Here is a 56,632-nt window from a genome sequence, read left to right as displayed (position 1 = left end):
GTGCCCGCGTTCGTGCGCATCGGGTCCTGGGTCGGCGGCGACCGCGACGGCAACCCGTTCGTGACCGCATCCGTCACCCGTGAGGCGTCACAGATCGCCTCCGACCACGTGCTGCGGGGGCTGGAGCGCGCACTCGAGCGCATCGGCCGCGCCCTCACGCTGGACGCCGAGGACACCCCTGCGAGCGCCGGAGTCACGGCGCTGTGGGAGGCCTTCGCCGCCGCTGAGCCGCGCGTCGCCGAGGAGCTGGGCGCCCGCTCCCCCGGTGAGCCGCACCGCCGCGTGCTGCTCGCCCTCGCCCACCGTGTCGCGGCCACCCGCCGTGGCGAGGAGCAGCGCTACTCGCGCCCCGAGGAGCTGCTCGACGACCTGCGCACGGTGCAGTCGTCGCTGGCGGATGCGGGCGCGAAGCGCCATGCGTTCGGCGGCGTGCAGCACCTCATCTGGCAGGTGGAGACCTACGGCTTCCATCTGACCGAGCTCGAGGTGCGTCAGCACTCGCAGGTGCACCGCAAGGCGCTCTCGGAGCTCTCCAGCGGCGACGCGATCAGCGCGCAGACCGAGGAGGTGCTCGAGGTCTTCCGCGTGATCGCCGAGATCCAGCGCGACCGCGGCCTGCGGGCTGCCGGCCGCTATGTCGTGTCGTTCACTCAGTCGGCGTCCGACCTCGCGAACGTGTATGCGCTCGCGAGGCACGCGCTGGGCGACGACGCCCCCGTGCTCGACGTCGTTCCCCTGTTCGAGACCTTCGCCGACCTGCAGGCGGCGCCCGCCATCCTCGCGGAGGCCGTGACGTTCCCGGAGTTCCAGGAACGCCTCGCCGCGACGGGCAACCGGCTCGAGGTCATGCTCGGCTACTCCGACTCGTCGAAGGACGTCGGCCCGGTCGCCGCGAACCTCGCCCTGTACGAGGCGCAGGAGAAGATCGCGCAGTGGGCCAAGGACTCCGACATCGAACTGACCCTGTTCCATGGTCGCGGCGGTGCTCTGGGCCGAGGCGGCGGACCCGCCAACTCGGCCATCCTCGCTCAGCCACCGCACTCGGTCGACGGTCGCTTCAAGCTCACCGAGCAGGGCGAGGTCATCTTCGCGCGCTACGGCGAGCCGGCCATCGCGATGCGCCACATCGATCAGGTCGCCGCGGCGACGCTGCTCGCCTCGTCTCCGTCCGTCGAGAAGCACACGAGCGACGCCGCCGCACGCTTCGCCGACATCGCCGCTGTCATGGACACCTCGTCGCGCGAGCGATTCTTCTCCCTCGTCAAGGCGGAGGGTTTCGCCCCCTGGTTCGCCACGGTCACCCCTCTCGAGGAGATCGGCCTGCTCGCCCTGGGCTCCCGTCCGGCTCGACGCGGACTGTCGGTCGAGTCGCTGGAAGACCTGCGCGCGATCCCGTGGGTCTTCGCCTGGACCCAGGCCCGCATCAACCTCGCCGGCTGGTTCGGACTCGGAACCGCTCTCGCCGCCGTCGGCGACGAGGCCCGTCTCGCCGAGGCCTATCGCGACTGGCCGCTGCTGCGCACCATGATCGACAACGTCGCCATGAGCCTCGCGAAGACCGATGAGCGCATCGCCCGCCAATACCTCGCCCTCGGCGATCGGGACGATCTCGCGCAGCTCGTGCTCGACGAGCTGTCGCTGACGCGCGAGTGGGTCATCCGTCTCACCGGCGGCGTGGGCCTGCTCGAGAACAAGCCGATCCTGCAGCGCGCCGTGCAGCTGCGCACTCCGTACGTCGACGCCCTGTCGCTGCTGCAGCTGCGCGCCCTCCGCGCGCTGCGCGACCCGGCCGAGGCGACCGGCTCGGGTGCCGACGACGAGCAGCGGCGACTGCTGCTGCTCTCGGTGAGCGGCGTCGCGGCGGGCCTCCAGAACACCGGGTGACCCCCGCGTCGTCGTCCCCGATCAAGCGCCTGCCGGTGTGAAGGTGCTCACCTCGGCGTGCCCGCTAGAGTGAAAACTTCGCCGTATCCGGCGCACCCTCACGCGACACGATCGCACGCAGCACCATCCCCCGATCAGAAAGCACTTTCGCGTGACCTCTCCGTCTTCCGTCGACTTCCATCCGCTCGCCGCCGACGTGCAGCCCGTGTTCGACACGGTGCTCGCCCGCAGCCCGCACGAGCCCGAGTTCCAGCAGGCCGTGAACGAGGTGCTGAACTCGATCGCACCGGTACTCGCGCGCAACCCGCAGTACGTCGACGGCGGCATCCTCGAGCGTCTGGTGGAGCCGGAGCGGCAGATCCTGTTCCGCGTGCCGTGGGTCGACGATGCCGGGCGTCTGCAGGTCAACCGCGGCTACCGCATCCAGTTCTCCTCGGTGCTCGGACCGTACAAGGGCGGCCTGCGCTTCCACCCGTCGGTCAACCTGTCGATCATCAAGTTCCTCGGGTTCGAGCAGATCTTCAAGAACGCGCTGACAGGCCAGGGCATCGGCGGCGGCAAGGGCGGATCCGACTTCGACCCGCACGGCAGGTCGGATGCCGAGATCATGCGCTTCTGCCAGTCGTTCATGAACGAGCTCTACCGTCACCTCGGCGAGCACACCGACGTCCCCGCCGGCGACATCGGCGTCGGCGGTCGCGAGATCGGCTACCTGTTCGGCCAGTACCGCAAGATCACCAACCGCCACGAGTCCGGCATGTTCACCGGCAAGGGCACCGGCTGGGGTGGCGCAGAGGTGCGCACCGAGGCGACCGGCTATGGCGCGGTGTTCTTCGCACAGGAGATGCTCGGCGTGCACAGCGACTCGCTCGACGGCAAGCGCGTCGGCGTCTCGGGCTCGGGCAACGTCGCGATCTACGCGATCCAGAAGGCATCCCAGCTCGGCGCGACCGCCGTCACGGCATCCGACTCGTCGGGGTACGTCGTCGACGACGCCGGCATCGACGTCGACCTGCTGCGCCAGATCAAGGAGGTCGAGCGCGCGCGCATCGTCGAGTACGCCCACCGTCGCCCCGGCGCCCGATTCATCGAAGGCGGCAGCGTCTGGGAGGTCCCGGTCGACATCGCCGTGCCGTCGGCGACCCAGAACGAACTCGACCTCCACGCCGCCGAGACCCTGATCGCCAACGGCGTGCGAGCGGTCTCGGAGGGCGCGAACATGCCCTGCGTCCCCGCTGCCGTCGATGCGTTCCAGAGCGCCGGAGTCCTCTTCGCGCCGGGCAAGGCCGCGAACGCGGGAGGCGTCGCCACCTCCGCTCTCGAGATGAGCCAGAACGCGTCTCGCCAGCGGTGGAGCTTCGACGCGAGCGAGAACAAGCTGCGCGAGATCATGGCGGACATCCACCGCGCCGCGTTCGACGCCGCGGAGCGCTACGACGTGTCCGGCGACTATGTCGCCGGGGCGAACATCGCGGGCTTCGAGCGCGTCGCGGGCGCGATGCTCGCCCAGGGCGTGATCTGACCGGAGTCGCACCCACTGCGCACGACACAAGAGCCGCCTCCCTCCCGGGCAGGCGGCTCTTGCGCGTTCTCGACGCCTGAGGTGCTCAGTTCTCGTCGACCGGCACCTTCACGACCTTGTTGAACCCGGTCACCGCCTGGTTCTCATCGAACGCGACCACCTTCTTGCGGAACCCCTTCGTGATCACGGCGAGGTAGATCAGGCCGAGAGCGGTCCAGATGAGTCCCCCTGTCAGGGCGTCGGAGTGCAGGTTCACCCACAGCAGACCCGTGAGGAGCATGCCGATGCCCGGCATCACGATGTACGAGAAGATGTCGCGCGGTGTGTGGCGCCGCCCCTTGCGCACGGCGAACCAGGCGATCACCGAGATGTTGACGAAGGTGAACGCGATCAGGGCGCCGTAGTTGATCCACGCCGCGATCAGCTCGAGGGTGAACGGGATCGCGAGCAGCGAGATCGCGCCGACCAGCACGATGTTGAAGGTGGGCGTGTGGGTGCGCGGGTTGATGTAGCCGAAGGCCTTCTGCGGAAGGACGTTGTTGCGACCCATCACGAGCAGCATCCGCGAGACGGATGCGTGCGAGGCGAGACCCGAGGCGAGCGTGGCGCAGAAGCCCGCGGCGGTCAGCACGGCCATGAGCACGTTGCCCCCGACCAGGTTTCCGATGATCGGCAGCGTCGAATCCTCGACGTACTGCATGTCGCCACCGGGTGCGAACTCGTTCCAGTCGGGGAAGCGCAGCTGCGTGACGTACGCGGCGACGAGGAAGATCGCGCCGCCGAGCAGCACGGTCAGCAGGATCGCCTTGGGCATCGTCTTCGGATCCTTCGCCTCCTCGGCGTACATCGTCACGGCGTCGAACCCGATGAACGAGAAGCAGACGATCGTCGCGCCCATGAGCACCGCGCCGATCGTCGCACCGTCGTGGATGAAAGGCGCGGCCGACGCGATCGTGCCCGCTCCCTCGCCGCGCATCAGCTGCGCGACGACCATGACGACGAACACGACCATCACGACGATCGAGAACACGAGCAGGATCATGTTCATGTTCGAGGTGCCGCGCATCGTCATGTAGATGATGCTCGTGACGAGGATGCAGTACAGCACGACCCAGATCCAGCCGGGGATGTCGGGGAAGAGCGCTTCGAGGTAGCTGCGGATGATGAGGCAGTTGACCATCGGGAGCAGCACATAGTCGATGAGCGAGGTCCAGCCGACCATGAACCCGAGGTTCGGGTGGATCGACTCGCGGACGTATGTGTACGCAGACCCGGCGCTCGGGATGGCGCGGGAGATCTTGCCGTAGCTGATGGCGGTGAACACCATCACGACGAGGGCGACGAGGTAGGCCGCGGGGACGACGTTGTCGGTGTCGCGAGCCACCATGCCGAACGTGTCGAAGACGACGGTCGGCGTCATATAGCCGAGTCCGAGACCGACGATCGCCCAGAGGCCGAGATTGCGGCGGAGGGTTCCTCCGCCCTGCGCGAGCGGCTTCGTCTTGATGGGCGTGACCATGAGTACTCCTTCGGGAACAGCGCATGGGTCGGACTTCGGGCGGTCCGACACTGACGCTCAGTATGTACCCCGGAGATTCGTCAGCGGAAGAGCGGATCTGATTCGAAATACGCATTTAACATGCCGACAACCGACTCGATTCGAAGACCCCGCTCGATCACCAGCCCTCGGTGAGCACGCGGTCGAGCATCGCGACGACATGGTCGGCGCTCTCGACCGACAGACAGAGCGGGGGTTTGATCTTCAGCACGTTCGAGCGCTCCGAGGTGGTGAGCACGATCACGCCGAGCTCGCGAAGCCTCTCGCAGATCGCGGCCGCCTCGGCCGCCGCCGGGTGCAGGGTCTCGGGGTCGCGCACGAGCTCGACCCCGAGATACAGCCCCTGCCCGTGCACGGGCCCGACGATCGGATGCCGTTGCGCGAGTGCACGGAGCGACTCCGCCAGATGCCGACCGACGTCGAGCGCGTTGCGCTGCAGGTCGTCCTCGACCATGGCATCGAGGACCGCGAGGCCGACGCTGCTGCTGAGCGTGCTGCCACCGCCCGAGGAGAAGAACTGGCCCTGCTCGCTCAGCGCGTCGGCGATCCTCTTCGAGGTGATCACGCCGCCGATCGGGAAGCCGTTGCCCATCGGCTTCGCGATCGTGACGATGTCGGGGATCACTCCGGACTGCTCGAATCCCCAGAACGTGGATCCCATGCGCCCGAAGCCCACCTGCACCTCGTCGGCGATGCACAGGCCACCGTGTGAACGCACGAGGTCGTACGCACCGGTCAGATATCCGTCGGGAAGGACCACCCCGCCCGCGTTGCCGAGCACGGACTCGCACACGAACCCGGCCGGATCCCGGCCCTCGACGCTGAGTCGGTCGAGGTCGGCGGCGAGGTCGGCGAGGTACCGGTCCGCCGAGTCCTGGCCGCGGTGCGTGCCGCGGAACGAGTTGGGCACATCGGCGACGTGCACCCAGTCGGGACGCGTCGCGAGCGCATCAGGATTGTCATAGGCGCTGGTGGTGACCGCATCGCTCGCCATCGTCCACCCGTGATAGGCCTCTCGCAGCGCGACGACGGTTCGTCGGCCGGTGGCCGCCTGCGCGAGACTGATGCCGAGGTCCACCGCCTCCGATCCGCTGTTCACGAGCAGCACGGTGTCGAGGCCGCTCCCCTCGGGCATCAGCGCGATGAGTCGCTCGCTGTACTCGGCGAGGCCGCGGAACAGGAACCTGGAGTTCGTGGCGAGCGTCTTCAGCTGGCGGTTCGCCGCCGCCGCGACTCGCGGGTGGCCGTGGCCGAGCCCGGCGACGTTGTTCACCATGTCGATGTAGCTGCGACCGGTCGTGTCGACGAGGTGGTGCCGCCAGCCTCGCTCGATCTGCGGCGGGTGCTCGTAATAGCGCTCCTGTGCGGCCGCGAAGATGCGCTCGCGGCGCTCGAGCTCCTGACCGGCCTCGTCGCGCTGCGCGGCGGACCGGAGGCCCAGCAGCGGAGCGGGGTCCGCGGTGAAGCGACGCCAGGCCGCGACGCGTTCCGGGGTGACGAGCCGCGCGGCGATCGGCGGATTCGGCAGCGGGGAGCGGAGCGGCGGAGCATCCCCTCGCGTCAGCCCGATGACCATCGTGCGGTTCTCGAAGGATGCGGCGAGCCTGCCGATGCTCTCGCCCCTCTCGACTCTCCCGCTGCGATTCGGCTCGATGTCGGTGCCACGGAGCGCGAGCCTCCACCCGCCGTCGAGCTCGATGTGCACCCCGTCGTCGGTGATCTTCAGCTCCCCCGCGGTCGGCGCGACCAGTCGCGACGACGGACCGGGGGCGACATGCACCTCCGTCTCCACCGGCCAGGTGGCGGCCGCGCTCACGGCGTCGACGGTCGTCCGGGTGAGCCGGAAGACGCCGTAGGGAACCACGGCAGCGCGAGCACCCGCCGCGTGGGCCTCGGCCACGAGAATCGCCTCGGCATCCGGATGCGACCAGCGCCCTGCATCGAGCCCCTCGGCTTCGATGCCCGGATCGACCAGGAGGACTCGACCGTCGAGATCGGGAAGCAGCATCGACAGTTCCCGGCGGGAAGCGTCGGGTACGTCGGGAGCGTCAGGCACGTCGGGAGCGTCCCCCGGAATCTCGGCATCCGGAATCTCGGCATCCGGAGTCCCCGCATCCGGAGTCCCTGCATCCGGAGTCTCATCCGGAGTCCCTGCATCCGGAGTCCCTGCATCAGGAGTCTCATCCGGAGTCTCGGCATCCGACATCTCGAACTCCGGAGACGCGAAACCGAGCCGCGCGAGCACATGCTCGGACATCTCGGCGAGCGGAACGGCGGTCGCCGCGTCGAAGATGGCCTGCTCCCCCTCGATCCTCTCGCGGGCGTAGTCGTTGTCCCCGTCGATCGCGAGCTGACGCCAGCCGCTCGCGACGAGCAGCGCTGCTCTCAGCACGACGAGGGGCCACACCGCGACCGCCTCGTCGCGAGTGAGCGGGGCATCGGCGTGGAACGCCGCGACGGTGTCGAGTGCGCGAAGCGGGCGCTCCGGCTCATGGTGCAGCATCGACGACACGCAGACAGCCAGTTCCGCGACGCGCCAACCGAGACCCAGGTCTCCCAGATCGAGCACCGTGTGCGGATGCAGCCGCGAGTCGGCACCGCGCATTCCGGTGACGTTGTCGTCGGTCAGGTCGCCATGGATCGGCTGCACAGGCAGGCCGGCAGCGACGGTCGAGACAGCGGCGTGAGCCTCATCGGCTTTCGTGCGCACGCGCACGCGCAGTGCGGCCTCGGTCACTGCCGGGGCCAGCGCGATGATCTGCTCGTACGCGACGCGCATGTCCCACATCTGCTCACGGTCGAGCCCCGGATGCACGAGACCTGCGAGCGCGTTCACGGACGCCGCAGCCAGCGTGCCGAACTCCCCCAGGACGACGGGAGCGAGATAGCCCGCGTCGACCATCGGCTCGCCCTCAGCGAACTCGCTGCGCCGCACCGCGAATCCTCGCCAGCGCTGGGTGAGCTCACCGTCGAGCCCGGGGAGCACGGTGGGAACACGAACGCCGGCTGCGCGGTAGGCGTCGAGCGCCGCATGCTGCGCGGCTCTCGCGTCTTCGCCGAACACCGGGTTGTCGACGCGCAGCACGCTGCGTGATCCGTCCGGCTCGATCAGGACGAAGTTCCGATCCTGGTTGCTCCCGAGCTCGCTCGCCTGGGCGTCGACCCCGTAGCAGTCGCGAGCGATCAGCGCGGCGTCCTCCGTGCTGATGTCCGGTCGGACGAGCCCTGCCCCGTCACTCACCCTCGGCCCGCCGCGTGGCCGTCGGCATCGAGACGCACGTCGTCGGCATGCCGGGCCAGGGAACTGCCGTACCGCTCGGTCAGCTGAACCATCAGGTCGGGGGTGTCGCGGTCCACGCCGAAGACGTGCCCCGGGAAGTCGAGCTCGGGCTGGGCCGCGGAGATCTCCTCCTCGCGGTCGGGAGAGAGGAGCTGGACGGGATCCCCGACCGCGACCCAGCCGATCGGCACGACGGTGCCGGACGGCAGCACCGCCCGCCGGTGCACGATGGCGTTCACGCGCACCTCGCACTGGTCCCCGACCAGCGCGCCGTTGAAGATCCGGGCGCCCGACGCGAGGAAGACCTCTTCGCCGACGGTCGCACCCGCGATGCTCGCGAGGGTTCCGACGAGCGTGTGCGAGCCGATGTGCACGGCGTTCGCGGCCGTCGCCCTGATGAGCGCGTTCTCCATCACGATCACGTGCTCGCCGAGCGTGATGGGCCCGCCCTCGGCGGTGATCACGGCGCCGTGCAGCACTTGGCAGTCCGGTCCGATCGTCACGTCTCCGGAGATCACGGCGGTGGGAGCGACGACGGCGGTGTCATGGATCCGGGGCCGAGTCCCGAGGTGCTCGTACAACATGACGCCAGCGTAGTGGTGCAGCGCACGGGACGAGAAGGCCGACGGCGGCGTCCTGCTACGCTGACGCCCATGCAATGCAGGTGACTCGATCTCTCCCCCGCCTCCGGCCGCCCCTCGGCATGCCGCGGCATCCTCGATCGAAAGGCATCCTCATGCACTCCGCCGACCTTCCCCTGCTCGGACGCACCGCGCTCGTGACCGGCGTCTCGCGCAGGCGCGGCATCGGATTCGCGACCGCCACGACGCTCGCCTCCCTCGGCGCGAACGTGTTCGTCCATCACTTCCGCCCGCATGATCTCGACCACCCCTGGGGCGGCGACGATCTCGACGCCGTCCGCACCGGCATCCGGGACTCGCTCGCATCCGGAGCGGTGATGGGCGACGCCGAGGCGGATCTCCGTGACCCCGACAGCATCGAACCGCTGCTCGATGCGGCGTCCTCGCTGTCAGGACGGCTCGACATCGTCGTCTGCAATCAGGCGATGAGCGGAGGCGACGGGACGATCTTCGACATGACCGCCGACCGGCTGGACGCGCACTGGCAGGCGAACGCGCGCGCATCGCTGCTGCTCACCGCGGGCCTGGCGCGTCGAGTCCGGGTCGAGCTCGGCGGCGCGGACACCCCCGTCGCCCGCCCGGGCGACAGCATCCCCTCACTCGGCCCGTTCGAGAAGCCGACGGCGCACGTCATCTGGATGACCTCCGGTCAGGGCCACGGAGCGATGCGCGGAGAGATCTCCTATGCGACGAGCAAGGCCGCGCTCGCGGGCATCACGCGGTCGACGGCGGCGGAGCTGCTCGACGTCGGGATCGTGCTGAACACCGTCAACCCGGGCCCCGTGAACACGGGCTACCTCGATGCGGACACCACGGATCGCGATCTCTCCGGCGTCGACGAATGGATCACCGGCACGCCGTTCGGCCGAGTCGGTCGACCGGACGACCCGGCGCGGCTGATCGGCTGGCTGTGCACCGACGCCGGCTCCTGGGTGGTGGGTCAGGTGCTGACCACGGACGGCGGGTTCTCGCTGTGACGCACGCGAGGTCGCTGCGCCGCGCCTAGGCGTCGACGGTCTTCTCGGCCGAGACGGGCTCGGGGAAGATCGCGGTGAACAGCTGCCCGACCCACTCGAGCAACTCGGCCGCCTGCAGCGGTTCGAGGCCGACTCCCACGGCGGCCGGCACGGTGGGCATGGGCACCACGAGGGCCTCACCCCCGGCGACCAGCTTCGCCTTGGGATACAGCCGCTGCAGACGCACCTTGATCGAGTCCTCGAGCCGCGCCGGCGCGATGCGCAGGTTCGATCCCATGACCACCACGTCGGAGAGTCCTGCTCTGGCCGCGCGCCGGCGCAGACGTGCGACGGCGATCAGACCCTCGACCTCGTCGGGCGGGGTGCCGTAGCGGTCGGTGAGCTCGTCGATGACGAGGTCGATCGCGTCGTCCTTCGCCGTGGCCGCCGAGGCGGCGGAGAGCTTCTGGTAAGCCTCGAGACGGAGTCGCTCGCTGTCGATGTAGTGCTCCGGAATGCGCGCGTCCAAAGGCAGCTCGAGTCGCAGCTCCTGTCCCGACTCGACATCCTCGCCGCGGAACGTCGCGACGGCCTCGCCGATCATCCGAAGATAGAGATCGAATCCGACGCCGGCGATATGCCCGGCCTGCTCGCCGCCGAGCAGGTTGCCCGCGCCGCGCAGTTCGAGGTCCTTGAGCGCGACCTGCATGCCGGAGCCGAGGTCGTTGTTCACGGCGATCGTCTGGAGTCGGTCAGCCGCCGTCTCGCTCAGCGGCTTCATCTCGTCGTAGAGGAAGTAGGCGTACGCACGCTCGCGACCTCGCCCGACACGTCCGCGCAGCTGATGCAGCTGGCTGAGTCCGTACTTGTCGGCACGGTCGATGATGATCGTGTTCGCGTTCGAGATGTCGAGGCCGGTCTCGATGATCGTCGTCGAGACGAGCACGTCGAACTTGCGCTCCCAGAAGTCGTCGACGACCTGCTCGAGCGCGTGCTCGCCCATCTGACCGTGTGCGACCGCGATGCGCGCCTCGGGCACGAGCTCGGCGAGCTGTGCCGCGACCCGCTGGATCGACTGCACACGGTTGTGCACGAAGAACACCTGTCCCTCGCGCAGGATCTCGCGCCGGATCGCCGCCGCGATCTGCTTGTCGCTGCGGGGGCCGACGAACGAGAGGATCGGATGCCGGTCCTCCGGCGGGGTGGCGAGCGTCGACATCTCGCGGATGCCGGTGACCGCCATCTCGAGCGTGCGCGGGATCGGCGTCGCACTCATAGCGAGGATGTCGACGTTGGTCTTCATCTTCTTGAGGGTGTCCTTGTGCTCGACGCCGAAGCGCTGCTCCTCGTCGATGATCATCAGACCGAGGTCCTTGAACATGACCTGGTCGGTGAGGATGCGATGCGTGCCGATCACCATGTCGACCGTGCCGTCGAGCAGGCCGTCGAGCGTGAGACGAGCCTCCTTGTCGGTCTGGAAGCGGGACAGCGGCCGCACCTTGACCGGGAATCCGGCGAAGCGCTCGGTGAAGGTCTCGAGATGCTGCTTCACGAGAAGCGTGGTCGGCACCAGCATCGCGACCTGTTTGCCGTCCTGGATCGCCTTGAACGCCGCACGCACGGCGACCTCGGTCTTGCCGAACCCGACATCGCCCGAGAGCAGGCGGTCCATCGGGATCGGCCGCTCCATGTCGGCCTTGATCTCGTCGATGGTCTGCAGCTGATCGAGGGTCTCCGCGAACGGGAACGCCTCTTCGAGCTCGCGCTGCCAGGGCGTGTCCGGACCGAAGGCATGCCCCTTGGCGCTCATCCGCGCCGAATACAGCTTGACGAGCTCGACGGCGATGTCGCGCACTGCCTTGCGCGCTTTGCCCTTCGCCTGCGACCAGTCGCTGCCGCCCATCTTCGAGAGCGTGGGGCCCTCGCCGCCGACGTACTTCGAGAGCAGGTCGAGCTGGTCGGTCGGCACGTAGAGCTTGTCGCCCGGGTAGCCGCGCTTCGACGGCGCGTACTCGAGCACGAGGTAGTCGCGCACCGACTTGGTCGCATTGCGGCCCCCCGTGGAGACCTCGCGCTGCGTCATCTCGACGAAGCGGCCGATGCCGTGGGTGTTGTGCACGACGAAGTCGCCCTGTTTGAGCTGCAACGGGTCGACGACGTTCTTGCGACGCGAGGCGAGCTTCTTGACGACCCGCTGGTCGCCGCCGATGGTGCGGCCGTAGAACTCGTTGTCGGTGAGGACGGCGAGCTTCGCCTCGCCGATCTGGAAGCCGGCCTCGACGGATCCTGTGACGAGCGTCGCGACGCCGGTGTCGGGCGCCTCGATGAGCTCGGAGACGATGCGCGCGGCGATGCCACGGTCGGAGAGCACGTCGCGGGCGCGGTCGACGAGTCCGGCACCGGCGGCGATGACCACCACGCGCCACCCCTCGGCCACCTTGGCGTCGACGAACGAGATCGCGCCGTCGACGTTGCCGTGGAACGACGGGATGACCTGGGCGTCGATGGTCTCGGCATCCTCGCCGCCCATCGCGAACGGGCTCAGCCGCCACCACACGCCGCCACGGTCGCGGACGACCTCGCGCAGTCGGGCGATGGTGAGGAAGTCGCCGGCGCCGAGATCGATGGGAGCCGATGCGCCGGACGTCGCCGCGCTCCAGGCCGCATCGAGGAACTCGCGGTTCGTCTCGCCCAGCGTGATGGCCCGCGCGCTGGAGCGCTCGGGATCGACGACCGCGGTCGCGCTGCCCTCGGGCAGATACTCGGCCAGGGACTTGAGCGGACCGGACACCGCCGGGAGCAGCGACTCCATTCCCTCGACCGGAATGCCCTCTGCCATCTTCTCGAGCATGCCGGCGATCGCCGGGAAGCCGCCGATCAGCGCCCGCGCACGATCGCGCACATCGGGGGTCAGCAGCAGCTCGCGGCTCGGAGGCAGATCGACGCCGTCGACGTCGCCCGGAAGCGAGCGCTGGTCGGCGACGGAGAACGCGCGGATCTGGTCGACCTCATCGCCGAAGAACTCGACGCGGAAGGGATGTTCCGAGATCGCGGGGAAGACGTCGAGGATGCCGCCGCGCACGGCGAACTCGCCGCGACGCGACACCATGTCGACGCGCGAGTAGGCGCGCTCGACCAGCTGCTCGACGACGCGGTCGAGCTCATGACCGCGCGTGCCGGCGCGCAGCTCGAGCGGAGCGATCTCGCCGAGGTTGCCGGCGATGGGCTGGAGCGCTGCTCGCACCGAGGCGACGACGACGAGGGGGTGGTCACCCGACCACTCGGCGACGCGACGGAGGGTCTGCAGTCGCTGACCGACGGTGTCGGGGCTGGGACTCAGTCGCTCATGCGGCAGTGTCTCCCACGCGGGGAAGGTCACGACCTCGGCGTCGGGGATGTAGGCGCCGAGCGCCGCGGCGAGGCTCTCGGCGCGCCGCCCCGTGGGGACGACGGTCAGCAGCGCTGCGGGATGACCTGCGGCGCGGCGCTTCTCGAGCAGGCCGGCGAGCGCCGGCGCGTCGAGGCCGTCGACGAGGCCGAGATCGGCATCGGTCTGCGCCCAGCCGAGGGCGTCACGAAAAAGAGACGCCTCTTCCAAGGCGCGCAGAATCCCCGGAACAGTCACCGGACAAGCCTAGTCGCGGCCGCCGACACCGGGACCAGGAGCCGCCCGCACACGCGTTCTCCGACCCGTAGGATTCCGGGATGGAACCGGTCACCCTCACCACGGACCGCCTCACGCTGCATGTGCCGCACGAGTCGGACATCGACGCGATCGTCGCAGCATGCCAGGATCCGGAGATCCCGCGGTGGACAACCGTGCCGAGCCCCTACACGCGAGAGCACGCCGCGGACTATGTGCGCCTGATCGGCGAGTGGTGGGCCGACGGGAGCCAGACGATCTGGTGCGCGTATCGCGACGAGGAGCTCGTCGCCTCGATCGGGTTGCACCACATCACGCCGCACCACACCGGCGGGCACGCGGAGCTCGGATACTGGGTCACCTCTGCCGCGCGCGGCAACGGCTACCTCGTCGAGGCCGCGCGCGCCGTCGTCGACTGGGGCTTCGACGAGCTCGGTCTCGCACGGCTGGGCTGGCGGGCGGTCGCGGGCAACATCCCGTCGGCACGGTCGGCGAGGGCGCTCGGGTTCCGCTACGAGGGATTCGCACGCCAGGCGCTCACGAGCGAGCGCGGCCGCGACGACGGCTGGTTCGGCGGACTCCTCGCATCCGACGACCGCACACCGGTCGACTGGCCGGTGCTCTAGTCGCGTGTCCGACCCCGATGGCAGGATGAACGCATGCCGGAGATGCCGGAAGTACAGGGCCTGACCACATTCCTCACCCAGCGCGCGGTGGGGCGGACGATCGTGCGAACCAGCGTGGGCGCGATCGCCGCGCTCAAGACATACGACCCGCCGAACTCCGCACTGCACGGTCAGCAGATCACTGCGGCCTCTCGACGGGGAAAGTTCGTCGTGCTCTCGTGCGGCGACGACCTGCATCTCGTCTTCCACCTGGCCAAGGCGGGCTGGCTGCGCTGGTACGAGACGCTGCCCACGACGCCGATCAAACCCGGCAAGTCGCCCATCGCCGTCCGTGTCGGCCTCGACGACGAGAGCGGATTCGACCTCACCGAGGCCGGCACCAAGAAGTCGCTCGCCGTGTATGTCGTGCGCGACCCGCAGGACGTCCCGGGGATCGCCCGGCTCGGGCCCGACCCTCTCGACGAGTCGTTCACCCGGGAGGTCTTCCGCGGTCTGCTCCAGGGGCGGCGCACGCAGATCAAGGGCCTGCTCCGCGATCAGGGCGTGATCGCCGGAATCGGGAATGCCTACTCCGACGAGATCCTGCACGCCGCGCAGATGTCGCCGTACGCGATCGCCGACAAGCTCGACGACGACGAGGTCGATCGCCTGTATGCCGCCATGCAGACGACTCTCGCGGATGCGGTCGCCGAGGCCTCGGGCAAGCCGCCGGCCGACCTCAAAGACGCCAAGCGCCGTGGGATGCAGGTGCATGCTCGTCGTGGCGAGGCCTGCCCCGTGTGCGGCGACACGGTGCGCAGCGTCTTCTTCGCAGATCGCTCGATGGAGTACTGCCCCACGTGCCAGACCGGTGGCAAACCCCTCGCCGATCGTCGGTTGTCACGGCTGCTCAAGTAGCACTTCGACGCGGAATGAAATGCATCCGGATGTGTTGAGTACACTCAGAGCATCAACGTGCTCCGGGGTCGGTGAGAATCCGAACCGGCGGTGACAGTCCGCGAGCGTCTCGGTTCTCCGAGATGCCGATCCGGTGGAATTCCGGGACCGACGGTGGTGCGAGGCCCAGCCTCGCTAGTCCGGAAGGGAGGCAGCACGGTGCGCCGCCGCGCGCGCGTTCTGCCGACGTCTCCCTCGAGGAGATCCCCCGGAGCCTCAGAGAGGACCACGGATGGCAGTGAACGAGGCGGAACGCCGGGCGATGACCCGTGCGCTCGAGCTCGCGACGCTCGGACCTCGCGGAGTGAACCCGCAGGTCGGTGCCGTCATCCTCTCCCCCGACGGCGAGATCATCGCCGAAGGGTGGCATCACGGCGCCGGAACGCCCCACGCCGAGGTCGATGCCCTCTCGCGACTCTCCGCCGGTGCCGCCGAGGGGGCGACCGCTGTCGTCACCCTCGAACCGTGCAACCACACCGGTCGCACCGGCCCCTGCGCCGTCGCGCTGATCGAGGCCGGCGTCTCGCGTGTCGTCTATGCCCTCGACGATCCGGGAGCCGTCTCGGGCGGCGGTGCCGACCGCCTCCGCTCGGCGGGCGTCAGCGTCGATGCGGGCGAACAGAGCGATGTCGCACACCGCATCATCGACGGCTGGCTCACCGCTCAGCGCCTGGGCCGCCCCCACGTCACCGTGAAGTGGGCGCAGTCCCTCGACGGCCGCGCGGCGGCATCCGACGGCAGCAGCCAATGGATCACCGGGCCTGAAGCCCGCGCAGACGTCCATCGACGTCGCGCTGCGGCCGATGCGATCGTCGTCGGCACAGGCACTCTGCTCTCCGACGATCCCTCGCTGACGGCTCGCGACGGCGAGGCGCTCCATGAACACCAGCCCGTCCCGGTCGTGATCGGCTCGCGCATCACCCCCGACGATGCGGCGATCCGCCGGCATCCGCAGACTCCGCTCTTCTACGACACCCATGATCTGCATGCCGTGCTCGCCGACCTGCACGCTCGCGGCATCCAGAGCGTGTTCATCGAGGGGGGCCCGACGCTCGCGAGCGCCTTCGTCGCCGCGGGGCTCGCCGATCGCGTGCTCGTCTACATCGCGCCGGTGCTGCTCGGCGGCGACCGGCTGGCACTGACCGACATCGGCGTCGGATCCATCGACGCCGCCCGACGACTGACGATCGACCAGTGGCAGCCCCTCGGGTCCGACCTGCTCGCGATCGCTCATCCCGCGCTCACCACCGAAGAAGGAGCCGCCTGATGTTCACCGGAATCATCGAGGAGATCGGCGAGATCACCGCGATCGCGCCCGCCGGAGACGGCTGGCGGCTGACGGTTCGCGCCCCCAAGGCGGTCTCCGACGCCGTGCACGGCGAGTCCATCGCGGTCTCGGGAGTCTGCCTCACCGTCGTCGACTCGACCTTCGACACCTTCGACGCCGACGTCATGAGGCAGACCCTCGACGTGGCTGCTCTGGGCGGCGCATCCGTCGGCACCCGCGTGAACATCGAGAAGGCGATGCCGGTCGGCGCGCGGCTCGGCGGTCACATCGTGCAGGGACATGTCGACGGCGTCGGCGATGTCCTCGAGGTGCGACCCGGCGAGCAGTGGAGCGTGCTGCGCATCTCGCTGCCCGACGACCTCGCGCCGCTCGTGGTCGACAAGGGCTCCATCTCGGTCGACGGCACCTCCCTCACCGTGAGCGCGGTCAGCGCTGTCGACGCGGACGCTCACTGGTTCGAGATCTCGCTCATCCCCGAGACTCTCGCCGCCACCACCCTCGGCTCCCGCGCGGTCGGCGACCGCGTCAACCTCGAGACCGACATCCTCGCCCGTCACGTCGAGCGCCTGCTGGCGTTCCGGGCAGCACCGGAAGGAGGCTCGCGATGAGCCTTTCCACCATCACCGAAGCCCTCGAGGCCCTTCGCGCGGGGCGCCCCGTGCTCGTCGCAGACGACGAGAACCGCGAGAACGAGGGCGACGTCATCATGTCGGCCGAGCTCGCCACGCCCGAATGGGTGGCATGGACGGTCCGCTGGTCGTCGGGGTTCATCTGCGCGCCGATGCCCGCCGACCTCGCCGACAACCTCAACCTGCAGCCGATGGTGGCCGCCTCCGAGGACGCCCGTTCGACCGCCTACACCGTGAGTGTCGACGCCGCCGAAGGCGTGACCACCGGAATCAGCGCGCACGACCGCGCGCACACGCTGAACGTCCTGGCGAATCCCGATTCGACCGCGACGAGCGTCATCCGCCCCGGTCACGTCCTGCCGCTGCGCGCCGTCGACGGCGGAGTGCGCGAGCGCAGCGGCCACACCGAGGCCGCGGTCGATCTGATGAAGCTCGCGGGCCTGCGGCCCGTGGGCGCGATCGCCGAGGTCGTGGCAGAGGACGGCAGCATGATGCGACTGCCCGGACTCATCGAGCTGGGTGCACGCGACGGAGTGCCGGTCATCACGATCGAGCAGCTCATCGCCCACCTCAACGAGGTCGACCCCACCGGCTGGTCGCCCGAACGCGCCAGTCGTCGTGTCAGCCTGCGGGCAGACGCGACCGTGCCGACCACGCACGGGACGTTCCGGTTCCTCGCCTATAAGGACCGGGTGACCGGCACCGATCACATCGCCGTCGTGTCGGGCGAGCCCGCCGAGACCGCGCTCGTGCGCGTGCACTCCGAGTGCCTGACCGGAGAGGCCTTCGGGTCGCTCAAATGCGAATGCGGCCCGCAGCTCGACGCCGCCCTCGACGCGATCGAGCAGGACGGCGGCATCGTCATCTACATGCGCGGCCATGAAGGTCGCGGAATCGGCCTGATCAACAAGCTCCGTGCCTACAGCCTGCAGGAGGAGGGGCTCGACACGGTCGATGCGAATCTCGCACTCGGGCTTCCCGCGGATGCGCGGGACTACGCGGCTGCGGCCGGCATCCTCGCCGATCTCGGCGTCTCGAAGGTTCGCCTGTTGACCAACAACACCGACAAGGTGAACCAGCTGCGCACCCTCGGACTCGATGTCGTCGAGCAGGTGCCGCTGATCGTCGGCGTCGGACCGAACAACCATCAATACCTCGAGACCAAGCGTGACCGCATGGGTCACATCATCGGTGAGGCGGAGCTCGCAGAAGCTCTCGCCGACGGACGGAAGGACGACGCATGAGCGGCGCAGGAGCACCCAAGACCGAGAAGATCGACGGACGAGGCCTGAAGGTCGTCATCGTCGCCGGCACCTGGCACGACGTCATCACGAACGGCCTCATCGCCGGCGCCCAGCGTGTGCTCGATGACGCGGACGCCGACTACCGCCTCGTCCGCGTGCCGGGGTCGTTCGAACTCGCCCTCGCCGCCCAAGCCGCCTTCGCAGGTGGAGCGGATGCCGTCGTCGCACTCGGCGTGATCATCCGCGGAGGCACCCCGCACTTCGAATACGTCTCGGCAGCCACGACCGACGGACTGACGCGGGTCTCGCTCGACGCGGGCAAGCCCGTCGGATTCGGCGTGCTGACGCTCGACGACGAGAAGCAGGGTCTCGACCGCGCCGGACTCGAGGGCTCGAAGGAGGACAAGGGCGCGGAGGCTGCGGATGCCGCGCTGCGCACGGCCCTCCTGGTGCGCTCGCTGCGCGGCTGAGGCCGGCCCTCGCGTGGGCTGAGGTCAGCCTGGCCCGGTAGGTCAGCCTCCCCTTGGTGGCGCGCACGTCCCGCCTGCTCGTACCGTGAGGGCATGGAGACTCTGCGCCACGTCGTTCTGTTCGTCCATCTCATCGGCTTCGCCGTGCTGTTCGGCGCCTGGGCGGTGCAGGCGTTCGGCGGCAAGCGCGAGTTCACGCGCCTGATGAGCATCGGCATGACCATCGCAGCGATCGCGGGTCTCGCCCTCGCCGCTCCGTGGGGTCTGCCGGAGGGCGTCGAGATGAACTACGCCAAGATCGGCACGAAGCTCGTGGTGCTGCTCGCGATCGGTGCGCTCCTCGGCATCGGCACGTCGAAGCAGCGCAAGTCCGGCAGCGTGCCGCCCGCGATGTTCTGGCTCGTCGGCATCCTGACCGCCCTCAACGCGGGCATCGCCGCCATCTGGCGCTGACTCTCCTTCCCTTCCGCCGGATCAGCGGATTCTGACCTCGGACGCATCGATCTCGCGCCGGCGCCCTCGATCGGGAGGGGATCTGCGCACGGGAGGGCGGTGCGAATCCTGCGAACCTCCGAATCGACGATCTCCTCCGTATCGCAGCCACACCGGCGACCGAGAGAGCCGGCTCACCCACGACGGTGGAGGCCCTGAGCCACGGCCCGAAGGATCACGTCCTGCACTTCGGCCCACCGGTTCATGACCTGGTCGTACCCCACCCTGATGACGTGGTACCCCAGGAGCATCACCCGCGCGTCGTGCTCGATGTCGCGAGTTCGCTGCATCCCGACGTGGTGGCCGCCATCGATCTGCAGCACAAGGCACTCCCCGATGAGGAGATCGACGCGATGCCCGGCGATCCAGGTCTGGCGCCGCAGGGGCAGGTCGAGCCACCGGAGCCGCGGCACGACGACCGATTCGAGGCCGGAATCCGAGAACGGCGTCGCCTCGTCGATCAGAGCGCGACCGGATTCCGTCAGCGGGAGACGTCGAAGCATGTCGAGATCGACGAGTCCACGATGCAACGCGGAATTCCAGATCGACAGAGCGGTGTCCCGTGACTGACACCGCGCCACGATGGCGAGGACGTTCTCGATCGGATCCTCGAGGGTTCCAGGGACTCGTGGCACTGCCGGTTTCTCCCAGTGCACATGTCCTGAAGCGGCGATGTGTCCGGCGTGCGGTGGTGCCGCGACGTGGGGATCGGCGAGGCCGACATCCCACAGCCCTCTTCTCGTCGCCTGAGTGACGCAGGTGAGTATGACGCCGTCCCGCGCGGCCGCGATGAGCAGCGGGTCGGCATCGCGCGCCGCGACCCAGCCCTTGCGAACTCGGATCAGCTCGCCACGGTCGACGGCGACGCCGATCGCATGCCGTGAGACGCCGGTGACGAGCAGATCGCGCACCCGCGCGGCGCCTCGCGCGGCATCCACCATCGGTTTCTTCATCCTCTCCAGAGTGGATGAAAGGCGCACTCTCACCTCGAGAATGACTGCCCTGAGCCGCGAGTCGGGGAAAGACTCGCGCGTCCGCCATCCGTGCAGAAGCCCCGCGTCCTCATCGCGTGCGTCGATTCGGAGGAGATCTGCACAGGGGAGGTCGATGTGCGTCGTGTCGCCCTCCGAATCGAGGATCCCCTCCCCATCGTCGGGGAGCTGGGCCGAGGTGGGAAGCTGGGCCGAGCGGGGCGAGCTGGGCCGACCTCGGGGAGCTGAATGTGAGGGAGGGCGCGCGAGAGGATGCCGGAGTCAGCGCGCGGCGCGCGGCGGGGCCGAGCTCTCGCGCACGATGAGCTCGGTGCCGACGAGCGGCGTCTGACTGCGCTCTCCCCCATCGAGCTCGGCGAGGAGGGCGTCGACCGCGAGAGCACCGACCTTCTCGGGATGCTGCTGCACCGTGGTCAGCGGCGGCCACAGTTGGGCGGCATCCGGCAGGCCGTCGAACCCGACCACGCTGACGTCGCCGGGAATGTCTCGACCGGCCTCGCGGAATGCCCGCACGACGCCGATCGCCATCTGGTCGTTCGCCGCGAACACGGCGGTGACGCCGTCGTCGTCACGCAGGCGGAGCCCGGCGCGATAGCCGGACTCGGCTGACCAGTCGCCCTGCAGCGGATCGGGTGCCTCGATGCCGCGCTCCACGAGAGTCGAGCGCCAGGACTCGCGTCGACGCTCTGCGGAGTAGGACTTCGCCGGTCCTGCGACGTGCCAGACGGTCTCATGGCCGAGGTCGAGCAGGTGCTCGGTCGCGAGGCGCGCCCCCTGAGCCTGATCCGTGTCGACGAACGGGTGAGTCGTGCCGCGGTTCGAGTCGACGAGCACGACGGGCAGACCGTCGGGGATCTCGACCTCGGCCTCGTCGAGCTGATGCGCCTCGATCACGATGATGATCCCGTCGACGGCGTGCTCCTCCAGGCGGCGGAAGGCTCCCGCGACGGTGTCGCGGGCACTCGACTCGACGGGGATGAGGGTGAGGGCGTATCCCATCTGCGAGGCGCGCACCGCGATCGCATCGAGTGTGCGCTGGTTGCCGTACGAGCTGAAGGAGAACATGATGACGCCGATCGCCCGGAATCGGCCGGATCGCAGCGCACGAGCCGCGCTGTTGGGCCGGTAGCCGAGCCGCTGCATGGCGTCTTCGACGCGCTCCCTGGTGGCCGCGCCGACGTAGCCGCGCGCGTTCACGACGCGCGACACGGTCTGTCCGGAGACGCCGGCCTCGCGGGCCACGTCCTCCATGGAGGGGTCTCGCCGCCGCTGCGGCGGCTCTGCCGACTGTACCGAGGTCACGAGCACTCATCCATTCATGTGTTGACGTTGACACACTAGCAGTGCATCGAATATGTTGACGTTGACACACGGCGCCGTGAGCGCCCGATCTCTAAGAAGGTTCTCGTCAATGACGACTCAAGATTCCGCAGCCCTGGCGGACCACGGCATCCGCCGGCGTGAGAAGCGCGACTGGAAGGGATGGGCCTTCGTCGGCCCGTTCATGGTCGTCTTCGCCCTGGTCTTCCTGACCCCGCTCGCCTACGCGCTCTACCTCAGCTTCTTCCAGGAGAAGCTGATCGGCGGCACGGCGTTCGTCGGGTTCGACAACTACGTCCGCGCGCTCACCGACCCGCAGTTCTGGGAGGCGTTCGGCCGCGTGGTGCTGTTCCTCGTGGTGCAGGTGCCGATCATGCTCGTCCTGGCGCTGGCCGCGGCGCTCGCCCTCGACAGCGCACGCCTGCGCGGCGCATCGTTCTTCCGCATCCTGATCTTCCTGCCGTACGCGGTGCCCGCGGTCGTCGCGGTGCTCATGTGGGGGTACATCTACGGCGACCAGTTCGGTCTGACGTCGAACTTCAACGACTTCCTCGGCAGCGACCTCATCACGCCCTTCGCCCGGGAGTGGATCCTGGTCTCGATCGGCAACATCGTGACCTGGCAGTTCGTCGGCTACAACATGCTGATCTTCTACTCGTCGCTGAAGACCATCCCCACCGACATGTACGAGGCGGCGTCGCTCGACGGCGCGGGCGCATGGCGCACGATCTTCTCGATCAAGATCCCCTCGGTGCGCGGTGCTCTCGTGATCGCCACGATCTTCTCGATCATCGGCAGCTTCCAGCTCTTCAACGAACCCAACATCCTGCGGCCCCTGGCTCCGAACGTGATCACGACGTACTTCACCCCCAACATGTACGCGTACAACCTCTCGTTCGCCGGACAGCAGTTCAACTACGCCGCGACGATCGCCATCATCATGGGCGTCATCACCGCAGTGATCGCCTACGTCGTGCAGCTGCGCGGCTCGAAGTCGGAGGTGCGCTGACATGGCACTCCCCCTCGCCCGTCCCTCGCAGAAGCGCCACGATCTGATGAATCCGCGCAAGTCGAAGATCCTGCTGATCGTCATGGTGATGTACGCCCTGTACACACTGGTGCCGCTCGTCTGGCTGCTGTTCAGCTCGACCAAGACGCAGTCCGGGCTGTTCAGCTCGTTCGGGCTCTGGTTCTCCGACGACTTCGCATTCGTCGACAACCTGGTGGCGACCTTCTCGTATCAGGACGGCATCTTCCTGCGCTGGCTCGGCAACACGCTGCTCTACGTCGTGGTCGGCGCCGGAGGCGCGACGCTGCTCGCCACCATGGCCGGCTACGGCCTGGCGAAGTACCGCTTCCCCGGCCGGCGCGCGGTGTTCGCCGTCGTGCTCGGCGCGGTCGCCGTGCCGGGCACCGCCCTCGCCGTGCCGACCTTCCTGCTCTTCAGCGAGCTCGGGCTCACGAACACCCCGTGGGCGGTGATCATCCCCTCGCTGATCAGCCCGTTCGGCCTGTACCTGATCTGGGTGTTCGCGTCGGAGTCCGTGCCGACCGAGCTGCTGGAAGCGGCGCGCATCGACGGCGCCGGAGAGTTCCGCACCTTCTTCACGATCTCGATGCGACTGCTCGCACCGGGCATCGTGACGGTGACCCTGTTCACCGTGGTCGCGACGTGGAACAACTACTTCCTGCCGCTGATCATGCTGTCCGACCCCGCCTGGTACCCGCTCACCGTCGGCCTGAACCAGTGGAGCGCTCAGGCGATCGGCGCCGGATCTCAGCCGATCTACAACCTGGTGATCATGGGTTCCCTCCTCACCATCATCCCGATCGTCATCGCCTTCCTGCTGCTGCAGAGGTTCTGGCAGTCAGGTCTCACCGCCGGAAGCGTCAAGCAGTAGCCTCCGGCACCCTCCGCACCGCCCCCTGTCGGTCCGACGCTGGACCGCACCCCCGAAAGGACACAGCAATGAAGCACCTTCCCTCACCCGCCGCACGGCGCACCCTCACGGTGCTCGCGGCCGGAACCGTGGCAGCGCTGGCGCTGGCCGGCTGCAGCACCGGCGACTCCGGCTCCGGCGGCAGCGCTGCCGGCGACGGCTCGTTCGACTCCGTCGAGGCCGCTCTCGAGAAGGGCGGCGAGATCACGTACTGGTCGTGGACCCCCTCCGCCGAGGCTCAGGTCGAGGCGTTCGAGAAGGAGTACCCGAACGTCAAGGTGAACGTGGTCAACGCGGGCACCAACAACGAGGAGTACACCAAGCTGCAAAACGCCATCAAGGCGGGCTCCGGCGCCCCCGACGTCGTGCAGATGGAGTACTACGCCTTCCCGCAGTTCGCGCTGACGGATGCCTTCGTCGACCTCTCGCAGTACGGCTTCGCCGACTTCGAGGACGACTACACCGCCTCGACCTGGAACTCCGTCACCGACGGCGACGCGATCTACGGCCTGCCGCAGGACTCCGGCCCCATGGCGCTCTTCTACAACAAGGCAGTGTTCGACGCCGCCGGCGTCGCCGTGCCCACCACGTGGGACGAGTACTACGAGGCGGCGAAGGCGATCCACGCCGCGAACCCCGACGCCTACATCACGAACGACACCGGCGACGCCGGCTTCGCGACCTCGATGATCTGGCAGGCCGGCGGCAAGCCGTTCGAGACGTCGGGCACCGACGTCACGATCGACCTGCAGGACGACGGATCGAAGAAGTGGACCGAGAACTGGAACCGCCTCGTCGAGGAGGACCTGCTCGCGCCCTACGGCAGCTGGAGCGACGAGTGGTTCCGCGCTCTCGGCGACGGCAGCCTCGCGACCCTCGTGATCGGCGCCTGGATGCCGGGCAACCTGATCACGGGCGCCCCCGACGGTGCCGGTGACTGGCGCGTCGCTCCGATGCCGACCTACGACGGCACCCCGGCGACGGCGGAGAACGGCGGCGGCGGCCAGGCCGTGACCACGCAGAGCAAGAACCCGGCACTCGCCGCCGGATTCCTGTGGTGGCTGAACAACTCGGAGGAGAGCATCTCGACGTTCCTCGAGTCCGGCGGATTCCCGTCGACGACCGCCGAGCTGTCGAGCGAGGAGTTCCTCGCCGACGCGCCCGAGTACTTCGGCGGCCAGAAGATCAACGAGGTCCTCGCCGCAGCGGCCGACGACGTGGTCGAGGGCTGGAGCTACCTGCCCTACCAGGTCTACGGCAACAGCATCTTCGGAGACACCGTGGGCCAGTCGTACCAGAACGGCACCGACCTGAACGAGGGCCTCATGACCTGGCAGGACGCGCTGGTCGAGTACGGCAACTCGCAGGGCTTCGCCGTCAACAAGTAATCGCACGTCCGGGCCGGACGGGGACTCGCTCTCCGTCCGGCCCTCCCCATCGAAAGCACCTCATCGTGACCTCCTTCTCCATCGGCGAGACAGACTTCCTCCGCGCCGGGCTCCCCCACCAGGTGATCTCCGGTGCCATCCACTACTTCCGGGTGCACCCCGACCAGTGGCAGGACCGCATCCGCAAGGCCCGCCTGATGGGACTCAACACGATCGAGACCTACGTCGCATGGAACGCTCACGAGCCTCGGCGCGGCGAGTGGGATGCCACGGGTTGGAACGACCTGGGCCGGTTCCTCGACCTGATCCAGGCGGAGGGCATGGATGCGATCGTGCGGCCCGGCCCCTACATCTGCGCCGAGTGGCACAACGGCGGGCTGCCGAACTGGCTCACCGCCGGCGAGCGCGAGCTGCGCTCCTCCGAGCCGACGTTCCTCGCCGATGTCAGCGACTACCTCCGCCGGGTCTACGACATCGTCGCGCCCCGGCAGATCGACCGTGGCGGCTCGGTCGTGCTCGTGCAGATCGAGAACGAGTACGGCGCGTACGGCTCGGACAAGGACTACCTCGAGGCGCTCGTCGCCCTCACCCGAGAAGCCGGTATCACCGTGCCCCTCACCACGGTCGACCAGCCGACCGATCGGATGCTGGCAGACGGCAGCCTCCCGGAGCTGCACAAGACCGGATCCTTCGGATCGCGCAGCGCCGAGCGCCTCGCCACGCTGCGCTCCCACCAGCCCACCGGTCCCCTGATGTGCTCCGAGTTCTGGGACGGCTGGTTCGACTGGTGGGGCGGCGTGCATCACACGACCGACGTGGACACCGCCGCCGCCGATCTCGACGAACTGCTGGCCGCGGGGGCCTCGGTGAACATCTACATGTTCCACGGCGGCACGAACTTCGGTCTCACGAACGGTGCCAACCACAAAGGCCGTTACCTGCCGATCGTCACGTCATACGACTACGACGCGCCTCTCGACGAGGCCGGCAACCCGACCGCGAAGTTCTTCGCCTTCCGCGACGTCATCGCGAAGTACGCGCCCGTCCCCGACGAGCTGCCCGCCGCGGCCACCGCGGCACCGATCTTCTCCGTGCCGCTGAAGCCGGCGGGATCATGGACGGATGCCGCGGCATCGACGCCCGCATCCGCAGTTCCGCGGACATTCGACGAGCTGGAGCACCTGAGCGCTCTGGTCCGCTACGACGTCGAGCTTCCCGAAGGTCGCGGCGGTCAGCTCGTGCTCGACGAGGTGCGCGACCTCGCCTGGGTGAGCGTCGACGCCCAGCCCGTCGGCACGCTCTCCCGCACCCGTCATGACCGTTCCCTGCGGATTCCCGCGGGACGGACGCTCAGCATCCTCGTCGAGGAGGGCGGCCGCGTGAACTACGACCACCGACTCGGCGAGCAGAAGGGTCTGATCGGCGCTCCTGCCCTTGACGGCACGCCGCTGACCGGCTGGCACTCGACCGCGCTGGACGTCGCAGGGATCGCGGCGGAGATCGGCTTCAGCGGCGGGAACACGTCGAGCGGCCCGGGAAGCGCACCCTCTGCGTGGGTCGCAGACTTCGCGCTCGACTCCGCCGCCGACCTGTTCCTCGACACCGTTGCCTGGAGCAAGGGCTATGCGTTCGTCAACGGGTTCTTCCTCGGACGGTACTGGCGCAACGGGCCGCAGCGCACCCTCTTCGTGCCGGCCCCGGCGACGCGAGCGGGAGACAACCGGCTCATCGTGCTCGAGTTGGAGCAGCTGCTCGCGCCCACGGCCGACTTCGTGCCGGCGCTCGCTCTCGGCGACACCGAGGAATAGATCACAGGCACGGGCATCCGCCCAGTACCGTGTGTCTGTGCCGCGCCGAAGATTCTCCACCCCCACGCCCGCTGCGCGCGCCCGTCATGCGAAGCGGCGCCGGGGCCGGGTGGCCAGAGCGGACAACGACCTCACCGCCGAGCAGTGGGCCTCGCTGCAGGAGGCCTGGGGCGGATGTGCGTACTGCGGAGCGGGCGACATCGCGCTCCAACGCGACTGCGTGATGCCGATCTCCCGCGGCGGTCGCTACACCGTCGAGAACGTGGTGCCCGCGTGCGGGTCCTGCAACGCGAGCAAGCGCAACGACGAGGTCACGTCGTGGCTCCGACGCAAGCGACTCGACGAGCGCGCCTTCCTCAGCCGGTATGACGCCATTCTCCGCGACCTGCGCCCGACCGACTGATCGGGCCCGTCACCCGCTGCGGCGGGACTTCCAGACGGCCGCGGTGAGGTGCGCGGCGTCGGCCCGGGTGATGCTCTGCCAGTTGCGACCGCCCCGCGCGAACGACTCGTGCACGCCGGACGGCACCGCGGCCGGCTCCACCGGACGATCGAGCCAGTCGCACGCGCGCACGTGCACGAGGTCGACTGCACGGGCTTCGCCCGACGCGTCGTAGCGCCAGGGCCCGGCGATCCGGCCGAGCCACAGCAGTCCGTCGACGTCGCGCGTCCAGACGAACGACCCCTCGGCGACCGAGGAGAACCTCTCGAGCCTGCGCGCCGCCCGCTCACCGAAGGCGGCATCGACTGCGGCGAGCGCCTCGGCCGGCGACTCCGGGATGCGGTCGAGGCGACCTCCCACTCCGCAGACCCCGATCCGCAGCGCGCGCTCGACCGCGAGCCCCTCGCGCACCCCGTCGTCGCGCGATCGCATCGGGGCGCGGTACGCCGCGGGAACCTCGATGTCGTTACCCGCGCGAGGTGCGGTGGTCATGCGAGCGGCACCAGCGTGGCGTCGACCCGTGCGCCGTCGATCGCGACCGACATCATCGTGCAGACGGGCTGCCTGCGGCGGTCGGTCGGCGACCCCGGGTTCAGCAGGCGCATCCCGGATGGGGCGACGGTGTCCCACGGGATGTGGGAGTGGCCGAACACGAGCAGGTCGACGCCCGGGAACGCCGCATCCATCCGCTCCTCGCGCCGCTGCTTCGGTCCGGTCTCGTGCACCACAGCGACCTCGACGTCCTCGACCGTCAGCCGTGCGATCTCGGGCAGTCGCTCTCGCAGCGCGGGGCCGTCGTTGTTCCCGTGGACGCCGACGAGCAGCCGCGACCGGGACTCGATCAGATCCAACGTCGCGAGGTCGATCCAGTCCCCCGCGTGCACGACGATGTCGGCGTCGTCGACCGCTCGCAGCACCGCGTCGGGCAGTCGCTTCGCACGGGCGGGCACATGCGTATCGGCGATCAGCAGCAGTCTCGTCGTCACGGTTCTCCGTCTCGGGTGGGCACGGGCATCCGCCTCCGACTCTACGCACGCGGTCCAGCGGGATGTCACACCCACCCAGCAAACGTTCAGGAAGGCGTAGGATCTCTCGGTGCCTTGGTATACCGGGCCATGGATCTAAGGAGCTGTATGAGTACGTCCACCGCCCCCGCGAACCCGCGTTCGCGTGTCATCACGGCGAGCCTGGTCGGCACCACGATCGAGTTCTACGACTTCTACGCCTATGCGACAGCGGCCGTGCTCGTGTTCCCCGTGCTGTTCTTCCCCACCGGCAACGACACCACGTCGCTGCTGTCATCGTTCGCCGTGTTCGGCGCCGCCATGGTCGCCCGCCCCATCGGCGCGGTCGTCTTCGGCCACTTCGGCGACAAGTTCGGACGCAAGGCGACGCTCGTCGCCTCGCTGCTCACGATGGGCATCGCGACCTTCATCATCGGCCTCCTTCCCACGTTCCAGCAGATCGGCTGGTGGGCGGCACTGCTGCTGCTGATCCTGCGCCTCGCTCAGGGCTTCGCCCTCGGCGGCGAGTGGTCGGGTGCCGCGCTGGTCGCCACCGAGAACGCTCCGGCCGGCAAGCGCGCCTGGTACGGCACGTTCCCGCAGCTGGGCGCGCCGCTCGGCTTCATCATCGCCAATTTCCTCTTCCTCGGCATCAACTGGCTGCTTCCCCACGCCGACAACCCCGCGCTGAAGTCCGAGGCCTTCCTGTCGTGGGGCTGGCGCATCCCGTTCCTGTTCTCGGCCGTCATGGTCATCATCGGCCTGTGGGTGCGTCTGAAGCTCGTCGAGTCCGACACCTTCAAGAAGGCCGAGAAGAAGGGGGCGATCCGCAAGCTGCCCCTCGCGACCGTGTTCCGCCACCACTGGAAGCAGCTGATCCTCGGCACGTTCATCATGCTGGCGACCTACGTGCTGTTCTACCTGATGACCAACTTCACCCTCGCGTACGGCACGAAGCCGGCCACGCTCGAGACGGCGTCCGCCGCCGCTCAGGCCGCTGCCGAGGCGACGGGCAAGGACTTCGACGCCTCGGCCTTCGCCGCGCAGTTCTATCCGGGACTCGGGTTCGCCTACACGGACTTCGTGCTCATGCAGATCGTCGGCGTCGTGTTCTTCGGCATCTTCACCCTGCTCTCCGGTCCCATCGCCGACACGATCGGGCGTCGCAAGCTGCTGCTGTGGGTCACCGGGCTCATCATCGTGTTCGGCTTCACGTTCAATGCGTTCCTGCTCCCCGCGATGGACCCGAAGTTCACGGGCGCCCTCGCGCAGGCGTTCCTCGTGTTCGGGTTCATGCTCATGGGCGCGACGTTCGGTCCGATGGGAGCGCTGCTGCCCGAGCTCTTCCCGACGAACGTCCGCTACACGGGATCCGCGATCTCCTACAACGTCTCGTCGATCCTCGGCGCAGCCGTCGCTCCGCTCATCGCGCTCTGGCTCTGGGAGCTCGGCGACGGCGCTCCGTGGCTGGTGGGACTGTACCTGTCGGCGATGGGCGTGCTGACCTTCATCGCGCTCCTGCTGTCGAAGGAGACCAAGGACAACGACTACGAATCGGATCTCGGAGTCGCGGCCGCCGTCGAACTCTGACGCGCTCGTCCACGCGAAGGGCGGCATCTCCTCGGGAGGTGCCGCCCTTCGTCGTCCGGCGGTCAGTAGGCGGCGTGGATGGTGCGCGTCGAGCCGTCGAGCACCATCGTCCCGCCGAACGGCACGATCCACTGCGGCCGCGTGTGGCCGAAAGGCACCCCGACGCAGACCACCGCGTCGGGGTTGTACCGCGAGACCGTCTCGATCACCGCATCCCGTTGCGCGGCGCGCAGCGCGTCTGCCTCGGTCGACGAGGGGAGGAACTCGAAATCGCTCACGGGCGGACGCGCGACGACCACTCCCGCGACCACATCGAGGATGCCGCGCTCACCCAGCCCGCGCAGCCATCGCGCCACCCAGCTCGCCGGCGGACGCTCCTCGCTGGTCTCGAGCAGCAGGATCCCGCCGCGCAGGTCGTACGCCGAGGGCAGCCTGTCGGCCAGCGCGAGCTGATCGACGACCTCGAGGCAGCCGCCCCAGGTGCGACCTTCGACGCGGACAGCCGGACCCGACCAGGTCCAGTCCTCGGTCGCGACCCGATCGCCGTATTCGCTGAGAGCGCGCGGGTCCGTCCAGCGCCTCCCCACATCTTCCGACTCTCCGGGCTCCGTGATCTCGACCGTGCCGCCGTCGAGCAGCGCCGCGCGCAGCGACCGCAGATGCACGTCGTCGACCGCGGGCCCCGGACCGAGATGCACGGCCGTGGATCCGCCGTAGTAGCCGCGGATCCCGAGGCTCCACAGCCAGTTGAGGATGTTGGTGTTGTCGCTGTAGCCGAGGAACGGCTTCGGGTCGGCCTGGGCGAGCGCGGCGTCGAGGTGCGGCACCACCAGGATCTGGTCGTCCCCGCCGATCGTCGCCAGGATCGCCCGGATGCTCGGGTCGGCGAAGGCCGCGTTCACATCGGCGGCCCGGGCTTCAGGACTCGCATCGAGCTGCCGCGTGGTCGGATACTCGACCGGGATCAGTCCGGTCAGCTGCTCGAGTCGGCTGAGCGCCTGCTCGTGGAGCTCGGGCGCGACCGCGGGCGCGGCGAAGGCGGGCGACAGGACGGCGACGCGGTCGCCGGGCACGGGTTTCGATGCGGACAGCATCGGCCCAGTCTCGCATCCTGAGCACGGAGATGAACGTCAATGCATGTTGACAAGGGGTCGATCGTCAACAAGTATTGACGCAGGAGGTTCCCCATGACCATGAAGACCGCCATCGCACAGGATGACGCGGGCGAGCCGCTCTCGGAGCTCCACCGCCTCGCCGCTCTGCGCAGCGAGCTGGCCAGGGCCGAGGAGACACAGGTGCGACGGGCGCGCAATCTCGGCTATTCCTGGCAGGCGATCGCGAGCTCCCTCGGCGTCTCGAAGCAGGCGGCGCACCGCCGTTTCGGCAGGCACTGACACTCATACAGCCCATCCACAGGATCCGCCCGCACACGAAGTACGGTCGAACTACCCCCTTTCAGAACGAGGTCCCGCATGTCCAGCACGGCGACATCACGCCGACGCGGACGCGGCGCGCACTACGACGGCCCGCGCGCCACTTTCCGCCAGCTCCTCCCCTTCCTCTTCGAGCACAGGCGCACGCTCATCGTCGTCGCTGTGCTCAGCGTCTTCGGGGCGGCCACCTCGCTCGCGCAACCGCTGCTGGTCGGGCAGCTCATCGAAGCCGTGCAGTCCGACCAGGGCCTCGGGATCCTGGTGTGGGTCCTCGTCGGTCTCGTGATCGTGTCGTCGATCATCTCCGGCTACCAGCACTATCTGCTGCAGCGCACCGGCACCGCGGTCGTGTACTCGAGCCGTCGCAAGCTGATCTCGCGCATCCTTCACCTGCCCATCAGCGAGTTCGACGCCCGCCGGACCGGAGACCTCGTCTCGCGCGTGGGCACCGACACGACACTGCTCTACGCCGTGCTCACCCAGGGACTGGCGGATGCCGTCGGCAGCGCGATCCTCTTCCTCGGCGCGCTGATCGCCATGCTCGTGATCGACCCGGTCCTGCTGCTGCTCATCGTCGTCGTGATCGGAGCCTCGGTCGTCGTCGTCACGGCGCTCAGCGGCCGCATCCGCACCGCGTCCACCGCTCAGCAGGAGAAGGTCGGCGAACTCGCCTCCGGGGTCGAGCGCGCCGTCGGCTCGATCCGCACCGTGCGCGCCTCGGGAGCCACCGAGCGCGAGACCGAGACCGTGTCGGCGCTCGCCTCGGAGGCCTACGGCATCGGGGTGCGGATCGCCAAGATCTCGTCGCTCGTGGTCCCCATCGCCGGAGTCGCACTGCAGGTGTCGCTCCTGGTGGTGCTGGGCGTCGGCGGCTTCCGGGTCGCGGCCGGCACGATCACGATCGCCTCGCTGATCACGTTCATCCTGTTCCTGTTCATGCTCGTGATGCCGCTCGCCACCACCTTCGGGGCGATCACCTCGGTGAACCAGGCACTCGGCGCCCTCGGCCGCATCCAGGAGGTGCTGAACCTGCCGACGGAGACCCAGCACGACGCCGAGATCGCCGCATCCGTCCCCCGCGATGCGGCAGACCCCCTCGCTCCGGCGATCGAGTTCCGTGACGTGCGCTTCCGCTATCCCGAGAACGTGGTCGCCGCTCGCCTCGCCGCCGCGAAGGAGGCGCAGACGCTTCTGGCCGACGCGCACCTCGAACCGACCGACGACTCGGCCGCCGTGGCGGAGCGCGAGGTGCTGCGCGGCGTCTCGTTCGCGGTGCCCCGAGGTGCGCGCGTCGCGCTCGTCGGGCCCAGCGGTGCCGGCAAGAGCACGATCCTCTCGCTCGTGGAGCGCTTCTACGACCCGACAGGCGGTTCGATCCGCCTCTACGGCCACGACTCGCGCACCTACCCGCGCGACGAGCTGCGCGCGCAGTTCGGCTACGTCGAGCAGGACGCCCCCACTCTCGCCGGCACGCTCGGCGACAACCTGCGTCTCGCCTCGCCGGATTCCTCGGATGCGGCCTGCGAACAGGTGCTGCGCGCGGTGAACCTGGGCGACGTGCTCGATCGCGATCCGCTGCGTCTCGATGCCCCCGTCGGCGAAGACGGCGTGATGCTCTCAGGAGGAGAACGCCAGCGTCTCGCGATCGCCCGCGCGCTGCTCACTGACGCACCGATCCTGCTGCTCGACGAGTCGACCTCGTCGCTCGACGGCGTGAACGAGCAGCGCATGCGCGAGGCCATCGACGCGGTCTCGACCGATCGCACCCTCATCGTGATCGCTCATCGACTGTCGACCGTCGTCGACAGCGATCTCATCGTCGTGCTGCAGGACGGCGCAGTGGTCGGTCAGGGCACTCACGCCGAGCTGATCGAGTCGACGCCGCTCTATCGCGACCTGGCTCGGCACCAGCTGCTCGCCTGAGCGTCGCGGCAGGGGCACACGGGGTCAGCGCGGGAGAAGTACGCGAAGGCGGGATGCCGGAGACCACTCAGCCATGGGTTCGTCTCTGACGTCCCGCCTTCGCGGGTCTTGGGCCACGGGGGCCGTGGAGCGCCGGCTCCCCCGAACCGGCGCCCGGTCTGTCACGCCTTGTCGAGGCGGTAGCGCAGCGAGGCGAGCTCGGCCCGGAGGGCGGCGGGGACCTTGTCGCCGAAGGTGTCGTAGAACTCCTCGGTGAGGTCGGCCTCGGTCTTCCAGGCGTCGGTGTCGATCGAGAAGAGCTCCTCGAGGTCGGCCTCGGGCACGTCGATGCCGTCGAGATTGAGGTCCTCGATCAGCGGCAGGCGACCGATCGGGCTGTCGACCGTCGAGACCTCGCCGGAGACGCGACGGATGATCCAGTCGACGACTCGCGAGTTGTCGCCGAATCCGGGCCACAGGAAGCGGCCGTCCGCGCCACGACGGAACCAGTTCACCTGGAAGATGCGCGGTGCGCGGTCGAACCGGAGACCACGGCCGACCTTCAGCCAGTGACCGAAGTAGTCGGCCATGTTGTAGCCGCAGAACGGGAGCATGGCGAACGGATCGCGACGCAGCTCGCCGACCTTGCCCTCCGCAGCCGCGGTGCGCTCGGACGAGATGTTGGAGCCGAGGAACACGCCGTGGGTCCAGTCGGTGGCCTCGACGACGAGCGGCACATTGGTCGCCCGACGTCCGCCGAAGAGGATCACGTCGAGCGGCACCGCCTCCTCCCAGTCCTCCGAGATCTGCGGGCACTGCGCGGCCGAGACCGTGAAGCGCGAGTTCGGATGCGCGGCGGGGCGGCCGGAGTCCGGCGTCCAGTCGTTGCCCTCCCAGTCCGTGAGGTGGGCGGGCGCCTGATCGGTCAGACCCTCCCACCAGACGTCTCCGTCGGGGCGGAGTGCGACGTTCGTGAAGATCGTGTTGCCCCAGAGGGTCTCGACCGCCGTGACATTCGTCGACTCGCCCGTGCCCGGCGCGACGCCGAAGAACCCGGCTTCCGGGTTGATCGCCCAGAGGCGGCCGTCTTCACCGGGGCGGATCCACGCGATGTCGTCGCCGAGCGTCTCGACGCGCCATCCCGGGATGGTCGGGCGCAGCATCGCGAGGTTCGTCTTGCCGCACGCGGAGGGGAACGCCGCAGCCACGTGGTACGCCTTGCCCGTAGGATCGATCACCCGGATGAGCAGCATGTGCTCGGCGAGCCAGCCCTCGTCGCGGGCGATGACCGAGGCGATGCGCAGGGCGAAGCACTTCTTCGCGAGGATCGCGTTGCCGCCGTAGCCCGAGCCGAAGGAGTAGACCTCGAGCGTCTCGGGGAAGTGCACGATGTACTTGTCGTCGTTGCAGGGCCACTCGACGTCGGGCTCTCCCGCAGCGAGCGGCGCGCCGACGGAGTGCACGGTCTTGACCCACGGAGCGCCGTCGGCGATCTGGCGGGTGACCGCATCGCCGACGCGCGTCATGATGCCGATCGACGCGACAGCGTAGGCGCTGTCGGTGACCTGGACGCCGATGTGCGAGAGCGGTCCCCCGACGGGCCCCATCGAGAAGGGCACGACGAACATCGTGCGGCCTCGCATGGATCCCTCGAAGATCTCGGTCATCTTCTCGCGCATCTGCGCAGGAGGAGCCCAGTTGTTGCTCGGGCCGGCATCCTCTTCACTCTCGGACGAGATGTAGGTGCGGCCCTCTGTGCGTGCGACGTCGCTGGGGTGCGAGCGGGCGAGGTACGAGCCGGGACGCCACTCGGGGTTCAGCTTGATCAGCTTGCCCTCGTCGACGAGCCCGCGCAGCAGCCAGTCGTTCTCGGCACGCGAGCCGTCGACCCAGTGGATCGAGGCCGGCTGCGTGAGCGTCGCGATCTCATCGACCCAGGCGGCGAGCTCTGCCATCGCAGGGGTGTCATACGTCGGAGCCGTCCCGAAGGTGCGCACAGGTGCGACAGATGATGCTCGGGGGGTGAAGACTTCGGCGATCGCCATGACTACTCCTTTGAAGTGAGGGGCGTTTGTTCCATCTTCTTCCGGTTCGTGCACGACTTTCTGCCATTCCGGGCGATAAGAATCGCGCTTCTTTCGCTAGTATCAAGGAATGGCTCCTTCCGGCATCCACCTCGCGACTCTCGGCCACCGCATCAGGCACCACCGCCTCGAGAAGGGCTTCACGCTCGATGAGCTGGGCGCACTCGTCGGCGTCGCCGGTTCGCAGCTGAGCCTGATCGAGAACGGCAAGCGCGAACCGAAGCTCTCGCTGCTGCAGGCCATCGCGCTGGCGACGGGCACCGAGGTCACCGACCTCATCTCGGGCGAGCCGCCGAACCGTCGCGCCGCTCTCGAGATCGAACTCGAACGCGCCCAGGAGAGCCCGGTGTTCCGGCAGCTCGGCATCGCCCCCGTGCGCGTCACGAAGGGGATGAGCGACGAGACGATCGAGTCGCTTCTGGGCCTTCACCGCGAACTCCAGCGACGCGAACGAGAGGCGATCGCCACGCCCGAAGAAGCCAGACGAGCGAACACCGAGCTGCGTCTGCGGATGCGCGAGCAGAACAACTACCTCGCGGACATCGAGAGACTCGCCGAGAAGCAGCTGCGGTCCGCCGGGCACGTGCAGGGCGCGCTGACGCACCGCACCGTGAGCATCATGGCCGACAAGCTCGGCTTCGAACTGATCTACGTCAACGATCTGCCGCACTCGACCCGCTCGGTCACCGACCTCGAGAACGGGCGCATCTACCTGCCGCCCGCATCGATCCCCGGGGGTCACGGCCTGCGGTCCATGGCACTGCAGGCGATGGCGCACCGACTGCTCGGCCACACCCCGCCCACCGACTACGCCGACTTCCTGCAGCAGCGGCTCGAGATCAACTACTTCGCCGCCGCGTGCCTGATGCCCGAGACGGCGTCCGTCGCCTTCCTGCAGCAGGCGAAGAAGGATCGCAACCTCGCGGTCGAAGACTTCCGCGACGCATTCGGCGTGACCCACGAAGCGGCCGGGATGCGCATGACGAACCTCCTCACCCAGCACCTGGGCATGTCACTGCACTTCCTCCGTGTCGACGCCACCGGTGCGATCACGAGGGTCTACGAGAACGACGACCTCCCCCTGCCGATGGACGTCACGGGCGCTGTCGAGGGCCAGCGGGTGTGCCGGAAGTTCCAGGCGCGCGCGGCGTTCACGCAGCAGAACCGCACGAACGAACACCACCAGTACACCGACACACCCTCCGGCACCTTCTGGTGCTCGACGCAGACCGGCGCCTCGACCGACGGCGAGTTCTCGATCACGGTGGGCGTTCCCTTCGACGACGCGCGCTGGTGGCGTGGGCGCGAGACCGCCGACCGCGCGGTCTCGACCTGCCCGGATGAGGCGTGCTGCCGCCGCCCCTCGGCCGACCTCACCGAACGGTGGAACGGGAAGGCCTGGCCGAGCGCCCGCGTGCACACCCACATGTTCTCGCCGCTCCCCCGTGGCGCGTTCCCCGGCGTCGATGACAACGAGGTCTACAACTTCCTCGGACGCCACGCGAGCGAGTGATTCGCACCGACTCGGCGACTCAAACGTCGAGGAAGCGCGTGAACCGAGCGAGCGCCGCCCGCACCGCCTCGTCGTCGACCGGCCGCGAATCGGGCACTGACTCGAAGAGCTCCGGCGGAGAACCGAGCGAGGCGCTCGCGTGCGTCCAGCATCCGATCACCCGGCCGTCGGCGACGAGCGTCGCCCGCACCATGCCGTTCTTGCCCGGCCCGACGAGAGCGAGATGCTCAGGGGCGCAGACGTCCGTGCGGTCGGCGTAGGAGATGTAGTACTCGTCGAAGGCTCCGAGCGCCAGCACCGCCGGGGCACTCGATGACCGCCGCGGACGAGCGACGCCGACGAACACACCCTCGTCGACCTCGACCACGCGCGCCGCCGCGTGATCCCGCGCCTCGCGCGCCTGCCCCAGCGTGAGGCCGGACCACCAGGCGAAGTCCGCGACGCCGGCCGGACCGTGCCCGTCGATGTAGCGCACGAAGAGCTCGGCGAGCGGATCGTCGGGCGCCGCATGCTCGCTGATGTGCTGCTCGACGAGCACGAAGCGCTGCTCCCGGCTCACACCATCGCGCGCGACGACCTGACCCTGGCAGATCAGCCCGTCGAGCGTGAGCTCGCTCAGCAGATGGATGCCGCGCTGCCCGGCAGGATCGATGCCGATACCGGCGAACACCTCGAACATCTCGGCCCGCGTGAGTCCTCCGTCGCGCAGACGCGGCACCGCCGCCGCCACGACCGCGGCGACCATCGACGCATCGATCCCGAGATCGCGACGCCTGCCCGCCGCCTGCTGACGCTGCCGCGCGGCGGTCACCGAGAGCACCCAGCGCAGGTCACGCGCCGGGATGATGTGCAGCGTGCCGCGCATGGTCCACGCGCGCACCAGGTCGCCCCGGGCGAAGGCCCGGTCGACCGCGCGGAGCGGCGGCTCGCCACGGGTGCGCGAAGCCAGGACCCACCGTCCGGCGGTGAAGTCCTGGCTCTGCACCGCGAGCATGTGCGACGCGGCATCCGTCACCGTGCGCGCCGGAGCGCTGAGACGATGCGAGCGGAGCCGCTCGGCGCGCAGAGTCGCGGTCTTCATGCCCTCATCATGCCGGGCACGACCGACATCGCGCACTCACCCGTGCAGCGTCACCTCGCGACGTTCCGGCAGCACGATGGGGTGCGAGCCCGCCATGACCTCGAGCACGCGGATCACCTGGCAGGAGTAGCCGTACTCGTTGTCGTACCAGACGTACAGCACGACGTCGCGGTCGTTCGCGATGGTCGCGAGACCGTCGACGATGCCCGCGCGATGCGAGCCGACGAAGTCCGTCGAGACGACCTCGGGGCTCTCGACGTAGTCGATCTGCTGACGCAGCTTCGAGTGCAGCGAGACGCGACGCAGGTAGTCGTTCAGCTCGTCCTTGACCGCGGGGCGCTCGAGGCCGAGGTGCAGCACGGCCAGCGAGACGTCGGGGGTCGGCACGCGGATCGCAGAGCCGGTGAGCTTGCCCTCGAGCTCGGGCAGCGCGCGCGCGACGGCCTTGGCGGCACCCGTCTCGGTGATCACCATGTTGAGCACGGCCGAGCGGCCGCGACGATCGCCGCTGTGGAAGTTGTCGATCAGGTTCTGGTCGTTGGTGAACGAGTGCACGGTCTCGACGTGCCCGCGCACGATCCCGTAGGCCTCATCGATCGCCTTGAGCACGGGGGTGATGGCGTTCGTCGTGCAGGAGGCGGCGGTGATGATGCGGTCGTCGGGCTCGATCGTGCTGTCGTTGATGCCGTGCACGATGTTCTTGAGTGCGCCCTTGCCAGGCGCCGTGAGCAGCACGCGAGCGACCCCCGCCGACTCCAGGTGGCGGCTGAGACCCGCCTCGTCGCGCCATCGTCCGGTGTTGTCGACGACGATCGCGTCGTGGATGTCGTACGCCGTGTAATCGATCGTCGAGGGGTCGTCGGAGTAGATCACCTGGATGCGGGTGCCGTTCGCGATGATCTGGTCGGCGTCCTCATCGACCGTCACGGAGCCTGCGAAGCGGCCGTGCACCGAGTCGCGCAGCAGCAGCGACGCGCGCTTGACGAGATCGTTCTCCGAACCGCGGCGCACGACGATGGCCCGCAGACGCAGGCCGCTGCCACCACCCGTGTGCGCGATGAGGATGCGCGCAAGCAGGCGCCCGATGCGTCCGAAGCCGTAGAGCACGACATCGGTGGGGGCCGCTGCGACCGCTCCGACCGCCGGCGCGAGCGCCTCGGCCAGATAGGCGTCGAGGGGCAGGTCACTGTCGGCGTGGCCCGCGGCGAGGCGCGCGAGGTCGAGCGACGACGCACCGGGTGCGAGTTCGTGTACCGCCTCGAGCACCCCGAGGGTCTCGTCGAGCGGGAGCTGTTCATGCCCGAGCTGCGCCACCCTGTCGTGCACCTCGACGATGCCGGTGGCCGAGAGGCCGAGAAGTCGGTGGCCGTGGAGGGAGGTGACCACGTCGCGTTCGCGCTTGAGAGCGCCGATGAGCGGGATCATCCGCTCGGCCAGCTCTTCTCTCGCCGTCCAGTCGTCGTAGGGTGCGGCGGTTACGTTCATCTGCGTCCTTGCATGTGTGAGCGCGCCGAGGTCGCCGGCGCGCGAGATTGCCGGGTGAGCTTCGGGGGATGCGTCCAGGGTACGCGCCGCGCGGCAGGGTTCTGAAATCGCGGCCTGTCGCCCGTCGTTCACCCACACGACAGGGAATCCTGCGACCATCCGACGCGTTGTCCCCCGGGCACGCCCCGCGTCGAAAGGCTCCATATGACCGCCCCCTCCCGCCCGTCGGCGTGGCCACCGCTGCTGATCGCGATCGTCCTCGAGGTGTCGGCCACCCTGTCGCTGCGGGCCGCCGAGGGTTTCACCCATCCGCTGTGGCTGATCCCCGTCGTGATCGGCTACACCGGCTCGCTCTGGCTGCTGTCGATCGTGCTGGATCGAGGGATGCCCGTGGGTGTGGCCTACGGCATCTGGGCCGCGATCGGCGTCGTCCTCACCGCGATCATGGGCACGGTGCTCTTCGGCGAGCTTCTCGGGACGGTGCAGATCATCGGGATCGGCGCGATCGTGCTCGGTGTGCTGCTCGTCGAGCTCGGATCCCACTCACGCGAGACACCGGTCGAGGTGGCGTCGTGACCTGGGCGCTCCTCGCCCTCGCGATCGCGAGCGAGGTCACCGCTACCCTCAGTCTGCGCGCGTCTGAAGGCCTCCGACGCCGAGGGTGGATCCCCGTGATCGTCGTCGGCTATCTCGCCGCGTTCACACTGCTCGGCACGATCCTCGCCATGGGCATGCCGGTGGGCGTCGCCTACGGAGTATGGTCAGCGGCCGGCGTCGCGATCACGGCGATCCTGGGCCGAGTGATCTTCAAGGATCACTTCTCAGTCATGATGGCGATCGGCGTCGCACTGATCGCCCTGGGCGTCGTGCTGATCGAGTTCGGCGGAGCGCACTGACGCTTCCCGCCTGCGGCGCTGTGCATCCAGACGGCGGTCGATGATCGAGTACCACGTCACGAACACCGCGGTGATTCCGAGAAAGATGCCCAGCACCGCAGCCATCAACAGCCCGCTCGCGGTGCCATCGGCGGGAACAGCGAGGACGTCTGTTGCGAATTCTGCAGCCGTGGGCAGCGACCCGTCCATGGTGCGAGGCTAACGGAGAGGGGGATTCAGTAGCGAGCCGAGAACGCACCGTCGCTCTTGAGCAACTGACCCGAGACCCAGCGCCCTTCATCCGAGACCAGGAACTCTACGAGCGCCGCAACGTCTTCGGGCCGTCCGAGCCGCGCTTGCGGCGTCGCCTCAGTGAGCGCGACTCGCGTGTCGTCATCCATCCAGCCGGTGTCGATCGGGCCGGGGTTGAGGACGTTCGCTGAAATCCCTCGCGGCCCTAGCTCCCGCGCGGCTGAGATAACGAGCCGATCGAGAGCGCCCTTCGACGACCCGTACGGGAGGTTGCTCGTAACGTGATCACTGGTAAATGCGACGATCGCTCCACCGTGCTGGCCAGCCTGCCGAGCAAACGCGGCGATCAACAGAAGACTAGCTCGAGCGTTGACAGCGAGGTGGAGGTCAAAGCTCTCGGCAGTGGTGTCGAGCACACCGGACTGCACGTCATGAGCATGGCTCAGGATCAGCGCGGAGATAGTGCCGCGGGTGCGGTTCACCTCCGCAATGAGCGCCTCGGGACCCTCGCGAGTCGAAAGGTCAGCGGCGACGTCGGCATCGGTGAGATCGCTCGTGACCACCGTCCAGCCGGCATTCCGGAGGCGAGGCACGATACCGGCGGCGATGCTGTTCGCGCGCGCCGCGCCGGTAACGAGTGCGAGAGGCATCCGGCCACGCTACCGGAACCGAGCCGACCTCAGAACCCCACGCACATCACGGTGACTCCCGCCGCCATCGCCCACGACTCCACCGCGAGCAGGCGGGCGGTCCGCCCCTGATGCACGGGCACGAGCACCCACTCGGAGACGACCGTCCAGAGCACCACGCCGATGACTCCGGCTATCACGAGCACCGAGAGGAGTCCGTCGAGCCCATGCCCGCCGTGGCCGCCTGACTCGACCACCGACTGCGTCGCCCCACGCCCGTCACCCGCCGACAGGCTCTCGAAAGAGCAGATCGCCATGACGAGGGAGACCAGCGCGCGGTGGCAGCAGGTCGCAGCCGCCGGGGTGCCCCGCACGCCGGCCGTGCCCAGCATCGCGGAGACGATGAGGACGAGTCCGGTCACCAGCCCGATCAGCGGATCACCGCCGCTCACTGCGATGACGAGCATCGCCGCCGCCATGATCAGCGCGCTCTGCCGCCCCTGCCACGGCACGGCCCGCCAGGCAGCCACGCACGCCGCGGCCGAGACGACGGCGGCGAGCGCCATCAGCCACGGTGCTGCGGGGAGGAGGTGATCCACACTCGCATCATATTGATCAACTGCTCAAAATAGCGATACCCGCGGTGGATGCGTCAGGATGGGCATGTGCCCCGCGTCGTAGACCACGATGAGCGCCGCCGGCAGATCGCCGAGGCGCTGCTCGCCGTGGCCGCGCGCGACGGCCATGAGGCGGTGTCGTCTCGTGCCGTGGCCAAGGAGCTCGGTGTCGCGACAGGCTCGCTCTGGCACTACTTCGACGGGTTCGACGACGTGATCCGCGCCGCAGCGACCATCGTTACCCACCGCACCGATGAACGGATCGCCGCGGCCACGGATGGACTCAGTGGACTCGCACGCCTCGACGCGCTGATGCATGAAGTACTCCCCATCGACGACCGCACGCGCACCGAGGCCTACGTCGTCGTCGGGTTCTGGGGGCGCATCGCGACTCTCGCGCCCGCACCGAACGCAGGGGCACCCACGGTCGCGACCTGGCAGGAGGGCATCCGTGACGCCCTCGATCAGGCGATCACCGACGGCGAGCTGTCACCGTCGACTCCGACCGGCGCCGTGATGGAGTTGCTGCGCTCGATCACCTACGGACAGCAGGTCATCGAGGTCACCGAGCCGCAGGAGGCCTCAGCGCACCTCGCGGTGTACGACAGCATCCTCGCCCCCTGGCGCAGCTGAGCACACCGCGCTCCCCTGCCGTTCGCCGATGCCGCCTCGTCCGGCCGCCGCCCGAGCCCCTCGGAATCCTCGTCCGTCGCTCTTGTGCGCCCCGCCGCGCCGTCGTACCATCGACCCAATCCGTTTATTGAGCGAACGCTCGAAATAGTGAGGTACGCCGATGTCCCACCCCCAGCCCGTCACCATCGACAGGATCGCCGCGCCGCACCCGCTCGACCCCCTCACCGGCGAGGAGATCGCGGCGGCCCGAGCCGTGCTCGAGTCCGCCGGACTGCTCGGCGAGACCGTCCGCGTGCCGATGCTGCTGCCCGATGAGCCCACCAAGGAGGAGCTCGCCGCATGGAGGCCGGGCGCCCCCATCGATCGCCGCATCGACGCGACCCTGCTCGACACCGCGACCGGCGTCGCGAGCGAAGTCGTCGTCTCGATCACCCGCGGCGAGGTGCTGCGCGCCGAGCGGGTCCCCAACGATGCGCCACCCTACGGCCAGCCCCAGTACCTCTTCGAGGAGTACGAGCGCGCTGAGGCGATCGCGAAGGCGTCACCAGAATGGCAGGCGGCGATGACGCGCCGAGGGCTCGCCGCGCACATGGCTCTCGCGTTCTGCGGACCGCTCGCACCCGGGTACACCGGCCGCGCCGATGAGGTGGGCCGCCGGGTCATCCGCTCTCTCACCTTCCTCAAGTACGACGAGCACGACTCCCCCTGGGCGCATCCCGTCGAAGGGCTGGTCGTGCACATCGACCTCACGACGAACAGCGTGATCCGCATCGACGACGAGGGCGACGTGCCTGTGCCGGCGGGCCACGGAAACTACTACCCCGAGGTGCAGGGCGCCGCGCGCACCTCGCTCAAGCCGATCGAGATCACGCAGCCGGAAGGCCCCAGCTTCGCCGTCAGCGGCTCGCTCGTCGAGTGGGAGAACTGGTCGATGCGGGTGAGCTTCAACGCTCGCGAGGGTCTCGTGCTGCACGACGTCAGGTTCGACGGACGGTCGGTTCTCAGTCGGGCGAGCGTGCCCGAGATGGTCGTGCCCTACGGCGACACCGCACCCGGGCGCTTCTGGATCAGCTACTTCGACGCCGGCGAGTACCTTCTCGGCAAGAACGCGAACCACCTCGAGCTCGGCTGCGACTGCCTGGGGGTGATCCGCTACCTCGACGGCTATGTCGCCGACGACCACGGCCATCCGGTGCGCATCCCGAACGTGGTGTGCATGCACGAGGAGGACTACGGCATCCTCTGGAAGCACACCGACCTCGCCGGCCGCTCGGACGTGCGCCGCTCGCGCCGCTTCGTGGTGTCGTACTTCTCGACGATCGGCAACTACGACTACGGGTTCTACTGGCACTTCTCCCTCGACGGCTCGATCGAGGTCGTCGCCAAGGCCACCGGGATCGTATTCGCCGGCGCCGGCGAACCGGGGGTGCGGCAGAAGCACGCCACCGAGCTCGCGCCGGGCGTCTTCGCGCCGGTGCACCAGCACCTGTTCTGCGCACGGCTCGATGTCGCCGTCGACGGCGAGGAGAACCGTCTGGTCGAGATCGACGCGCAGCGCATCCCGATGGGGCCGGACAACCCGTTCGGCAATGCCTTCACGTGGTCGGAGACTCCGTTGCTCTCCGAGGGCGAGGCGCAGCGGGAGGCGGACACCTCGGTCGCGCGCGCGTGGGAGGTGCAGAGCACCACTCGGACGAACCACGTCGGCCGCCCCACGGCCTATCACCTGATCCCAGAGCCCACCGCTCTGCTGATGGCCGACCCCGCGTCATCCGTCGCCGCGCGTGCGGCGTTCGCGACCAAGCATCTCTGGGCCACCCGCCATGAACACGGGCAGATCTGGCCGGCCGGCCGGTATCCGAACGCGCACCAGGGAGGCTCCGGCCTGCCGGAGTACTCGGCGGGCGACCGTTCGCTCGACGGCGAGGACATCGTGCTGTGGCACACCTTCGGACTCACGCACTTCCCGCGCCCCGAGGACTGGCCGATCATGCCGGTCGACTATGCCGGATTCTGGTTCAAGCCGAACGGCTTCCTCGATCAGAACCCCGCGATGGATGTTCCTGAGTCGTCTCAGGCGCACGTCACCGAGGACGCCGGATGCTGCGGAGGTGGCGAGGGCTGCACCTGCTCCCATTGAGCCGCGGCGTCGGCCTCGGCGGTCGACGCGGCGTCGTCATCGGGAACGCCCTGGCGGAAGCACGCGGCGAAGGTACCCCTCACGACAGTGCGGCGATCGCGACACGGAGGATGCCGTCGGCGCTGTCGAGCGCGTGGGCCGAGGCTTCTGCGGACGCCCCCGTGGCGACCATCAGGATCGCGAGCTTGACCGATCCCCCCGCCGCATCCAGGGCGGCGGAAGCCTGGTCGACCTCTGCGCCGGTGAGCTCCGTCACGGTGCGGATCGAGCGCGCGCGCAGCTTCTCGTTCGTCGCCTGAAGATCGACCATCACGCCGTGATAGGTCTTGCCGAGCTTGATCATCGACAGCGTGGTGAGCATGTTCACGACGAGCTTCTGGGCTGTTCCCGACTTCAGACGCGTCGATCCCGAGATGAACTCGGGCCCCGTGACCACCTCGATCGCGATCTCGGCGACCGCACCGATCTCGGATGCCGGATTCGAGGCGATCGCCACGGTGAGCGCGCCGACTCCCCGAGCGAACTCCAGACCGCCGACGACGTACGGGGTGCGACCCGACGCCGAGATCCCGACGACGGCGTCGCGCTCGGTGAGGCCGAGCTCGCGCAGCGAGGCCGCTGCCGCCGCGTCGTCGTCCTCGGCATTCTCGACCGCCGACCGGATGGCCGTCTCGCCTCCGGCGATCAGCCCCACCACCATCGAGGGGTCGGTGCCGAAGGTCGGCGGGCATTCGCTCGCGTCGAGAACTCCGACGCGGCCTGCGGTGCCCGCCCCGAGATAGATGAGTCGTCCGCCGGCGCGGAAGCGGGCGGTGATGCCGTCGACCGCCGCGGCGATCTCCGCACTCCGCTCGCCGACGGCCGCCGGCACACGATGATCTTCCGCGTTCATGCGCCGCACGAGCTCATCGGTGTCGAGCAGATCGAGGTCGCCGCGATCGGTCGTCGACGCCTCGGTGCCGAGCGTCGAGAGGACGTCGAGGAGCGCAGTCAGTCTGGCGTGTTCATTCGGCACGATGCACGAACCTTTCGTGGGGAAGATCGGTGCGCTCCGCGAGCAGGAGCGCACCGTCGAGGGCGTCGCCGGAGGAGACGACGACCGTGCGGTCAGCGGCGCGGAGCGCCTGGGCGAGCGACGAGCGGAACCAGACATGGTCGGTGAGCCCTCCGTGCAGGGCGACCTCGCGACTGCTCGAGGACGCCGCGATCGCCGACGCGACGAGCAGGCGGATGCCCTCGGCGGCGATGTCCGCGGAGACGGCGTCGCCACTCTGCGCCGCATCGAGGAGCAGCGGCGCCAGAGTCGCGAGACGGCGAGGCACCGGCCCGTCCATGGAGATCCAGGCGGGAACCGCGGCGGGCTCGCCGATCGTCGCCGCGACCGCATCGGTGAGCACGGTCTCGACCGCGAGCCCGACCGAGGCGCGCAGGACGGCACGCAGCGCCTCGCGCCCGAACCAGGATCCGCTGCCGAGGTCTCCCAGCTCGGGACCCCACCCGTCGACCAGCGTCGCCACCTCGCCGTCGATGCCGAGGGCCGCAGCGCCCGTTCCGGCGATCAGCAGTACGCCCGCACCGCCCCCGAGCGCTCCGGCATGAGCGGACACCACGTCGGAGGTCACCGCGACGGGCACGTGAAAGGCATCGGCGAGGACGGCGGCGAGCTCTGATGCGGCCTCGGGGGCGGCCCAGGCTCCGGCCGCACCCACCGAGACCGCGGAGATCTGTGCATCGAGATGATCTCTCATCGGCAGAATCGTGGCGAGAGCTGCGTCGACGCCGCCTGCGGCCGCGAGCCCGGGAGCACCGATCCCGTCGTACACGGGACGCCGGGGCACTCGACGCTCATCGGCGGCAGAGACGACGCCAGAGTCGACACCGGATGATTCGGCGATCACGGCCCGGCAGCGCGACTTGCCGAGGTCGACGGCGACGAGAGCATGCGAAGAGGGCATGGAAATAGTCTACGCACGAGCATCCGGTCATGAAAGAATTGTTCACACGCCCGAAATCCGCCTCTGACGCAGGAGAGCCATGAGCATCCAGACGACGATCGCCTCGGCCGCCGAGAAGCTGCCGCCGTCGCTGGCCCGCATCGCTCGGACGATCGCCGATGATCCCACCATCGTCGTCGACAGCACGATCACCGAGATCGCGGCGAGGTGCGACACGTCGGTTGCCTCGGTCGTCCGCTTCTGCCGCACCATCGGCGTGAACGGCTACGCCGCGCTGCGGATGGCGCTGGCCACAGAGCTCGGTCGCGAATCCGTGCAGTTCCCCGCGGCATCCGGTTTCGGATCCGAGATCTCCGCGGCCGACACCCTGCGGGAGGCGACCGCGAAGGTCGCCGCACTCGAGCTGCTGGCCATCGAGGAGACCGTCGCGAACCTCGACTACGACGAGCTCGCGGCCGCGGTCGAGGCGATCGACGACGCCGACCGCGTCCTGCTCTTCGGGATCGGCGCGAGCGGACAGGCGGCTGCGGATCTCGGCCGCAAGCTGCTCCGCATCGGACATGCGGCGATCGTCCTGACGGACGCGCACGAGGCGAGCGCCGCCGCATCGCTCGGAGCGAGGAAGACCGTGGCGATCGGGTTCTCCCACTCGGGAACGACCCGCGAGACCGTGCACTTCCTGCAGACGGCACGGGCTGCATCCGGCACCACGATCGGCGTCACGGGTGGGCCGGCCTCGCCGCTCGCCGAGAACTGCGACCACGCCCTGCTCACGCGGGCGCGTGAGCCTCGCCTCCGCGCGGGCGCGATGGTGAGCCGCATCGCGCAGCTCGCACTGGTCGACTGCCTGTTCGTCGGTGTCGCCCAGCGCCGGCACGCGCACACCATCCATGCGCTGCAGCGCACGGCGGATGCCACGCAGCCGCTGCGCTGAGGACCGACGCTCAGGCCGGGGTCGGACCGGGCCGCTGCCCCGCGTGCACGGACCCGGCGGGGTGCGCTGATGCGGCGGGGTGCACCGATCCTGCGGTCCGGAGGAACACGATGATCCAGCTGAAGATCAGCACCGCCGCGATCAGCTCGACCGCCGTGAGGTTGTAGTAGCCGACGGCGAAGAACACGCCGAGCAGCACGATCACGAGCACGTAGATCCACCCGAGCACCACGAACACCCGTGGGATCGTGGGCACGAACCAGGGCAGCCCCACGACGATCACGGCGAACGCGACGGTCATCCCGGTGGCGACGGTGTTGTGCACGAGGAAGAACTCGTCGACCGGGAAGATCCCGACGCACGCGAGGAAGATCCCGATCAGGATCAGCCCGCCTCGCACCACGCGCCGTCCGCGACGATCGACGTGGTCGTCGACCGGCAGTCCCGCCGTGGCATAGCGGGCGATCGTCGTCACCAGGACCCCGGCGATGATCAACGTCGCGTTGAAGGCCAGAGACGCGCTGTTGCTGCTCATCCCCAGCGCCGACAGGTTGTCCTGCCACCAGTGCACATCGCTGGAGGCGAGCATCGCCGCGAAGGCGCCGACCACGAGGAAGACCGCCAGGACGAGGGAGAGCACCATCGGCGTGAGCGCCACCGCGCTCAGGAACGTCACATAGGCGGTGAGAGCGAACGCGACGGCCACCAGGATCGCCCCGGGGAAGGCGAACACCGGGGCGTCGGTGAAGCTGCGATCGAGCAGTTCGGCGATTCCGAGCCATCCGAGGTACGCGATCGCGGCGTGCGCGAAGGCGATGGCGGCCAGGTCGTACCAGCGCAGCCGATCCCCGGGGACGCTGAATCCATCGCGGGTGCCGTCCGGCGCGACCGCCGCCGGTCGCACGACGAGACGCCCGAGCGCGAACGCCAGGACGGCGGTGATCGCGCCGCCGTAGGCGGCGAATGCGCCGATCGAGCCGGTGCCGCTGATCGCCATCTCCTGACCCCAGAAGACCGGCCACCCGATGGCGAAGCCGAGCACGAAGAACACCGCCCCGACTATGAGCGCGGTGGCCTCGAAGACCGCATCCGCTGTGTCGGGTCCGCGCAGCTGACGCAGGACCTGCATGACCTTCTCGCCGACATATCGCATCACTGGCCTCCGCCCACATCATAGAAGCCTCGCCCTCCGGACCGCGCCGGTGATAGCATCACGGCACGGATCGTATACAACGTCGTCGTTCCACCACCCGAGGTGATCAGTCATGAACGGTGCACTCGCCGCCCCCGCCGAATCGGTGTCGACGCTCGTCGCGCGCAACATCAGCGAGTTCCGGGCCGCCGTCTCGGAGTCCTTCGTGCCGCTCCAGGTATCGACGGCCGGGCCCGACCACTTCCGCGGGATCATCCGCGGCGCCTCAGTCGACGAGGTGCACGTCAACGAGGTGCGCGCCACCTCGCACGTCGTCGAGCGGACACCCGAGCTCATCGCACGCAGCGACCGGTCGTACTTCAAGCTGAGCCTCATGCTCGCCGGCACCGGGATGCTGATCCAGGACGACCGGGAGGCCGTGCTCCAGGCCGGCGATCTCGCCGTCTACGACACCGACCGCCCGTACTCGCTGGTCTTCGACGACGACTTCCGCACGATGGTCGTGATGTTCCCCAAGCACCTGATCAGCCTGCCCTCCGACATGATCGGCCAGCTCACCGCGGTGCGCATCTCGGGTCAGGGCGGTCTCGGCGGAATGGTCGTGCCGTATCTGACGCAGCTCGCCGGCAACCTCGACCAGCTCGCCGGCACGACAGGGGCACGACTGGCGCACAGCGCGCTCGACCTCGTCACGACGGTGTTCACCCGCGAGCTGGGCCTCGACGAGGTGTCGGCCGACCCTCATCGCGCGCTCGTGCAGCGCATCCGCTCGTACATCGACCGCAACCTCGCCTCGACGGATCTCGGACCCGCGACCATCGCATCGGCGCACTTCATCTCGACCCGTCACCTGCACGGCCTGTTCCAGGAGCAGGGCGTGACGGTGTCGACCTGGATCCGCACCCGCCGCCTCGAGCAGTGCCGTCGCGATCTGCTCGACCCGATGCTCGCCGACCGGCCCGTCGCCGCGATCGCGGCCCGATGGGGCTTCGTGGATGCGGCGCACTTCAGCCGCGCGTTCAAGTCGGCGTTCGGCATCTCCCCCAGCGAGTACCGCGCGGCGCACTGAGCGCAGCGCAGCGGGAGAACGTCCGTCAGGGGACGTAGACCGGCGGCGCGAACATCGTGCCGCCGTACAGCATTTGCACGGCGACGAAGCCCGGCAGAGACACGGCCGCCACGAGCGCAAGCGCGAGCATCGCACTGAGAAGCACCCCGCGGCGTCCTCCGTCCCGGACGGCGAAGAAGGCGCCGATCGCGATCAGGGCGTGGAGCACCAGCACGGGCACGAGGCCGATGGTGAACCCCCAGCCCTCCATCGTCGACCCTGCGGAGACGGCCTTGGACTGCTCGCTGAACTCCTCCTCGTACGACATCCCGCACCAGACCCACGCGACGGCGAAGAACAGGAGAGCGAAGAAGACGGATGCCGTCCAGGCGACCGCCTTGACCGCCGGCGAGAGGGCGGCCCGGGGTTCTGTTCGCATGACTCATCCTGACACCCGCCCGGAGCCGCGCCGCTGACGCCACGGCGGATTCCCAGGCCCGTCCTTGCTCTGCAGGGCACGCCGGTTGACTGTCGGCGCGCGATGGCGACGCTTCTCTTGAGCGGATGCCAAGGCGAGCCGGAGCATGAGGCAAGCACACCGCGAGGATGCGGTGCCCGGAGCGAGGACGCTCCGCCGCATGCGACGTCAGGACTCCCATGACCGCTCCCGTCACGACCGATCCCGCACTCGACGAATGGCGCACGTACGACGAGTTCGCCGCCGGGATCGACACCTTCCGACTGCCGAACGCCTCGCTGTCGGGCACCGCGCTGACGCTCACGCTCGACGATGGCTCCGCGCTGGCGCTGACGTTCGATGCGGTCGCTGTCACCTGGTCAGGACTCGGCGGGTCGGGCACCGACCCGTACGACGCCGTCGCAGTGCGCGACGACGTCGTCTTCGTGAACATCCCGCTCGAGAGCCGTGAACGCGAAGCGATCACCGTCGTCTATTCGACCTCGACCCACCGGGCCACCGTCGTGCGATCACGCATCGCGCCCGAGGCTGTCGAGGGCACACCGCAGGTCGGTCAGGACTTCTGGGCGGCGACGACCGATGCCGGTCCCGCGACGGGCGAGGTGCCGGGGCCGAGCCGAGACCTCATCGGCAAGCGCAACATCTATCGGTACAGCCCGCACCACCTCTACGAGCACGTCTACATCTCGAGCCGGCGCTACGCCTGGCAGTGCCTCGAGGGCGTGCAGCGGGGCCACGGCGACATGGACCTGTCGACCGTCTGGAAGTTCGCCGACGGCCTCTACCTCTTCTGCTTCCGGGAGTTCCGCATCGCGGTCGCGAGCGTCTGGCTGCACGACCTCGGCTACCAGCTCATGACGACGGGGATCTTCCTCGGCCTCACCGGCGACGGCGCCGCGGAGCACTCCCGCGGCGGCGGTCACATCTATCCGCTCGGGTCCGTCGACTACCCCGACGCCCAGCCCGTCTGACCCCGCGACGAGATCCAGGAGAGGACCTCCCATGAGCAACGCCGACATCATCGCCGCGCACTACGCGGCCAGCGACCGCGGCGACCTCGACGGCATGCTGGCGCCGCTCGCCGACGACGTGAGCTGGACCGAGGCCGCCGGGTTCCCGTACGCCGGCACGTACATCGGGCCGGATGCGGTCGCGGCAGGCGTCTTCCAGCGCATCCAGGACGAGTGGGACGACTACACGGTCGCGATCGACGAGGTCATCGACGGCGGGGACGTGGTCGTCGGCATCGGCACCTACTCGGGCACGTACCGCGCGACCGGCCGATTCTTCGCGGCACGTGTCGCGCATGTCTGGCGCCTGGCCGATCACCGGGTCGTCGCGTTCGAGCAGTTCACCGACACCGAACTGGTCAACCGCGCGCTGCGCGACTGACCGCAGCACGACAAGCACACGAGAGGCAGGAATCACATGAACAAGCGAGTATCCGGCACTGCGGCGCTCATCGCCGTGGCAGCCCTCACTCTGGCAGGTTGCGCCGGCGGGGACGGCAGCGGTGGTGGCGGCGACGCCCCGATCGTCGTCGGCTCCGTGAACACGATCAGCGGTCCGGCGACGTTCCCTGAGGCGTCGCAGGCGGCGGCCGCGGTGTTCGACGCCTTCAACGAGGCCGGAGGCCTCGACGGACGCACCATCGAGTACAAGACCCTCGATGACAAGGGCGACCCGGCCACAGCCACCGCGTCAGCCCGAGAGCTCGTCGGCAGCGACGGGGCCGTCGCGCTGGTCGGATCAGCGAGCCTGATCGAGTGCGAGATCAACGCGAAGTACTACGAGCAGGAGGAGATCCTCTCGCTGCCCGGCATCGGAGTCGATACCGGCTGCTTCGCGAGCGACAACATCTCCCCCGCCAACGTCGGTCCGTTCAACGACATGACCCTCACGCTGCAGTACGGCTCGGAGGTGCTCGGACTCGACGACATCTGCATCCTGCTGGAGATCGCAGGATCCACCCGACCCACCTACCAGGCGGCGATCGACAAGTGGACCGAGATCACGGGCAAGGAGCCGAAGTACGTCGACGACACCGTGCCGTACGGCGCCTCGGACTACACGCCCTACATCGTGAAGGCCCGCGAACAGGGCTGCAAGGCGCTCGCGATCAACCCCGTCGAGCCCGACGCGATCGGCCAGGTCAAGGCCGCGAACGCGCAGGGCTGGGACGACGTGACCTGGCTCTATCTGACGAGCGTCTACAGCGAGAACTTCGCGGATGCGATCGATGACGCCGGGGCCGGCATCTACGTGCCCGCCGAGTTCTACCCGTTCACGGACGACGACGAGATCAACACCGACTGGCGGGAGCTGATGGAGGCCAACGACATCCCCCTCACCTCATTCAGCCAGGGCGGATACCTCGCCGCGACCTACTTCATCGAGGTGCTCGAGGGCATGGACGGCGACATCACCCGCGAGACGGTCACCGAGGCGCTGCGCGGAATGGATCCGATCGAGAACCCCATGGTCGGAACGCCCTACGCCTTCGGCACGCAGAACACCGCGGGATGGCCGATCATCCTCGAATCCGGCACGAACGCCTGGGAGAAGGTCGCCGACGACTGGCTCCGCATCGGCGAGTAGCCGCCCTTCACCTGCCGCCGAGCGCATTCTCGGCGGCAGGTCCTCTCCCCCTCTCATCAGAAAGGACGCCTCATGCTGCAAGGCGCCATCGCCGGTCTCGCCGCCGGCGGTCTCTATGCGGTCCTCGGAGTGTGCCTGACCCTGATGTCGCGCCTCGTGCGGGTCGTCAACTTCGCCCAGGCCGCGACCGGGATGTTCGGTGCCTTCAGCGCCGTGTGGTTCGTCAGCGAACTGGGGGTACCGATCTGGCTCGGCTCCGTGCTCGGCGTCGTCGTCGGCGGGGCGCTCTCCGCCACCATCGGGTGGATCGCCGCGACCTGGCTCTCCGAGGCCTCCACCACCACTCGCTCGGCGATGACCGTCGGTCCGCTTCTCCTGCTCATCTCGATGTCGTTCATCCTGTTCGGCAACAAACCGCAGCCGTTCACCCCGATCATCGCGGGCCCCGCCTTCTCGTTCGGGGGCGTGGTGATCAGTCAGGTCACCGTCGCCACCGTCGCCATGGCGGTCGTCACGGCGGTCGTGGTGCGGATCGTGCTGCGCCGGACGAGAGTGGGCACGCAGCTGCGCGCGCTCTCCGAGCGCCCCACCACCGCCGAGCTGCTCGGCATCCGTTCCCGTCCGCTCTCCATCGCGGTGTGGTTCGTGACCGGTGTGATCAGCGCGATCGCCATCATGATCGTGGCGCCGTCGCAGTCGAACGACGCGACCAGCCTCGCGATGCTCATAGTCCCCGCCGCAGCCGCTGCGCTGCTCGGCGGCTTCCGCCGTCTCGACCTCGCCGTCGTCGGCGGAGTCGTACTGGGCGTTCTGGGAGGGCTCGTCGCGCAGATCGACGAGGTCGCGCTCGTGCGCAATTTCCTCCCGTTCCTGTTCATCGTCGTCCTGCTCCTGTGGACGCAGCGCAAGGAGGTGTGGGATGCCGCTCGCTGACCGTCCCTGGTTCCGTCTGTCCTGGCCCCTCGCCGTCGCCGCCGCGGCGGTCGGACTGGGTGCCATCCTGAGCGCGGCGCTTCCGGGCTACTTCGTGTTCCTCGCGATCAGCGCAGTCGTCGCGGCCATCGCGATCCTGGGACTGGGCATCGTCACGGGCTCCGCCGGCATGATCGCGCTGTGCCAGCTCACGTTCGCCGCCGTGGGCGCCTGGATCGTCTCGCTGCTCAACGTCATGCAGGCGCCGGGCGGCTTCGTCGTCTGGCTTCTCCTCGGCGGCATTGCCGCCGGTCTTGTGGGCATCCTCGTCGGGCTCCCCGCGCTGCGGCTGCGCGGCGTCAACCTCGCGGTCGTCACGCTCGGATTCGCTGCGGCGGCGGATGTCACCCTCGTGCAGATCCAGTTCCCCGGGTCCGCCGACGGCACGGCTGTCGAGCGCCCGACGCTGTTCTCGAACGATCGCGAGTTCTTCTTCCTCTCGGTCGTGGTGCTCGCCGTCTGCGCGCTGGGAGTCTTCTTCCTGCAGCGCGGACGGTGGGGCTCGAGCTGGAAGGCGGTCGCCTTCTCGGAACGCGGCACCGCGGCTGCAGGGCAGAGCGTGCAGAGCGCCAAGCTCACCGCGTTCGCCGTCTCGGCCGCACTGGGAGGCATCGCCGGAGGACTCCTCGCCGGCCAGGTGCAGCTTCCGTTCGCATCGAGCTTCACCCCGCTTCAGTCGCTGGCGCTCTACGTCCTCGCCGTCATGTCGGGGGCCCATCTGATCGACATGGCGATCCTCGGCGGCATCCTCTGGGTGCTCGTGCCCGAGCTGCTGAAGCGCTGGGGCGTGCCGCAGGACTGGGCGTTCGTGGTCTTCGGCGTGCTGGGCGTGCAGGCGCTCACCAGCGGGACCAACCTCGGTCAGGGCATCCGCAATCTCATCTGGAAGCGCGCGGATCGCAGGACCGCCTCGGCGAAGCTGACCGCGCTGCCTCCCGATGCGGATGCCGAGGATCGGGCGATCACGACAACGACCACCGCGACGGTCGATGAGCGCGCGCTCGACGGTGCACCCGTGCTCACTGTCGACGGACTCACGGTGCAGTTCGGTGCTCTCACAGCATTGGACGATGTGTCGTTCCAGGTGCCGGCGGCGTCGATCATGGGCCTGATCGGTCCGAACGGCGCAGGCAAGTCGACGTTCGTCGATGCGATCAGCGGGTTCCTGCCGAAGCACGGCGGTCGAGTACTGCTCGGAGATCGTGATCTCGCCGGCCTGTCTCCGACGCGTCGCGCCCGGCTCGGGCTGCGCAGAACCTTCCAGCAGGACAGGGTCCCGCCGTCGCTCACGGTCGGCGCGTACGTGAGGTTCGTCGCTCGACGTCGACTCGCCGCATCCGACATCGATGAGGTTCTCGAGTTCTTCGGATGCCCGCCGGCCGGTGCGCGCCTGTCGAGCGTCGACGTCGGCACCAGGCGACTCGTCGAGGTCGCGGCGAACGTGGCCTCTCGTCCGCGGCTGCTGATCCTCGACGAGCCCGCGGCCGGCCTGTCGCACGATGAGCACCTGGCTCTCGCCGCGCGTCTGCGCGAGCTGCCGGCCCGGTTCGGCGTGGCATTGATCATCATCGAGCACGACCTCGATCTCGTGCGCTCGGTGTGCCCGACGCTGACTGTGCTCGACTTCGGTCGAGTGCTCGCGAGCGGTCCGCAGGCCGAGGTGCTCGCGAACCCGGAGGTCGTGAAGGCGTACATGGGAGAGACGGAGCTGCTGAAGTGAGCGAACTGGTGCTGGACGGGGTGACGGTCAGCCGGGGCGCGGGGCCGGTGATCTCGGATGTGTCGCTGACCGTGCGCGGTGGCGAGGTGCTGGCGCTCGTCGGACCGAACGGGGCCGGCAAGACCAGTCTGATCGAATCGGTGTCGGGGGTGACCCCGCACTCCGCGGGATCGATGATGCTCGACGGCGAGCCGCTCGACAAGCTGTCCCGGGTGTCGAGAGCGCGGCGCGGCATCGTGCACATCGAGCAGGGGCGAGCGGTGTTCCCATCGCTGACCGTGCGCGAGAACATCTCGCTCACCGCGCGGACGCCTGCGGAACAGGATGCGGCGCTCGCGCAGTTCCCTGAGCTCGAGAAGCGCATCGACTCCCCCACCGCGCTGCTGTCGGGTGGCGAGCAGCAGATGGTGGTGCTGGCACGTGCCTTCGCCGCGAAGCCGCGGATCCTGTTGATCGATGAGATGTCGCTCGGTCTCGCGCCTGTCGTGTTCATGCGGCTCATGCCGATCGTGAAGTCGATCGCCGAGTCGGGCGTCGGGGTGCTGCTCGTGGAGCAGTTCACGCAGCTCGCCCTGGGCCTGGCTCGCGAGGCCGTGGTGGTGGCCGGTGGGCGCGTCTCCTTCCAGGGCACCGCCGAGGCGTTGAAGGAGGATTCGCAGCTGCTGCACCGCGCGTACCTCGGTGGGTAGCGCCGTCAGGTCGGGCTTCAGATGCTGCGGCAGTAGCCTGAGGGGATGACCGAGACCATCAGCGCCCGCGCCGTCCTGCTCGACATGGACGGCACTCTCGTCGATTCGACGGCTGTCGTGGAACGGCTCTGGCTGGCGTGGGCCGAGCCCCACGGAATCGCTCCCGAAACTGTCTTGAGCGTCGTGCACGGCCGGCAGGGGCACCAGAGCATGGCGATCATGCTGCCGGAGCGCGACCACGAGATCAACATCCGCGAGAACGCGGTGATGCTCGCGAACGAGAGCAAGGATGTCGATGGCGTCATCCCGATCGAGGGTGCGGATGCCCTGCTCGCCGCACTGCTCCCCTACCCCCACGCGATCGTCACCTCGGCCGACGTGACGCTGATGAACGCGCGGATGGGCCAGGCCGGCCTGACCGTGCCCGCACTGACGGTCACGGCCGAGAACGTGTCGGCCTCCAAGCCCGACCCCGAGGGCTTCCTGCTGGGTGCGGAGCTGCTCGGCGTCGACCCCGCCGACTGCGTGGTGTTCGAGGACTCGGGCGCCGGCATCCAGGCCGCGCATGCTGCGGGGATGCGGGTCATCGGCGTGGGCGCGCACTCGACGTCTCATCAGCCGACCTTCCATGTCGATGACCTCACCCAGGTGGCCGTCATTCCGACGGCGGACGGTTTCGAGCTCGCGATTCGCTGATGCGCTGATGCGGTGCTGCGCTGGTGTGGTGCTGCGGTCGCATCGGTGACGCTCACCCGCGTCATCCGGTGCGGGTGAGCGGCGCGGGGAGT

The 56,632-nt window shown here is 68.9% G+C and carries 52 protein-coding genes (2 of these 52 running past the window's edge); 32 read left to right on the top strand and 20 right to left on the bottom strand.

Annotation, left to right across the window (positions count from 1 at the left end; genetic code table 11):
- Positions 1–1,884, top strand: the 3' portion of a protein-coding gene (locus ACIPV5_RS07690) for a phosphoenolpyruvate carboxylase (RefSeq protein ID WP_400340621.1). Its footprint begins 804 nt before the window's first position; only the last 1,884 of its 2,688 coding nucleotides appear in the window; its start codon lies beyond the left edge, outside the window; the stop codon is at positions 1,882–1,884.
- Between the two features lie 151 nt (positions 1,885–2,035).
- Positions 2,036–3,406 carry an NADP-specific glutamate dehydrogenase gene (gene gdhA / locus ACIPV5_RS07685; protein ID WP_400340619.1) on the top strand — a complete coding sequence of 457 codons (1,371 nt, stop codon included), beginning with the start codon at positions 2,036–2,038 and terminating at the stop codon, positions 3,404–3,406.
- Between the two features lie 85 nt (positions 3,407–3,491).
- Here gdhA and ACIPV5_RS07680 read toward each other — a convergent pair whose 3' ends face one another.
- The 3 genes from ACIPV5_RS07680 to ACIPV5_RS07670 all read right to left on the bottom strand — a co-directional run bounded on the left by ACIPV5_RS07680 (position 3,492) and on the right by ACIPV5_RS07670 (position 8,828).
- A complete protein-coding gene (locus tag ACIPV5_RS07680; RefSeq protein ID WP_082297762.1) occupies positions 3,492–4,925 on the bottom strand; it encodes an APC family permease in 1,434 nt (477 codons plus the stop codon).
- Between the two features lie 157 nt (positions 4,926–5,082).
- Entirely contained in the window at positions 5,083–8,205 is a 3,123-nt protein-coding gene (locus tag ACIPV5_RS07675) for an aminotransferase class III-fold pyridoxal phosphate-dependent enzyme (RefSeq protein ID WP_400340616.1), read from the bottom strand.
- Positions 8,202–8,828: a gamma carbonic anhydrase family protein gene (locus ACIPV5_RS07670; RefSeq protein WP_400340614.1), complete on the bottom strand. Its 627-nt coding sequence runs from the start codon at positions 8,826–8,828 to the stop codon at positions 8,202–8,204. Before ACIPV5_RS07670 ends, ACIPV5_RS07675 begins: the two co-directional genes overlap by 4 nt.
- A gap of 152 nt (positions 8,829–8,980) precedes the next feature.
- On the opposite strand from ACIPV5_RS07670, the gene ACIPV5_RS07665 reads away from it, so the two are divergent.
- A complete protein-coding gene (locus ACIPV5_RS07665) occupies positions 8,981–9,862 on the top strand; it encodes an SDR family oxidoreductase (protein ID WP_400340612.1) in 882 nt (293 codons plus the stop codon).
- Between the two features lie 25 nt (positions 9,863–9,887).
- Here the strand turns inward: ACIPV5_RS07665 and mfd are convergent, their stop codons facing one another.
- On the bottom strand, positions 9,888–13,466 hold the full coding sequence (gene mfd, locus ACIPV5_RS07660) for a transcription-repair coupling factor (RefSeq protein ID WP_056277900.1): 3,579 nt from the start codon (positions 13,464–13,466) through the stop codon (positions 9,888–9,890).
- Positions 13,467–13,546: 80 nt separating this feature from the next.
- On the opposite strand from mfd, the gene ACIPV5_RS07655 reads away from it, so the two are divergent.
- The 7 genes from ACIPV5_RS07655 to ACIPV5_RS07625 all read left to right on the top strand — a co-directional run bounded on the left by ACIPV5_RS07655 (position 13,547) and on the right by ACIPV5_RS07625 (position 19,130).
- Entirely contained in the window at positions 13,547–14,110 is a 564-nt protein-coding gene (locus ACIPV5_RS07655; protein WP_400340611.1) for a GNAT family N-acetyltransferase, read from the top strand.
- Between the two features lie 33 nt (positions 14,111–14,143).
- Complete coding sequence (locus tag ACIPV5_RS07650; protein ID WP_400340609.1) at positions 14,144–15,007, top strand: Fpg/Nei family DNA glycosylase; 864 nt, start codon at positions 14,144–14,146, stop codon at positions 15,005–15,007.
- Positions 15,008–15,278: 271 nt separating this feature from the next.
- Complete coding sequence (gene ribD / locus ACIPV5_RS07645; protein ID WP_320491260.1) at positions 15,279–16,313, top strand: bifunctional diaminohydroxyphosphoribosylaminopyrimidine deaminase/5-amino-6-(5-phosphoribosylamino)uracil reductase RibD; 1,035 nt, start codon at positions 15,279–15,281, stop codon at positions 16,311–16,313.
- On the top strand, positions 16,313–16,942 hold the full coding sequence (locus ACIPV5_RS07640) for a riboflavin synthase (RefSeq protein ID WP_400340607.1): 630 nt from the start codon (positions 16,313–16,315) through the stop codon (positions 16,940–16,942). Before ribD ends, ACIPV5_RS07640 begins: the two co-directional genes overlap by 1 nt.
- Positions 16,939–18,207, top strand: coding sequence for a GTP cyclohydrolase II (gene ribA / locus ACIPV5_RS07635; RefSeq protein WP_400340605.1), 1,269 nt, complete (start codon positions 16,939–16,941; stop codon positions 18,205–18,207). The genes ACIPV5_RS07640 and ribA overlap by 4 nt, the downstream gene beginning before the upstream one ends.
- Positions 18,204–18,677, top strand: coding sequence for a 6,7-dimethyl-8-ribityllumazine synthase (gene ribH / locus ACIPV5_RS07630; protein ID WP_053095484.1), 474 nt, complete (start codon positions 18,204–18,206; stop codon positions 18,675–18,677). The genes ribA and ribH overlap by 4 nt, the downstream gene beginning before the upstream one ends.
- Positions 18,678–18,770: 93 nt before the next feature.
- On the top strand, positions 18,771–19,130 hold the full coding sequence (locus ACIPV5_RS07625; protein ID WP_295101330.1) for a Fe-S protein: 360 nt from the start codon (positions 18,771–18,773) through the stop codon (positions 19,128–19,130).
- A gap of 173 nt (positions 19,131–19,303) precedes the next feature.
- Here ACIPV5_RS07625 and ACIPV5_RS07620 read toward each other — a convergent pair whose 3' ends face one another.
- Both ACIPV5_RS07620 and ACIPV5_RS07615 read right to left on the bottom strand, forming a co-directional pair.
- Entirely contained in the window at positions 19,304–20,122 is an 819-nt protein-coding gene (locus tag ACIPV5_RS07620; RefSeq protein ID WP_400340602.1) for a DUF559 domain-containing protein, read from the bottom strand.
- A 300-nt stretch (positions 20,123–20,422) separates the two neighbouring features.
- On the bottom strand, positions 20,423–21,412 hold the full coding sequence (locus ACIPV5_RS07615; RefSeq protein WP_400341251.1) for a LacI family DNA-binding transcriptional regulator: 990 nt from the start codon (positions 21,410–21,412) through the stop codon (positions 20,423–20,425).
- A gap of 160 nt (positions 21,413–21,572) precedes the next feature.
- On the opposite strand from ACIPV5_RS07615, the gene ACIPV5_RS07610 reads away from it, so the two are divergent.
- The 5 genes from ACIPV5_RS07610 (at position 21,573) to ACIPV5_RS07590 (ending at position 27,020) form a co-directional block, all read left to right on the top strand.
- Complete coding sequence (locus tag ACIPV5_RS07610; RefSeq protein ID WP_056277859.1) at positions 21,573–22,490, top strand: carbohydrate ABC transporter permease; 918 nt, start codon at positions 21,573–21,575, stop codon at positions 22,488–22,490.
- A gap of 46 nt (positions 22,491–22,536) precedes the next feature.
- Positions 22,537–23,382, top strand: coding sequence for a carbohydrate ABC transporter permease (locus ACIPV5_RS07605; RefSeq protein ID WP_056277856.1), 846 nt, complete (start codon positions 22,537–22,539; stop codon positions 23,380–23,382).
- 68 nt (positions 23,383–23,450) lie between these two features.
- Positions 23,451–24,809 carry a sugar ABC transporter substrate-binding protein gene (locus tag ACIPV5_RS07600; RefSeq protein ID WP_053095479.1) on the top strand — a complete coding sequence of 453 codons (1,359 nt, stop codon included), beginning with the start codon at positions 23,451–23,453 and terminating at the stop codon, positions 24,807–24,809.
- A gap of 65 nt (positions 24,810–24,874) precedes the next feature.
- On the top strand, positions 24,875–26,617 hold the full coding sequence (locus ACIPV5_RS07595; RefSeq protein WP_400340599.1) for a beta-galactosidase family protein: 1,743 nt from the start codon (positions 24,875–24,877) through the stop codon (positions 26,615–26,617).
- Between the two features lie 37 nt (positions 26,618–26,654).
- Positions 26,655–27,020 (top strand): HNH endonuclease, encoded by a 366-nt coding sequence (locus ACIPV5_RS07590; protein WP_053099033.1) that lies wholly within the window; start codon positions 26,655–26,657, stop codon positions 27,018–27,020.
- Between the two features lie 9 nt (positions 27,021–27,029).
- Here ACIPV5_RS07590 and ACIPV5_RS07585 read toward each other — a convergent pair whose 3' ends face one another.
- Positions 27,030–27,551, bottom strand: coding sequence for a GAF domain-containing protein (locus ACIPV5_RS07585; protein ID WP_400340597.1), 522 nt, complete (start codon positions 27,549–27,551; stop codon positions 27,030–27,032).
- Positions 27,548–28,045 carry a metallophosphoesterase gene (locus ACIPV5_RS07580; protein WP_056277844.1) on the bottom strand — a complete coding sequence of 166 codons (498 nt, stop codon included), beginning with the start codon at positions 28,043–28,045 and terminating at the stop codon, positions 27,548–27,550. Before ACIPV5_RS07580 ends, ACIPV5_RS07585 begins: the two co-directional genes overlap by 4 nt.
- 147 nt (positions 28,046–28,192) lie before the next feature.
- Here ACIPV5_RS07580 and ACIPV5_RS07575 point away from each other — a divergent pair, with 147 nt between their 5' ends.
- A complete protein-coding gene (locus tag ACIPV5_RS07575) occupies positions 28,193–29,653 on the top strand; it encodes an MFS transporter (RefSeq protein ID WP_053095475.1) in 1,461 nt (486 codons plus the stop codon).
- A 62-nt stretch (positions 29,654–29,715) separates the two neighbouring features.
- Here ACIPV5_RS07575 and ACIPV5_RS07570 read toward each other — a convergent pair whose 3' ends face one another.
- Positions 29,716–30,747, bottom strand: coding sequence for a S66 peptidase family protein (locus ACIPV5_RS07570; protein WP_320491249.1), 1,032 nt, complete (start codon positions 30,745–30,747; stop codon positions 29,716–29,718).
- Positions 30,748–30,840: 93 nt separating this feature from the next.
- Between ACIPV5_RS07570 and ACIPV5_RS07565 the strand changes: the two genes are divergently transcribed.
- Together ACIPV5_RS07565 and ACIPV5_RS07560 are read left to right on the top strand one after the other, a co-directional pair.
- Entirely contained in the window at positions 30,841–31,047 is a 207-nt protein-coding gene (locus ACIPV5_RS07565; protein WP_053095473.1) for a hypothetical protein, read from the top strand.
- 78 nt (positions 31,048–31,125) lie between these two features.
- Positions 31,126–33,009 (top strand): ABC transporter ATP-binding protein, encoded by a 1,884-nt coding sequence (locus ACIPV5_RS07560; RefSeq protein WP_400340594.1) that lies wholly within the window; start codon positions 31,126–31,128, stop codon positions 33,007–33,009.
- Positions 33,010–33,170: 161 nt separating this feature from the next.
- Here the strand turns inward: ACIPV5_RS07560 and ACIPV5_RS07555 are convergent, their stop codons facing one another.
- Entirely contained in the window at positions 33,171–35,033 is a 1,863-nt protein-coding gene (locus tag ACIPV5_RS07555; RefSeq protein ID WP_400340592.1) for a phosphoenolpyruvate carboxykinase (GTP), read from the bottom strand.
- A gap of 109 nt (positions 35,034–35,142) precedes the next feature.
- Between ACIPV5_RS07555 and ACIPV5_RS07550 the strand changes: the two genes are divergently transcribed.
- The gene (locus tag ACIPV5_RS07550; protein ID WP_056277833.1) at positions 35,143–36,585 is read left to right on the top strand and encodes an XRE family transcriptional regulator; all 1,443 of its coding nucleotides are present in this window, start codon (positions 35,143–35,145) and stop codon (positions 36,583–36,585) included.
- 19 nt (positions 36,586–36,604) lie between these two features.
- On the opposite strand, the gene ACIPV5_RS07545 is transcribed toward ACIPV5_RS07550, so the two are convergent.
- Both ACIPV5_RS07545 and ACIPV5_RS07540 read right to left on the bottom strand, forming a co-directional pair.
- Positions 36,605–37,666 carry a winged helix DNA-binding domain-containing protein gene (locus ACIPV5_RS07545; RefSeq protein WP_400340589.1) on the bottom strand — a complete coding sequence of 354 codons (1,062 nt, stop codon included), beginning with the start codon at positions 37,664–37,666 and terminating at the stop codon, positions 36,605–36,607.
- Between the two features lie 36 nt (positions 37,667–37,702).
- Complete coding sequence (locus ACIPV5_RS07540; protein ID WP_400340587.1) at positions 37,703–39,151, bottom strand: glyceraldehyde-3-phosphate dehydrogenase; 1,449 nt, start codon at positions 39,149–39,151, stop codon at positions 37,703–37,705.
- 204 nt (positions 39,152–39,355) lie between these two features.
- On the opposite strand from ACIPV5_RS07540, the gene ACIPV5_RS07535 reads away from it, so the two are divergent.
- Both ACIPV5_RS07535 and ACIPV5_RS07530 read left to right on the top strand, forming a co-directional pair.
- Positions 39,356–39,727: a multidrug efflux SMR transporter gene (locus ACIPV5_RS07535; RefSeq protein ID WP_372984271.1), complete on the top strand. Its 372-nt coding sequence runs from the start codon at positions 39,356–39,358 to the stop codon at positions 39,725–39,727.
- Entirely contained in the window at positions 39,724–40,047 is a 324-nt protein-coding gene (locus tag ACIPV5_RS07530; protein ID WP_372984270.1) for a multidrug efflux SMR transporter, read from the top strand. The genes ACIPV5_RS07535 and ACIPV5_RS07530 overlap by 4 nt, the downstream gene beginning before the upstream one ends.
- Here the strand turns inward: ACIPV5_RS07530 and ACIPV5_RS07525 are convergent.
- Genes ACIPV5_RS07525 through ACIPV5_RS07515 form a run of 3 tightly spaced genes read right to left on the bottom strand, consistent with a single transcriptional unit; the run spans position 39,973 to position 41,506 of the window.
- Positions 39,973–40,236 (bottom strand): hypothetical protein, encoded by a 264-nt coding sequence (locus ACIPV5_RS07525; RefSeq protein ID WP_400340585.1) that lies wholly within the window; start codon positions 40,234–40,236, stop codon positions 39,973–39,975. The two genes, ACIPV5_RS07530 and ACIPV5_RS07525, sit on opposite strands and share 75 nt — an antisense overlap.
- Positions 40,237–40,262: 26 nt before the next feature.
- The gene (locus ACIPV5_RS07520) at positions 40,263–40,928 is read right to left on the bottom strand and encodes an SDR family oxidoreductase (RefSeq protein ID WP_400340583.1); all 666 of its coding nucleotides are present in this window, start codon (positions 40,926–40,928) and stop codon (positions 40,263–40,265) included.
- 29 nt (positions 40,929–40,957) lie between these two features.
- Positions 40,958–41,506, bottom strand: coding sequence for a hypothetical protein (locus ACIPV5_RS07515; protein WP_372984268.1), 549 nt, complete (start codon positions 41,504–41,506; stop codon positions 40,958–40,960).
- Between the two features lie 66 nt (positions 41,507–41,572).
- On the opposite strand from ACIPV5_RS07515, the gene ACIPV5_RS07510 reads away from it, so the two are divergent.
- Together ACIPV5_RS07510 and ACIPV5_RS07505 are read left to right on the top strand one after the other, a co-directional pair.
- On the top strand, positions 41,573–42,157 hold the full coding sequence (locus ACIPV5_RS07510) for a TetR/AcrR family transcriptional regulator (RefSeq protein ID WP_072590940.1): 585 nt from the start codon (positions 41,573–41,575) through the stop codon (positions 42,155–42,157).
- A 160-nt stretch (positions 42,158–42,317) separates the two neighbouring features.
- Entirely contained in the window at positions 42,318–44,297 is a 1,980-nt protein-coding gene (locus ACIPV5_RS07505; RefSeq protein WP_400340580.1) for a primary-amine oxidase, read from the top strand.
- A gap of 79 nt (positions 44,298–44,376) precedes the next feature.
- On the opposite strand, the gene murQ is transcribed toward ACIPV5_RS07505, so the two are convergent.
- Positions 44,377–45,312, bottom strand: a complete 936-nt coding sequence (gene murQ, locus ACIPV5_RS07500; protein WP_056277815.1) for an N-acetylmuramic acid 6-phosphate etherase — start codon at positions 45,310–45,312, stop codon at positions 44,377–44,379.
- Positions 45,302–46,252 (bottom strand): BadF/BadG/BcrA/BcrD ATPase family protein, encoded by a 951-nt coding sequence (locus tag ACIPV5_RS07495; RefSeq protein ID WP_400340578.1) that lies wholly within the window; start codon positions 46,250–46,252, stop codon positions 45,302–45,304. The genes murQ and ACIPV5_RS07495 overlap by 11 nt, the downstream gene beginning before the upstream one ends.
- 79 nt (positions 46,253–46,331) lie before the next feature.
- Here ACIPV5_RS07495 and ACIPV5_RS07490 point away from each other — a divergent pair, with 79 nt between their 5' ends.
- On the top strand, positions 46,332–47,186 hold the full coding sequence (locus ACIPV5_RS07490) for a MurR/RpiR family transcriptional regulator (protein ID WP_187249329.1): 855 nt from the start codon (positions 46,332–46,334) through the stop codon (positions 47,184–47,186).
- 10 nt (positions 47,187–47,196) lie between these two features.
- Here the strand turns inward: ACIPV5_RS07490 and ACIPV5_RS07485 are convergent, their stop codons facing one another.
- Positions 47,197–48,339, bottom strand: a complete 1,143-nt coding sequence (locus tag ACIPV5_RS07485) for a DUF998 domain-containing protein (RefSeq protein WP_400340576.1) — start codon at positions 48,337–48,339, stop codon at positions 47,197–47,199.
- A 112-nt stretch (positions 48,340–48,451) separates the two neighbouring features.
- On the opposite strand from ACIPV5_RS07485, the gene ACIPV5_RS07480 reads away from it, so the two are divergent.
- Complete coding sequence (locus ACIPV5_RS07480) at positions 48,452–49,408, top strand: helix-turn-helix domain-containing protein (RefSeq protein ID WP_053095460.1); 957 nt, start codon at positions 48,452–48,454, stop codon at positions 49,406–49,408.
- Between the two features lie 25 nt (positions 49,409–49,433).
- Here the strand turns inward: ACIPV5_RS07480 and ACIPV5_RS07475 are convergent, their stop codons facing one another.
- Complete coding sequence (locus ACIPV5_RS07475; RefSeq protein WP_053095459.1) at positions 49,434–49,826, bottom strand: hypothetical protein; 393 nt, start codon at positions 49,824–49,826, stop codon at positions 49,434–49,436.
- A gap of 218 nt (positions 49,827–50,044) precedes the next feature.
- On the opposite strand from ACIPV5_RS07475, the gene ACIPV5_RS07470 reads away from it, so the two are divergent.
- From ACIPV5_RS07470 to ACIPV5_RS07440, 7 genes are all read left to right on the top strand, one after another.
- Positions 50,045–50,836, top strand: a complete 792-nt coding sequence (locus ACIPV5_RS07470) for a MoaF C-terminal domain-containing protein (protein ID WP_400340574.1) — start codon at positions 50,045–50,047, stop codon at positions 50,834–50,836.
- Between the two features lie 31 nt (positions 50,837–50,867).
- A complete protein-coding gene (locus tag ACIPV5_RS07465; RefSeq protein WP_072590934.1) occupies positions 50,868–51,257 on the top strand; it encodes a nuclear transport factor 2 family protein in 390 nt (129 codons plus the stop codon).
- Between the two features lie 36 nt (positions 51,258–51,293).
- Positions 51,294–52,463, top strand: a complete 1,170-nt coding sequence (locus ACIPV5_RS07460) for an ABC transporter substrate-binding protein (protein ID WP_072590933.1) — start codon at positions 51,294–51,296, stop codon at positions 52,461–52,463.
- A gap of 72 nt (positions 52,464–52,535) precedes the next feature.
- Positions 52,536–53,396, top strand: a complete 861-nt coding sequence (locus ACIPV5_RS07455) for an ABC transporter permease subunit (RefSeq protein WP_053095455.1) — start codon at positions 52,536–52,538, stop codon at positions 53,394–53,396.
- Positions 53,383–55,155 (top strand): ABC transporter permease subunit, encoded by a 1,773-nt coding sequence (locus ACIPV5_RS07450; protein ID WP_394194380.1) that lies wholly within the window; start codon positions 53,383–53,385, stop codon positions 55,153–55,155. The genes ACIPV5_RS07455 and ACIPV5_RS07450 overlap by 14 nt, the downstream gene beginning before the upstream one ends.
- Positions 55,152–55,844, top strand: a complete 693-nt coding sequence (locus ACIPV5_RS07445) for an ABC transporter ATP-binding protein (protein ID WP_053095453.1) — start codon at positions 55,152–55,154, stop codon at positions 55,842–55,844. Before ACIPV5_RS07450 ends, ACIPV5_RS07445 begins: the two co-directional genes overlap by 4 nt.
- A gap of 45 nt (positions 55,845–55,889) precedes the next feature.
- Positions 55,890–56,540: an HAD-IA family hydrolase gene (locus ACIPV5_RS07440; protein ID WP_400340571.1), complete on the top strand. Its 651-nt coding sequence runs from the start codon at positions 55,890–55,892 to the stop codon at positions 56,538–56,540.
- A gap of 61 nt (positions 56,541–56,601) precedes the next feature.
- On the opposite strand, the gene ACIPV5_RS07435 is transcribed toward ACIPV5_RS07440, so the two are convergent.
- A protein-coding gene (locus tag ACIPV5_RS07435; protein ID WP_400340569.1) for a DUF222 domain-containing protein crosses the window boundary here: on the bottom strand, positions 56,602–56,632 show its 3' portion. It continues 1,511 nt past the right edge of the window; the window shows 31 of its 1,542 coding nt (coding positions 1,512–1,542); the start codon falls outside the window, past its right edge; the stop codon is at positions 56,602–56,604.

Source organism: Microbacterium sp. NPDC090014, assembly GCF_044748285.1.
GTDB lineage: Bacteria > Actinomycetota > Actinomycetes > Actinomycetales > Microbacteriaceae > Microbacterium.
Note: the sequence above shows the minus strand (reverse complement) of the source record. Positions and strands in the feature narration are given on the sequence as shown.

Bases quoted from the DNA above. Each gene is read 5' to 3' on its own strand.
- ACIPV5_RS07600 (WP_053095479.1), top strand. From the start codon at position 23,451: ATGAAGCACCTTCCCTCACCCGCCGCACGGCGCACCCTCACGGTGCTC.
- ACIPV5_RS07575 (WP_053095475.1), top strand. From the start codon at position 28,193: ATGAGTACGTCCACCGCCCCCGCGAACCCGCGTTCGCGTGTCATCACG.
- ACIPV5_RS07525 (WP_400340585.1), bottom strand. From the start codon at position 40,236: ATGGACGGGTCGCTGCCCACGGCTGCAGAATTCGCAACAGACGTCCTC.
- ACIPV5_RS07550 (WP_056277833.1), top strand. From the start codon at position 35,143: ATGGCTCCTTCCGGCATCCACCTCGCGACTCTCGGCCACCGCATCAGG.
- ribD (WP_320491260.1), top strand. From the start codon at position 15,279: ATGGCAGTGAACGAGGCGGAACGCCGGGCGATGACCCGTGCGCTCGAG.
- ACIPV5_RS07450 (WP_394194380.1), top strand. From the start codon at position 53,383: ATGCCGCTCGCTGACCGTCCCTGGTTCCGTCTGTCCTGGCCCCTCGCC.
- ACIPV5_RS07670 (WP_400340614.1), bottom strand. From the start codon at position 8,828: ATGTTGTACGAGCACCTCGGGACTCGGCCCCGGATCCATGACACCGCC.
- ACIPV5_RS07570 (WP_320491249.1), bottom strand. From the start codon at position 30,747: ATGCTGTCCGCATCGAAACCCGTGCCCGGCGACCGCGTCGCCGTCCTG.
- ACIPV5_RS07490 (WP_187249329.1), top strand. From the start codon at position 46,332: ATGAGCATCCAGACGACGATCGCCTCGGCCGCCGAGAAGCTGCCGCCG.
- ACIPV5_RS07565 (WP_053095473.1), top strand. From the start codon at position 30,841: ATGACCATGAAGACCGCCATCGCACAGGATGACGCGGGCGAGCCGCTC.
- ACIPV5_RS07640 (WP_400340607.1), top strand. From the start codon at position 16,313: ATGTTCACCGGAATCATCGAGGAGATCGGCGAGATCACCGCGATCGCG.
- ACIPV5_RS07440 (WP_400340571.1), top strand. From the start codon at position 55,890: ATGACCGAGACCATCAGCGCCCGCGCCGTCCTGCTCGACATGGACGGC.
- ACIPV5_RS07620 (WP_400340602.1), bottom strand. From the start codon at position 20,122: ATGAAGAAACCGATGGTGGATGCCGCGCGAGGCGCCGCGCGGGTGCGC.
- ACIPV5_RS07585 (WP_400340597.1), bottom strand. From the start codon at position 27,551: ATGACCACCGCACCTCGCGCGGGTAACGACATCGAGGTTCCCGCGGCG.
- ribA (WP_400340605.1), top strand. From the start codon at position 16,939: ATGAGCCTTTCCACCATCACCGAAGCCCTCGAGGCCCTTCGCGCGGGG.
- ACIPV5_RS07605 (WP_056277856.1), top strand. From the start codon at position 22,537: ATGAATCCGCGCAAGTCGAAGATCCTGCTGATCGTCATGGTGATGTAC.
- ACIPV5_RS07555 (WP_400340592.1), bottom strand. From the start codon at position 35,033: ATGGCGATCGCCGAAGTCTTCACCCCCCGAGCATCATCTGTCGCACCT.
- ACIPV5_RS07460 (WP_072590933.1), top strand. From the start codon at position 51,294: ATGAACAAGCGAGTATCCGGCACTGCGGCGCTCATCGCCGTGGCAGCC.
- ACIPV5_RS07650 (WP_400340609.1), top strand. From the start codon at position 14,144: ATGCCGGAGATGCCGGAAGTACAGGGCCTGACCACATTCCTCACCCAG.
- ACIPV5_RS07625 (WP_295101330.1), top strand. From the start codon at position 18,771: ATGGAGACTCTGCGCCACGTCGTTCTGTTCGTCCATCTCATCGGCTTC.
- ACIPV5_RS07465 (WP_072590934.1), top strand. From the start codon at position 50,868: ATGAGCAACGCCGACATCATCGCCGCGCACTACGCGGCCAGCGACCGC.
- ACIPV5_RS07560 (WP_400340594.1), top strand. From the start codon at position 31,126: ATGTCCAGCACGGCGACATCACGCCGACGCGGACGCGGCGCGCACTAC.
- ACIPV5_RS07475 (WP_053095459.1), bottom strand. From the start codon at position 49,826: ATGCGAACAGAACCCCGGGCCGCCCTCTCGCCGGCGGTCAAGGCGGTC.
- ACIPV5_RS07680 (WP_082297762.1), bottom strand. From the start codon at position 4,925: ATGGTCACGCCCATCAAGACGAAGCCGCTCGCGCAGGGCGGAGGAACC.
- ACIPV5_RS07485 (WP_400340576.1), bottom strand. From the start codon at position 48,339: ATGCGATATGTCGGCGAGAAGGTCATGCAGGTCCTGCGTCAGCTGCGC.
- ACIPV5_RS07665 (WP_400340612.1), top strand. From the start codon at position 8,981: ATGCACTCCGCCGACCTTCCCCTGCTCGGACGCACCGCGCTCGTGACC.
- ACIPV5_RS07480 (WP_053095460.1), top strand. From the start codon at position 48,452: ATGAACGGTGCACTCGCCGCCCCCGCCGAATCGGTGTCGACGCTCGTC.
- ACIPV5_RS07535 (WP_372984271.1), top strand. From the start codon at position 39,356: ATGACCGCCCCCTCCCGCCCGTCGGCGTGGCCACCGCTGCTGATCGCG.
- ACIPV5_RS07540 (WP_400340587.1), bottom strand. From the start codon at position 39,151: ATGAACGTAACCGCCGCACCCTACGACGACTGGACGGCGAGAGAAGAG.
- ACIPV5_RS07455 (WP_053095455.1), top strand. From the start codon at position 52,536: ATGCTGCAAGGCGCCATCGCCGGTCTCGCCGCCGGCGGTCTCTATGCG.
- ACIPV5_RS07610 (WP_056277859.1), top strand. From the start codon at position 21,573: ATGACGACTCAAGATTCCGCAGCCCTGGCGGACCACGGCATCCGCCGG.
- ACIPV5_RS07505 (WP_400340580.1), top strand. From the start codon at position 42,318: ATGTCCCACCCCCAGCCCGTCACCATCGACAGGATCGCCGCGCCGCAC.
- ACIPV5_RS07520 (WP_400340583.1), bottom strand. From the start codon at position 40,928: ATGCCTCTCGCACTCGTTACCGGCGCGGCGCGCGCGAACAGCATCGCC.
- ACIPV5_RS07495 (WP_400340578.1), bottom strand. From the start codon at position 46,252: ATGCCCTCTTCGCATGCTCTCGTCGCCGTCGACCTCGGCAAGTCGCGC.
- ACIPV5_RS07615 (WP_400341251.1), bottom strand. From the start codon at position 21,412: ATGGAGGACGTGGCCCGCGAGGCCGGCGTCTCCGGACAGACCGTGTCG.
- ribH (WP_053095484.1), top strand. From the start codon at position 18,204: ATGAGCGGCGCAGGAGCACCCAAGACCGAGAAGATCGACGGACGAGGC.
- ACIPV5_RS07470 (WP_400340574.1), top strand. From the start codon at position 50,045: ATGACCGCTCCCGTCACGACCGATCCCGCACTCGACGAATGGCGCACG.
- ACIPV5_RS07545 (WP_400340589.1), bottom strand. From the start codon at position 37,666: ATGAAGACCGCGACTCTGCGCGCCGAGCGGCTCCGCTCGCATCGTCTC.
- ACIPV5_RS07655 (WP_400340611.1), top strand. From the start codon at position 13,547: ATGGAACCGGTCACCCTCACCACGGACCGCCTCACGCTGCATGTGCCG.